Source organism: Leptospira ainlahdjerensis, from assembly GCF_016919175.1.
Classification (GTDB): domain Bacteria; phylum Spirochaetota; class Leptospiria; order Leptospirales; family Leptospiraceae; genus Leptospira; species Leptospira ainlahdjerensis.
Genome location: NZ_JAFFPU010000033.1, coordinates 1 through 57,671, shown reverse-complemented (window position 1 = coordinate 57,671; position 57,671 = coordinate 1). Strand labels below are relative to the sequence as shown.

Genomic DNA, 57,671 nt, shown 5'->3' with positions numbered 1-57,671 from the left:
GGTTAAAATTTTTAATGAAAAAGAGGCCGATGAATTAACTGTCCTTGATATTTCGGCCAGTAAGGAAAGAACGGATCCTGATTTTAGGCTCATCGAACGTTTAGCCAACGAGTGTAGAATGCCTTTGTGTTATGGCGGAGGTATTAAGAATTTAGAACAAGCGAATCGGATATTAAGTTTTGGCGTTGAAAAAATAGTGATAAGTTCCCTTGCTATCGAGAATCCGAAAATGATTAGAGCAATGGCGGATTATTTGGGGAGCCAGAGCGTAGTGGTTGCTATCGATTATAAAAAAACGGGTTTTAGTAAGAAAGAAGAGGTTGTGATCTACAATGGAACGAAGAAAACCGGAATTAGCCCGGAAGAGCTTCTGCGATCTGCGATAGACTTGGGCGCCGGAGAAATTCTTCTTAATTCTATAGACAAAGACGGCACTATGGAAGGATATGATGTGGAGACGATTAAGAAAATCAGAAAGGAGTGTGGTGTTCCTTTAACCGTGTTAGGCGGCGCCGGGTCGTTAAGAAACGTGAAGGACTTGATTTCAGAAGTCGGCATCATTGGCGTTGCCGCCGGTAGTCTGTTCATTTATAAAGGCGTTCATAAGGCAGTATTAATAAACTATCCGAATCGAGAGGAAAAAGAACAGTTGTTTAATCGTTAGTTTATTTCTGTCTTCGTTGACAATTCTCGGTCACGATTTTTTAATTCGAGTTGAATGTATATAATGTTTGCTTAAGACGTAGTTAACAAAATAAAGTGAATACAGTTAGCGGTGATCTTTTCAAGATCAATGTATCTCTTTCCTAAGTGGTGTAACGTAAATTACCTCTAACTCAGTATTTTGACCTTTAAGGTTTCCCATTATTCCCTATGAAAATTTTATTTATCGCGCCTCTTCCTCCTCCTATCAACGGACATTCTTTGGTCAGTAAGGTTCTTTACGATAGTCTTGTATCTGAACATGACGTAGAAGTAGTCAACCTTCGAAAACAAAGTCTGAAAGAAGGGATGGATTCGTTCCGCAGGGTGATCGAAATATTAAACGTCCTGTTTCAAACTTTTCGCAAGAAGAAAAATTCGGATATCCTTTACTTTACAATTTCGGAATCGCTTGCTGGTAATCTAAAGGATCTATTGATTTACGCCATTTGTTTTCGCTTAATTGGAAAAATGTATGTTCATCTTCACGGTGGAAGTTTAAAAAAACTTTTATTTGATAGATACCCTTTTCTTTTCCGAGTGAACCGTTTTTTTTTAAGTCGGGTTGGTGGAGTGATTTTATCCGGGGAATCTCATCTTGAAATTTTCGAAAATTATGTTAGCCGCGACAAGATCTCGATCGTACCTAATTTTGCTCAGGACGAAATTTTTGCTTCTGAGGACGAGATTAAACAAAAATTTAAACGGTTGGATCCTTTAAGAATATTATTCGTTAGTAATATGATCCCTCTAAAGGGATATTCCGTTTTACTTGAAGGTTTTTTAGGTATGGAATCTAAAAAACAGAAGGATTGTGTTCTAGATTTTGCGGGACGCTTTGATACTGAGGAAGAAAAATCAGCCTTCGAATTAAAGATCCGGAATCATAATAACGTGCATTATCACGGTTTGATAAACGACGCGATGAAAAACGAATTGTTTAAGAATGCACACGTATTTTGTTTACCAACGATGTTTTTTGAAGGTCAACCAGTTTCGATTTTAGAGGCCTATGCTTCGGGATGTTTCGTTGTTACTACGGGACAGAGTGGCATTTTGGATATTTTCACAGAGAACATAAACGGTTTTCTTGTTAAAGAGGGTTCGGCCGAGTCGATTTCAACAATTTTGAATTCGATAGTCGGTCAGAAGAAGGAAATATTTAAAATTGCTGAGAAAAATTGGAAAAAAGCGATCGAGGATTATCGAGCTGTAAAATATACTTCTCGATTGAAAAAAATAATCGGCGTATAATTCGATTCTAAAGCGAATCTTTCCTTTAATAGCACAGTCAAGAGGTATATAATTGAAGAAGGTATTAGTAACAGGGGCTGATGGTTTTATTGGTTCGCATCTAACGGAAGCTCTAGTCAGATCCGGTTACGAAGTGAAAGCGTTTATCTATTATAATTCTTTTGGTAGCTGGGGTTGGTTGGATCATTGTCACCCTGACGTTAAAGGAAAATTTGAAGTCTTTTTAGGTGATGTGCGCGATCCAAACGGGGTAAGAACCGCGTTAAAAGGAATGGATGCAGTCTTACATTTAGCTGCTTTGATCGGGATACCGTATTCTTATCATTCTCCTGATACTTACATTGATACGAATATCAAAGGTACTTTGAACGTTTTGCAAGCGGCGAAGGATTTAAATTTACAAAAAGTTATTCATACATCTACTAGCGAGGTTTATGGAACTGCTCAATTCGTCCCGATTACCGAAGAACATCCGCTAAAAGGCCAATCTCCCTATTCTGCAAGTAAAATCGGCGCCGATCAATTGGCTTATTCCTTTTTTGCTTCGTTTGAAACACCGGTGACCACAGTTCGACCTTTTAATACTTATGGTCCTAGGCAATCTGCAAGGGCTATCATCCCAACGATCATATCGCAGATTTTAAACGGTAAAACGAAAATCAAGCTTGGGTCAGTTTCGCCAACGAGGGATTTTAATTTCATTAAGGATACGGTGAGTGGATTCATTTCAGCTTTAAATTCTTCCAAAGGAATTGGAGAGGTGATTAACGTAGGAAACGGTTTCGAAATTTCGGTCGGTGATACGGTTAAGCTGATCGCAGAAATACTAAAACAAGATATCGAAATTATTTCGGATTCCGATCGAATTAGACCTGATAAAAGCGAAGTGGAACGTCTTTGGTGTTCCAATGAAAAAGCGAAACAACTCTTGAGCTGGAATCCTGAATATAAAGGTCTCGAAGGCTTCAAGCGAGGGTTAATCGAAACTATCGATTGGTTTAAAAATCCTGAAAACCTGAAGGCTTATAAAGCGGAGGTATACAATGTCTAAGAGGGCTGTTATCTTAGCCGGCGGAAAGGGAACACGTTTAAGACCTTATACTACAGTACTTCCTAAGCCGTTGATGCCGATTGGCGATTATCCTATTTTGGAAGTTATCGTAAAACAATTGGTAAGATACGGTTATTCCCATATTACAATGGCGGTGAATCATCAAGCGCAACTGATTCAAGCCTTTTTCCAAGATGGCTCCAAATGGAAAGTGGAAATCGATTATTCGTTAGAGGATAAAGCTCTCGGAACAATGGGGCCACTGAAATTAATTTCCGATTTGCCTGAAAATTTTCTCGTAATGAACGGAGACGTCCTAACGGATATCGATTTTGAAAGTTTTTATAATACACATGTTGCTTCGAAATCGGTATATACGATTTCTTCAAAAAAGAGGCAACAGAAAATTGATTACGGAGTTTTGGAGACAAACTCGAAGGGAATGTTGGTTGGTTTTCACGAAAAGCCGACTCAGGATTACGAAGTAAGTATGGGTGTTTATATGGTAAATCAGGAAGTTTTGAATTTTATTCCTCGAAATGAAGTGTTCGGTTTTGACCATCTGATGCTAAAGCTCATCGAAAAACAAAGGCGGATTTCTGTAATTCCTCATTCCGGCTATTGGTTGGATATTGGACGTCCTGATGATTATGAGAAAGCAATCGACGAATTTGAAACTATGAAGAATCGTTTGTTCTATGATTGATGTTCTCTTAACTGGGGCTTCCGGTTTTATTGGAAAAGCATTGGTCCAAAATCTACAAAATAGGAATCTACAATATTTTGCGTTGGACCGAAAAGCAGGCGATATTGCAAATCCAGAAACTTGGATAAATCTTCCAAAAGCGAGAACAGTAGTACATCTCGCCGGGAATACTTTTGTACCTGAAAGTTGGAAGAATACATATTTATTCATAAATTCGAATGTGATGGGAACTCAGAACGCTCTGGATTACGCGGAGTCCCAACAGGCGCAGTTTGTGTTTATTAGCGCCTATCTTTACGGAAGAGTGAATAAATTACCGATTTCGGAATTAGATTCTGTTTCGCCTAACAATCCTTATGCCTTATCGAAATATTTGGCTGAACAACTTTGTAAATTCTACGCGGAATATAAAAATTTGAATGTTAGGGTTTTACGGTTATTTAATGTTTACGGCCCGGGGCAGAAGGAATATTTTTTAATTCCGTCTATTATCAAGCAGATTTTAGAGAAGAATGAAATTCGGGTTTTAGATTTAAAACCAAAACGCGATTATGTTTTCTTGCGAGACGTGGTTGACGCGATTGTTTCTGCTTGTGAACCTTTGGATGGTTTCCAAATATTTAATATTGGATCCGGTCGATCCTATTCCGTCGAGGAAGTCATTGGGATAATTCAGAAAATTGCGAATACCTCTTTGCCGATTGTCTCCAATTTGGTAGAGCGCAAAGAAGAAATATCCGATGTGATCGCGGATATTTCAAAGGCGAGAAATTTACTCGGCTGGGAGCCAAAATATACTTTCGACTCTGGAATCAATGAAATTTTGAATGCTTCGAGTTCTACTAAGTAAGAAAGATACATTCAAAGATTGGGTTAGGAATTTAAAGAGATGGTTTCAGTAAAAAGAATATTGGTCTTAGGTGCATCCGGAATGTTAGGGAGCGCAATCTTTAATGTTCTTTCAGAATATCAAGACTACATTGTTTACGGAACGATAAGAAGCTTCGAATATCGAAAGTATTTTTCGAAAATTCACTCTGAGAGAATTCTGGGGAACGTAGACGTCTTGGATCAGGACTCAATGATATCACTTTTCTCTTCGGTAAAACCTGATATCGTTATCAATTGTATTGGAATCATCAAACAGCAAAGTTCGGCGAAGGATCCACTTACCGTAATTCCGATCAATGCAATTTTACCGCATCGTCTGGCAAACCTTTGCAAGTTGGTTGGAGCAAGATTAATTCTGATGAGTACCGATTGTGTATTTGATGGGAAAGGCGGAAACTATAAGGAGACCGATTTTCCAAATGCGGAAGATCTTTATGGTAAATCTAAAGAGATCGGAGAAATTTCTGACCAGGAGAATGTTTTTACAATTAGGACGTCTATAATCGGACATGAATTAAATTCGAATTTTTCGCTGGTGAACTGGTTTCTATCTCAAAAACAGGAGGTTAGCGGGTATAAAAACGCGATCTTTTCCGGTTTACCCACCTGTGAAATTGCCGAAATATTAAGAAATTATATTATTCCGATGGAACAATTATACGGTATATTTCACGTTTCTGCGGATCCAATTTCAAAATTTGAACTAATAAATCTGATAGCGGAAATCTACGAAAAAAAAATAAAAATAGTTCCGGATGAGAAAATTAAAATAGATCGCTCTTTGAATTCTCTAAAGTTTCAGAATGTCACTGGATATAAGCCGTCGGTTTGGCGGGACCTTATCGTTTCGATGAAAAAATATAAAGATAAATACTTGGAAAACGTGCATGTTTGATAATAAAGTTTTAATGATCACCGGAGGAACCGGTTCTTTCGGAAATACTGTTCTAAAACGGTTTTTAGATACTAAAGTTAAGGAAATTCGTATCTTTAGCCGCGATGAAAAAAAGCAAGAGGATATGCGAATCGCCTTATCCAACGAGAAAGTAAAATTTTATATTGGCGACGTTCGAGACTATGAGAGCATTTCTCAGGCTACAATCGGCGTAGATTATATTTTTCATGCGGCGGCTCTTAAACAAGTACCTTCCTGTGAATTTTATCCTATGGAGGCGATTAAAACTAATGTAATAGGGACAGAAAATGTTCTCAATGCTGCGATTGAGAACGGGGTCGAACGCGTAGTGTTGCTTAGTACGGATAAGGCAGTTTATCCGATCAACGCAATGGGAATTTCCAAAGCTATGGCGGAGAAACTATTAGTAGCAAAGTCTCGAACTGTTCGCGAAAACGGAACCGTACTGTGTGCCACTCGTTATGGAAACGTGATGGCATCCAGAGGATCGGTAATTCCTCTATTTATTGAGCAGATCAAAAAGAATATACCGCTTACTGTTACGGATCCGAATATGACACGCTTTCTTATGTCTTTAGAAGATTCCGTTGACCTAGTGCTTCACGCCTTCACTCATGGGCGGCAAGGTGACATTTTTATCCAGAAGGCCCCCTCTTCGACAGTGGAAGATTTGGCAAAGGCTTTATTAGAAATTTTTAATAGTAAAAGCTCTGTCTCGATAATCGGAACAAGGCACGGCGAAAAACTTTACGAATCTTTGGTTTCGAGAGAAGAAATGGCAAAAGCGGACGATATGGGGCGCTATTATAGAATTCCAGCAGACAATAGAGATCTTAATTACAACAAATATTTTGTCGAGGGGGAGCAAAAAGTCTCTCAATTAGACGATTACACTTCACATAATACGGAAAGATTAAACGTTTCTCAAGTGAAAGATCTTCTCTTAAAACTAAACTTTATTCAGGAGAGTTTGAATGCTTAAAGTGATGACCATCGTCGGCACAAGACCTGAGTTGATTAAAATGAGCCGAGTTATTGCCGCGCTGGATCGTAGTTTTAAGCATATCTTAGTTCACTCAGGTCAGAATTATGATTACGAATTAAACCAGGTTTTTTTTGATGATTTGGAAATCAGAAAGCCCGATTATTTTATGAATGTCGCTGGCGATTCAGCTACTGCGACTATTGCTCAGGTTTTGTTAAAAGCCGACGAAGTTTTCGAATTAGAAAAACCAGATGCGCTCTTGCTTTACGGAGATACGAATACTTGTCTTTCTATCATTTCCGCTAAAAGAAAAAAAATCCCCGTTTTCCACATGGAGGCGGGTAACCGTTGTTTTGATCAGCGTGTTCCGGAAGAATTAAATCGCAAAGTTGTAGATCATCTGAGTGACATCAATTTAGTTTTAACCGAACACGCGAGGCGATATTTGCTAGCGGAAGGGATTCGACCGGAAACTATCATAAAAACTGGGTCTCACATGGACGAGGTTTTGCAATACTACGAGACTAAAATCGAAAAGTCTAACATTCTCGAAACTCTAAAATTAGAAGATCAAAAGTATTTCCTCGTTAGTTCGCATAGGGAAGAGAACGTGGATACGAACGAAAATTTGCATAGTTTATTAGAATCTTTGAATGCAATTTGCCAGGAATACGGCTATCCGGTTATTGTTTCCACGCATCCGAGAACTAAAAAACGGTTGGAAAATTTCAGTGACCTTAGAATGAACCCTTTGATAGTATTTCTAAAACCTTTCGGTTTTTTAGATTACGTCCGCCTTCAAATGTCGGCATTTTGTATTTTGTCGGATAGCGGAACCATTACAGAGGAAGCTTCACTATTAAATCTTCCGGCAATAACGATCCGAAATGCTCATGAACGTCCGGAGGGTATGGACGTTGGAACCTTAATTATGAGTGGATTAAAAAAAGAACGAATAATAGATTCAATCCAAATCGTAACGGCTCAACACCGATCGGGTGATTCTAAGAAACGAGTTGTTGAAGATTACCCAGCGGGCATAGTTTCGCAAAAAATAGTTTCGATCGTTCAGAGTTATACGGATTACGTTAATCGTACCGTTTGGAACAAAAGTTAACTTCTTTATGAAAATTTGTATTGTTGTCGATGATTACCTTCCGGATAGTGCGAAAGTCGCCGCGAAGATGATGCACGAGTTAGCCGTTGAGTTTCGATTGAGAGACCACGAAGTCACTGTTTTGACTCCCGGAAAAAATCTTACCTCTCCATTTCAAATTAACGAATTTGATCAAGTTAAAGTAATACGTTTTGATTCTGGACCGCTTAAGAACATTTCGAAACTCAAAAGATTAATAAACGAAATCCTGCTGCCGATTAAATGCTGGAAAGCATTAGAAAATTATCTTACGGTAAATTCTCACGACTATATTCTTTATTATTCTCCTTCCATTTTTTGGTTCGGTTTAATACGGAAGCTAAAAAAAAAATGGAAGGCCCCTTCTTATTTGATTTTACGAGACCTCTTTCCGCAGTGGGTTATCGATGCTGGATTGATAGGGGAATTTTCTCCAATTGCTATTTTTCTTCGTTACTGTGAGAGGCAAAATTATAAAGTTGCAGATACCATTGCTGTTCAATCCCCCAGAAATAAAAGTTGGTTCTCAAAAAAATATAAAGAATTTAAAAACGTTCAAGTTTTATACAACTGGAGTTCAGCTTCAAAAATTCAGTCAGCAAGTGGTTTGTATAGAAAAAAGTTAAACTTAGAAAACAAGGTAGTTTTCTTTTACGGAGGCAATATCGGACAAGCTCAAGATATGAGAACCATACTACGCCTTGCGAAAAGATTTGAATCAATTCCGAAGGCGCACTTTCTTCTTGTAGGAGCTGGGGACGAATTTGAATTAATAAAAAAGGCCATCAAATTCGAGAATATTTCAAACTTAACTTTACTAGATTCCGTTTCTCAGGATCAATATAGAGAGATGCTTTCAGAATTTGATATAGGTTTATTCACCTTAAGTTTGAAACATAAAACTCATAATTTCCCAGGGAAAATCCTGGAATACATGTGTCAAGGAAAACCAGTTTTGGGTTCTGTAAACCCAGGTAATGATTTGCAAGAAATAATTAATATAGCAAAAGCTGGTTTTGTTTCTGTTACGGGCGATGACGATTTTTTTTACCAAAACGCTTTACAGCTAATGGACCCCGATGTACGTGAAGCATGTGGAAGGAATGGAGAAGCTCTGTTAAAAAAAACATTCTCAGTGAATTCTGCAGTGAATTCAATTTTGAAAGAATATGAAAATCTTACTAATAAGTAACCCAATTGAACATGTACGTTAGACGTCACTCTCGAATTCATGAGCAAGTCTTACTCAGCAACACCTTTCAACTTTTGACTGGAACCTTGTTGATCGTCGGGATTACGGTGATTCCAAAATGGGGATTTGAATTTTGGCGAGACATCGACACGAATAGCAAGAATACCTTAATTGGAGTTTTAATTTCTTTTTGTATTATTGCCATCTCGCTTAGAAAGTTATTCAAATATCCGGGAGCGCAATCATCTGCTTATATTCTTCCTTCGACTGCAATTATCTATAGCTTAATGCTGGCGGCTTATCTTCTTTTGCGGTTTGAATACAGCGTACAGGTGTTCGTCTTAGGGGCGATTGTTACTCTTGGCTGGTGTTATATAGGTTATTTTCTCGGACATCGATATAGAAAACAAAGATATGCTCTGATTCCATTTGGCGAAGCGTTAGAATTTCAAGAGATGCACGGGACGGAGTTCGTTTTTTTGAAGAAACCCGATCTTGAAAAGCAGCGATTTGATGGAGTTGTCGCCGACCTGAGATCGGGGGATCTTACTCCTGATTGGGAAAAATTTTTGGCAAAATGCACGCTTTCGAGAATACCAGTCTACCATACTAAACAGATTATTGAATCACTCACGGGAAGAGTGAAGATCAATCACCTCTCTGAAAATGAACTGGGAACTCTTCTACCTTCTATTGTTTATGAAAGACTAAAGAGAATTATTGATTTGATTGCATCTTTTATACTGATTCCGTTATTGTTGCCAATTTTAATAGGAACTGCGATTTTGATTCGTTTGGAAAGTAAAGGTCCGGCCTTTTTTCTTCAAAAACGAATGGGTTTTCGAGGACGTCCATTCACAGTAATCAAGTTTAGGACAATGTTTTTAGATGTTAAAGGGAAAGGTTTTACAGATGGTGAAAATGATCCTCGAATCACAAAGATTGGAAAATATCTAAGGAGGTATCGAATAGATGAACTTCCTCAACTTTTTAATATTTTGTTAGGTGAAATGAGTTTTATAGGTCCGAGACCGGAATCTATGGAACTTTCAGAGTGGTATGAAAAAGATGTTCCATTTTTCGCATATAGACACGTCGTTAGACCAGGAATTTCCGGTTGGGCTCAAGTGGAGCAAGGCTATGCCGCAGAAGTAGATGGAATGAAGTTAAAACTGGAATATGATTTTTATTATATTCGAAGATTTTCACTTTGGCTGGACATTTTGATTTTTTTCAAGACATTAAAGACCATTTTCACTGGATTCGGATCAAGATGACGACTTATTTTTTTATATACTAATTGTCTTCTTGATAAATTACAAAATATAAAGTTACTAAATTTTAAAGTATCAATTGTAATTAGAGAATTAGATGTCTGGATTAGTTCGATTTGGTAAACTCAAAGGGAAGATGGAATGAATTTTTTTTTATTTAAAGTAAGGTTGTTTTCCTTGCCGGCTATTTACTGGGTTTGTTCCTTGTTGATTGGATTCGGCAGCGTAAGCGTTCGCCTTTCATTGCTTACGATTGTTTTGTCTTTTTCGTTATCAATTTATTTACTTAGGAGAATAAAGCTAAATATTTTTTCTATTTTGCTTTTGTTATTACTCGTTGGTTTTCTATTCACCTATTATCTTTTCTACGAAGTGCCGGTTCTACCGAATGAAATCGACGGAAAATTATATCTCGTCTGGTATTTGTTCAAAGCGTTACCGGTATTTTTTTCCTTCTTAATTATTCTTGGCCTACCAGATGCGACTCAGAAGAAGTTATTTTTTATTGGAATTGCTTTTGGTATGTTTTTATTTGCTATCGTAAACACCTTGGCGACGGTGGCTTATCTTGATCCCCCGTATTATGGAAAGGCCTATCATCTTTTTTTACGCTCCGAATATAATTCTCCGGGAATTACAATTTTGGCAAGTATGTTGCCGATTGCGTTATTTTGCTTTGAGGGCTATTTTTCCGAGATTAAAACTCATCTAAAGGCTAAACAACTTTTCTTTGGGGTGGTTTTTTTGATAAGTTTGTTTATCTCCTTTTTATTCAGTGCTCGAACATTCTTTTTTATAGTTCTTTTGAATGTAGTTGTATTATCGGTTATCTGGCTATGGCGAAGCCTCGTCTTTTCGGAAAAGAGTAGGATATATAAAATTTCCATTAGCTTGGTAGTAGCTATTTCTTTAATTCTGTTAATATTTTTCTTTCTCAATTTTACAGAAATTGGGCAGAGAATGTTACATGGGGTTTACTCGGAAAAGATTAATCATCAAGTGGATTATTGGACGACCATTCGGAAGGGTTTTTTTGTTTATCCGAAAATTCAAATCAACAGTAGCTTTACGTTTTGGTATCATAATTTTTTCTACGACACTCATAAGACTTCCGGTCCTTTCACTGCTTTGTTGATATACGCCTATTTTATAATTTCTTTTGTGCTTCTTCTGATACGACTTACAGAGAAAGCGAAGAATGCTATAGAATACTTTCATTTTTATGTTTGTTTTTTACCGTATTTATTCACATCAATCCCATGGGAATCTTCTGAGCCTCAAATGATCGCATTATATTCAGGACTTGGAGCTTTGATTTCTACCTTACAGAAGGATGATTCTCCCATTTCTAATTCGAAGCAGAAAACAGAAATCGACTAAGCCAGTTGAAAAGAGATAGAAAATTGAATAAAATCTTGGAGACGGTAGATCAGTTAGATCTTAGTGATAAATAAAAATATGATTCTCCAAAGGTTATATATTCGTTATCCAAATTTAAAGAAAATTCTCCATAATGGTGGATGGCTTTTTTTTGATAAAATATTTCGAATGGGCGTAGGAATGCTCTTGGGAGTGTGGATTGCTAGATATCTTGGCCCAGACACCTACGGTAAATTAAACTATGTGGTCGCTTATATAGCTTTGGTTGGAAGTTTTGCCAATCTTGGGTTAGACGGAATTGTAGTTCGCGAATTGATAAAAGAGAAAAATTACAAGGAAGAGATTTTATCCACTTCATTCATTCTTCAATTAGTCGCGGGATTACTTGCATATTCGTCTTGCCTAATTATTATTCTTTTTTTAAGACCGGATGAATCGGATATTTTTTGGATGGTGTGTATTATAGGCTTTACTTTGAGCCTACGGGCAGTTGCTGTAATTCGGTATTGGTATGAAGCGGAAACCCTGGCAAAATACTTCGTTTGGCTTGAAAATTCTCTTTTCGTTATTTTTTCTATTTTACGAATTTTACTCATTTTGAATGGATTTGGTATTTTTGCTTTCGTATGGCTTGGACTAATCGAAACCATATTGAATTCCTTAGGGTATTATCTCTTATATAATTTTCATAACCGAAATTTTTCTTTAAGGCATTCTAATTGGAAAAGAGCAAAATCGCTATTGCGAAATAGTTGGATGTTAATGCTTTCAGGACTTGCAGTTATAATCTATATGAGAATCGATCAAATAATGATTGGTCAAATGATTGGTGATGAAGCCGTTGGAGTTTATACAGCCGCTGTGAAAATCAGCGAAGTATGGTATTTTATTCCGATGGCGATTGTTTCATCGATATTTCCAGCGATTATAAAGGCTAAAGCGTTTGATCAAAAGCTCTATTTAGAACGACTGCGGTTGCTTCATTCTTTTTTATTCGTTCTTTCATTGCTAATTGCTTTGCCGATGACTTTCTTATCAGAGCCGATTATTCTTTTTCTCTTCGGCGTCAAGTTTTCGGAAGCGGGACCGATTTTAGCGATTCATATCTGGGCGGGAGTTTTCGTTTTTTTAGGGGTGGCTAGTAGTCGTTATTATTTAACGGAAAATTTACAACGAGGAGAACTTTATAAAAGCGTAATAGGTTGTTTTTTTAATGTGTTTCTAAATTATTTGTTAATCCCAATGTTTGGGATCAAGGGGGCCGCGATAGCCACAGTCATTTCGCAATTTGTAGCTAGTATTCTTTTTAATCTTTTTTATAAGAAAACTCGTGAGATATTCTTTATTCAATTGGAATCGATTTATTTTTGGCGCTTTTTAGGACAAATTAATCAGTTTCGAAAATCAATAACATAAAAAAAATATGAACTCCCTTTCTCCGATCGCACTCTTTGTTTACAATAGACCATTGCATACGGAAGCGACAATCTCGGCGCTTATCAAGAATGAATTTGCAGATCAATCTGAGATTTTCATTTTCTGTGACGGAGCAAGGTCGGAAAAAGATTTTGATAAAGTTTCAGAAGTTAGAAAGATCGTAAAGAATATCAAAGACGGATTTAAGAAAGTGACTGTTTTAGAGAAAGAAAAAAACTTTGGTCTTGCGAATTCCGTGATTTCCGGCGTTACCGAGTTAACAAGAAAATATGGTAAAGTCATTGTGCTAGAAGACGATATGGTGACGTCTCCTTATTTCTTAAGATATCTAAATCAAGCTTTGAACTATTATGAGCATGAGGAGAGGGTCATATCGATACACGGCTACCGCCTACCGTATCGAGGCAATGTTCCTGAAACTTATTTTTTACGTGGAACCGACTGCTGGGGCTGGGCTACGTGGAAACGCGGCTGGGACTTGTTTGAGCCTAATGGCGCGAAATTATTAGCAAGATTAGAGTCTGAAAATTTAACTTATAAATTTGATATGGATGGATCGTTCCCATATTCTCAGATGCTAAGAGATCAAATAAGCGGCAGAAATGATTCATGGGCCATTCGATGGCATGCATCAGGATTTTTATTGAATAAGTTAACTTTATTTCCCGCTCGTTCGTTAGTCCAGAACATCGGATTAGACGCATCCGGTACCCATTGCGAGGTTAGTGACGATTACAATGTGACCCTTAGTTTGATCCCGATAAAAGTCGGTCACATTGAAATTAAAGAGAATAAGTTAGCTAAGAAATTATATCGGAATCATTTTCGACGTCTCAATTATTTAAACTTTAAAAAAAGGATAATAACAAGTGTCTCTAACTGGCTGCGATCTATTATTCGATGTTTTTATAGACTGCATTAATTTTGATTTGTTAAATTGACAGATTCGGTCTTTGATTAGATTAACCTTATTATATTTTCTAAAAAAATGAAATCAAAGCTATTTATCAATTTTAAAATACTTTTAAAGAAAGTTCTCCCCCCCATTATAATTGACATTGTTTTATTTTTACGGAATAGAATTTCTAAACTGTTCAAGAAAAGAAAAGAATCGGCCGACTTGTTAGGTTTTCATGGTATATTCGATACTTGGGACAAAGCTTCAAGATCGTGCGGTTCTTACAACTCGAACATTATTCTGGAGAAATGTAAGCAATCTCTATTAAAGGTTAAAAACGGAGAGGCTGCATACGAAAGAGATTCTGTGCTCTTCGATAAAGTTCAGTATTCTTGGCCGGTATTAGTTGGATTGCTCTATGCGGCTACAAAGCTTGATGGCCGGCTTGATTTAATAGATTTCGGCGGATCCTTGGGAAGCAGTTATTACCAAAATCGTCTTTTTTTAAAAGATCTGAAACATTTAAGCTGGAATATCGTAGAACAGCCGAATTTCGTCGAAGAAGGAAATTTACATTTTAAAAATGAGGTTCTAAATTTTTACGAATCTATCGAGTCTTGCCTCGAAAAGACAAAAGTAAATGTGTTTCTTGCTTCGAGTTCTTTTCCTTATATTCGCGAACCGTTTGAACTTATTAAGAAAATAATCAACTACGGCTTCTCTTACATTATTATCGATCGAACATATTTTATTGATCTTCCTAAATCAATTGTTTCCACCCAAATGGTTTCACCCGAGATCTATGACTCTTCGTATCCTGCATGGTTTTTTAACCTAGCGGAGTTTAGTGCAGCATTTAATGAGAGGTATCGCTTGCTGGTTGAATTTGAGAGCTACTTGCAGGCAACTAATGTTTTGGAGGGTATGGTAACGAAAGAAATGGGAATGATCTTTGAATTAAGGAACTGAAAACTGGTAATGAAGTATCTCTGCACGTTATTCGATTACAATTATTTACCTTTAGGATTGTCTCTTTATTATTCAATTGAGAAAAATTTCGAAAATTTTCATCTTTGGATTCTGGCATTAGATAATGACTGCTTCCGTTTTTTAAATAGCCAAGCTTTGAAGAATGTTACTTTAATCTCTTTAAAGGAAATTGAATCGGAGGACGTACTTGTTGCAAAAGGAAATCGTACTTGGCAGGAGTATTGTTGGACTTTGAGTCCGGTTTTACCATCTTACGTTTTGAAAGAAAATTCAAAAATCGACCATATAACATACTTGGATTCAGATATTTTTTTCTATTCAGATCCGAAGCCTATCTATGATGAGATCGGTGAAAAGTCAATTATGATAATTCCACATAGATTTCCCGATCGCCTAAAACATCTTGAAGCGAACGGTATTTATAATGTTCAGATGGTTTATTTCAAAAGAGACAGAATTGGGGAAAGTTGCTTAGCTAATTGGCGAGCGCAGTGTCTCGAATGGTGTTATTCTAAATTAGAAACAAATCGTTTTGGAGATCAGAAATATTTGGACAATTGGCCTCAAAGCTACGAGAATTTATGCGTCCTAAGCAATGAACAGACGGGTGTGGCTCTATGGAATGTTGAGAAATATAATGTAGCTGAAAAAGATGGTCGTATCTATATAGATAAGTTTCCTCTGATATTTTATCACTTTCATATGTTCAAATTCTATTCGGACGGGGTATATTCTTCCGGGAGCGTGAATTACAATTTAAACTTTTCTGATCTAATGCCAATCTACACAATCTATGTAAATCAGATCGTGTCTCTTACGGCCAAATTTAATCTTAGCTTGAAGAAACTTTCGATTTCTGAGATTTTTACAATGATTGAACGGAAAAATTTTCACTCCGTTTCTATTACGACTCAATTGTTCTGGCAGATACTCCTTGGAGTATTCGTATATCTTAAAAAAATCGGAATATTGGGTCGGAATATTTTAAAAAATTTATTAAAAGACGCAAATACTTGAAACCGTTGGCTTAACGGATTTATATTCTTCCTCCAAACGAATAAATTTGCTTATGAGTTATTGATGATACTTTTCTATGATCCTTGTTTAGATTTAGGTAATGTATTTTTAATAGTAACTTTCTTTAAATGCTGATTTTGCAGGGTTATATTTTTGAATTTATTCGAACAGTCTTTTGATAACGAATCCTGTTTGCCCTTGGAGTTAAGTTATTAGTTCTAATAAAAATCGTCGAATGTTTAGAGAGGAAGTTCGGTTTCGGTTCTTGGTTTCAATCGATTACCCGAAAGAATTTGAAGTGTATTTATAAACGAATTAGTTTAAGATTATCGTACCCGCTCTGCAATTTTCACGATACTTTTTCAAAGGGCTGGCTCGTTTATATTTTGTGAGCGACGAAGACACGTTTTTAGTTCGGAAAGAATTGTAGTCTATAATGACTTCAATGGATATGATCCTCTTTTTTACTTAGATGTCGAGTTTTCGCACTGATAGGAGAGTTGCAGTTTGCTACTTAAATCCGTGTTCCACTATATCGAGGAAGTGTCCTCAATAAGCTATAAATTAAATATCTTTTAAAAAGGCTGTTTCGATGTATTGGTAGTTGCGATATTTTATTGATCTAACTTTTAATAGAAGAAAATACTTTTTAAAAATCGACTTAGGCGAGTAATGATGAATGAAATTCGAGTAAAAAACTCAGGTTATATAATGCTTAAAAAGATCCGTGATGATCGGGACGGAAATCTTATTATTTTAGAGGCGCTTAAAGACGTTCCTTTTGAAATTAAACGAGTTTATTATATTAATAATTTAGAAAACTCGGTAAGCATTAGAGGGTTGCATGCCCATAAGGAAATCGAACAAGCGATCTTCTGTATTAATGGGAGTTTTACTCTCGGGCTTGACGACGGAAATAGTAAGCAAAGAATCCTTATGAATAGCGATAATGTTGGTGTATTATTGGGAAAAATGCTTTGGCATACAATGGAAGATTTTTCTTCTGGATGTGTTTTGTTAGTCGTTGCCTCGGATTACTATCGGGAAGACGATTATATAAGGAAATACTCAGAGTTCATTCAGTTAGTAAACGGAAGAACTATATGATAGATTATGAGAACTTAAAATTTTCAAATTCGATCCATGTTGAAGAATTTAAAGAGAAAATTCTGGAAGTAATCGAGAGTGGTTGGTTTATTTTAGGAAACGAAGTAAAACGATTTGAAGAGACATTTGCTGGATATAACGGCAATAAATATTGTATTGGAGTGGGGAATGGACTTGATGCATTGATTCTTGCTCTGAAGTCATTAAACTTAGAAAAAGACTCGGAAATACTAGTTCCTTCTAATACCTATATAGCTTCCATTTTGGCGATTTTACATGCAGGCTTAATACCGATTTTGGTCGAACCTGATTTGAGAACTTATAATATAGATCCCAATCGACTTGAAGAGAAAATCGGACCTAAAACTAAAGGAATATTAATCGTACATCTGTATGGTAAGCCCTGCGAGATGGATTCTATTTTGCGAATTAAGAAAAATCATAATCTTTTTTTAATTGAAGACTGCGCGCAGTCGCATGGCGCAATGTATAAGGGTAGGAAAACAGGCACCTTCGGCGAAATTAGCGGTTTCAGTTTTTATCCGACTAAGAATCTTGGCGCAATGGGGGATGCTGGTGCTGTCGTTACAGATAGCTTTGATTACGATCAGAGTATCAGAAAGTTGAGAAACTACGGTTCTTCGATTAAGTATCAAAATGATTTAGTCGGTTACAATTCTCGATTAGATGAACTTCAAGCAGCGATTTTAAGCGTTAAGATAAAATATCTGGATGAGTATAATCAACATAAAAGAAACCTTGCGAAAATCTATTTAGAAAATTTAAAAAATGAAATCATTCGACCATTAGTTTCTGATGAAACTTATGATGTTTATCACATATTCAATATTCGGCATGAAAAAAGGGATCTGCTGAGAGAATATCTCTTAAAAAAGGACATTAAAACTGAAATTCATTATCCGGTGCCTCCTCATAAACAGCCGGCGATGAAGGGTTTATTGGATTCCTCGAATGAAACATTCCCGATTTCGGAAGAAATTCATCGTACTACTTTAAGTCTGCCTATATCCACGTTTCACACAGTGGAGCATGTAAATCAAATTGTAGAAGCGATAAATGCGTTTTAGAAAGCAATGTAATTTCTCTTTCAAAATAAAGAATGCGATTAAAGTATTTTTCCTTAAATTCAAATATAAAGAGGAGTATTTTTGAAAGCGATCGATTTATCAATTGTTACTATCAACTATAACAATCTCGCCGGTCTCCGCAGAACATTGGAAAGTGTATTTCTGCAATCAGCTACGAATTTCGAACATATAATAGTAGACGGGCTTTCAACAGATGGGAGCAAGGAATACCTGGAGTCATTTGTGACACCGCGTTTTAAATTTTCGTCCGAAAAGGATGAAGGTATCTATTACGCGCAAAATAAGGGAATTGAAAAATCACAAGGAAAATATATCCTTTTTCTAAATTCTGGAGATACTTTAGCAAATGAGAATACGATAGAAGAAATTTCTTCGTATCAACTCGATAGCGAATTAATTTATGGAGACATGTATATCGAATCTCTCGATAATATCAAGCGGTTAGGTAAGCAACCGAAGAAACTCTCGCTATCGCATCTATTATTGGATACAATTTGGCATCCGGCATGCTTGATAAGAAGAGATTTATTCGAAAAATTTGGCTTGTACAATACGAATTTTAAGATTGTGGCAGACTACGAATTTTGGCTTAGGATATATTCCTCTAAATCAATCACGACAAAGTATATCCCAGTGGTTTTTTCTTCCTTTAATTTAGATGGTATAAGTTCCGATCCGAAAAATAGAACAAAGTTGATTCAAGAAAGAAAAAAATCGCAAGAATTGTATTATACTCGAATAGAACTTTTTTTCTTTCGCGATATTTTAATGTTTTTCGAGAAAGTTCTACTATATGCGAAGCTGATCATGAAAAAATTATTCAACTCGATTTCGAGAAAATAAGTTTAATTCTTAAATACAAATTTTGCGAAGAAGATTATCCTAAGGCATTCGTAATGATTCCCAATACAGAAAAATCCAAACCGTTATTTTCCATCATTATCCCATGCTATAATTACGGTCGATTCCTTGAGGAAACAATTAAGTCAGTTCAGATGCAGACCTATGACAATTGGGAAATCATCCTTGTAGACGATGGCTCAGACGACGAAGAAACCTTAAAAATTCTTAAAAGACTCCCGGATGAAAACTTGCATCTTTCTATCGTGGCAATACCTAGATCCGGTCCGTCTCAGGCGAGAAACATTGGGATTGGAAAAGCTCGAGGAAAATTCATTCTTCCTTTGGATTCCGATGATAAAATCCATCCCGATTATCTGAATGAAGCTCGAGTCGCATTTGAGCGAGATCCCAAAATTGGCATCTTATACTGCGAGGCGGAATTTTTCGGAGGGTTTAGGGGACGATGGGATCTCCCTGATTATCGATTTCCGGATATTCTCCTTGAGAATTGCATTTTTGTTTCGGCTGTTTTTAGAAAATCGGATTGGAAAAAAGTCGGCGGATTTAGCAAAAATACAATGGAGAGTGAATGGGAAGATTTCGATTTCTGGTTAAAATTAATTGAACGAGGATTAAAAGTTTATAAGATTCCGAAGGTTCTTTTTTATTACAGAGTAGGTCATACGTCCAGATCAAGTCGATCCATTCAGAGTTTTTTGCCTTTGCACATGCAGCTTTATGAAAATCATAAGAACCTCTATATTGACAATATTGAAATTCTTTTTCGAAGGCATTTACGAGCTAAAGAATTAGAGGAAACTTTTCTTATTCTTACAAAGCTTCCTGTACTTTTTAAGCTAATTAAAGGATTGTCTATCTCATTGAAATTCTTGTCAGCAATGAAAAGACGTATCGTTAATTTTTCATTTTGAATTGTCTATGTTCCGTTTACCGAATTTTAAGAATAAAAATAAATCCCACTTGTTTGGCGATGACCTAATTAGAGAATATAAAAGTACCCTTCAGAAGGGTTACGGGGAACTTTCTAAAATCGAAATCTTTTTTCAAAAACTACGTTATCTGTCCAGACAGTATCAGTATTTCTTTTTTAGATATTCGACGAAGGACGTCGGATCGGATTCTTTTCTTTATCGCCCTTTGATCAGCATATTAGTACCGGTTTACAACACGCGAATCGAACATCTAAACGCGATGGTCTGCTCGGTGGAATCACAAACCTATAAGAATTGGGAATTGATCTTGCTAGATGACGCATCCCCTGATGAAAGGCCCGGGTTGTATTTAAAAGATAAGGCCGAAAAAAATTCCAAAGTTCGTTACTATCGCTCTGAAAAAAACGGAGGGATCAGCGTTGCGACGCGAAAAGCGCTTGAATATGCATCCGGAGAATACGTCGCTTTTCTGGATCACGATGACCGATTGTCGCAGGAAGCCCTTTCCGTCGTTGTCGAGTCTCTTCAAGATGAAAAAAAACGTCCCGAGTTTTTATACTCCGATGAAATCTTTCAATCTAAAACTCCGGGAGTATTTTCCGTTTCTGCGAAACCGGCCTTTTCCCCTGAAAAATTGATTTCTCACAACTATATCTGTCACTTCGTGGTAGTTTCAAGAATTCTAATAGAGAAGATGGGCGGAATACGAGAAGGTTATGACGGAAGTCAGGACCATGAGTTTGCACTGAGAGCTTCCCGTTCCACGGACCGCATCCAACGACTTCCGTATTTTTTGTATATCTGGCGTTTGCACGGAGAAAGTTTTTCCAGAAAAAAAGCGGAAGTCTGTGAAAGAAGTTCCCAAAAAGCAATTTTGGAACACTATGGAAAAAGAAACGAAATCGTTGAAAAAATCGTTCCGGGTTATTATCCTTTTACCTATCATACGATTCGAAAATTAAAGAAAGTTCCTTCCGTTACAATTTACGTTTTAGGTTCCAATCTCGGTCTGGATTCTCTTTATACCAAAATTTTATATCTGATTGAAACGACTTCGAACGTAAGAATGCACTTTGTATTCGGTCTCGCCGGAAAAGATTCGGATATCGTTTCGACTTGGAAGCTTCCGAAGGACGTTACGCTTCATTGCGAAAAGACTTCGTATGAAATTCTGAATTCGAAAGAGATCAATCGTATCGTTGCGGATACAAAAACGGAGTTTATTTTTTTCTGGAATCCTATTCTCATTCCTCAAGGAGAGAACTGGCTCTATGAATTATTGCAGCACGCCGAATCCGGCGGAGTCGGCGCCGTTTCTCCTGTGGTCGTTGATTCGAAAAAGGAACTTCTTTATTCTTCTTTGATCTTTGGTAAAAACGGTTTTATTGGAATCACCGGAAACCGACTTTCTCCGAATCAGGCGAGGATTTGGTCCGGAGAATGGATTGAAAAAAACGTTTCCGCACTTTCAAAAAATCTTCTTCTGATATCTCGAAAGAATTGGGATTTAGTTCAGGGATTGGACGAGTCTTTTCAAAATTATTATTGGGACGTGGATCTTTCGATTCGACTGAGAGAAGAAGGATTGAGATTGGTAAGCAATCCATTCTCAGAATTCCTAAACGAATCGAGTTGGGATTGTTTTTTAGAATTCAATCCGAATTCTTCCGTTGCGAAAAATGATCGGAAGAATTTATGGAAGAAGTGGGGCTCGATCTTGGAAGAGGACGACTTTTATTCTCCGCACCTGGATCAAGTAGGAGGGGATCGTCTCCCGAAAGGTATTTGTCATGATTTTTCAAAGTGGTTGTGGAGACGAAGATGGTTTTTCTAATGGACCCGAGGAGAAGAAGTTTCCGTTCTTAAATTTCAATTTCTCTCGACGACGTCGAATAAATTGTGATCGCGATGAACGAAATCTAAAAATCTTTGGTTATCATAAGAATAGATTTTAGAATTTTCGGTTTGGATTCCAGTGAACAATATGCAATTTAAAAGATTTTCTATCGAAGGCCCCGTTCTGATCGAACCGAAGGTTTATGGAGACGAGAGAGGCTTTTTTTTTGAGTCTTTCAAAAAATCGGCTTTTGAAAACGAAAACATTCCCACTGATTTTCAACAGGACAATCATTCTCGTTCAGCGAAAGGGGTTCTACGCGGAATGCACTTTCAAATTCCTCCTTTCGAACAGGGAAAACTTGTACGAGTCGTTCGAGGTAGAGTCATCGACGTTATCATAGACATCCGCAAAAATTCGCCAACTTTCGGTCAGTGGATTTCCGCGGATCTATCTGAGGAAAATAAAAACATTTTTTGGGTTCCACCGGGGTTTGCACACGGGTTTATTACCCTGGAAGATAATTCCGATTTTCTCTATAAAGTAACGCAAGAATACAATCCTCAAAAAGAAATAGGAATCCGCTGGGACGATCCGGACATCGGAATTCCTTGGAGGAATTGGCTTCCTGACGCGGATTTTATCATTTCAAAAAGGGACAAGGAAACCCCTTTGTTAAACGATTTCCTAACTCCATTCGTATATTAGAATATGATATTTTACTCAGGTAAAAACGGGCAGCTCGGTTGGGAATTGTCCAAAAGACTCGAATCAAACGGTTTTTCTTCGAAAGGATTTGGAAGGGAAGAATGGGATCTTTCCGATTTGGATGTGATCGATTCGATTCTTTCTCAAAATCCGAAGGTGTTTGTTCACTGCGGCGCTTATACCGCAGTAGACAAGGCCGAATCGGAGAGAGATCTGGCTTTTCAGATTAACTCTTTAGCGGTTAAAAAAATTTCGGAAGAATGTTTTAAAAGAAAAATTCATTTGATTCATATCTCTACCGATTTTGTTTTCGACGCTAACTCTGAAACCGTAGATGATACGATCCGCTTTTGGAAGACGAATTCTCCTCTTTCGCCGAAAGGTGTTTACGGTGTTTCTAAAGCCGAAGGAGAAACTTGGATTCGCCGGACGTTTCAAGATTCTTTTTATGCAAACATAGTCCGGACGAGTTGGGTTTATTCTTCACATGGGAGTAATTTTCCGAAGACGATTCTGAAACTTTTAGGAGATCCAAATCGAGCCGAATTGAAAGTCATTGAGGATCAACTTGGTAGGCCGACCTGGGCGGGAAGACTTGCGGACTTTATAATATTCTTAATCCGGGAAAAGTTAAAAGGAAACACCTTTCCTCAAACACTGCATTTTTCCAATTCGGGAGTCGCAAGCTGGTTTGATTTTGCCGTCTCTGTGAGAGATTTGGGTCGTTCCCTTTTTCTTTTTGATAACAAGAAACCCGTTTTTCCGATTCCTACCGAACAGTATCCGACGCCGGCGCCTAGGCCGCGTTATTCTATTTTGGATTTAGAAGAAACAAGAAATCTATTCGGACCGATCCCTCATTGGAGAGAAGACCTGGAACTTTGTCTTCAAGAGTTCGTCCCAAGTTCTGGAAATAAATTATGAAAAATATCTTAGTCACGGGCGGGGCCGGTTTTATTGGTTCCAACTTCGTTCATCAGATTTTGGAAGAAACGAAGGATTTTCACGTTTTCGTTTTGGATAAGCTGACCTATGCAGGGAATCTAAAAAGTTTGGATCGGTGGAAAAACGACGACAGATTTACGTTTATCAAAGCGGATATAGCCGTTAAGGAAGAAGTTTTTTCAGTTTTCGAAAAACATTCTTTTGATTTTGTCGCTCATTTTGCCGCGGAAAGTCATGTGGACCGTTCGATCTTAGGACCGGAAGAATTTATCAAAACGAACGTCCTCGGTACGTTTTATCTTTTGGACGCAGCTAGACTACAATGGAAAGAGGAGTTTGAAGGAAAGAAATTCCTCCACGTTTCCACGGACGAAGTATTTGGCACGTTAGGCGAAACCGGTTTTTTCACCGAAGAAACACCCTACGCGCCAAATTCTCCGTACTCTGCATCCAAGGCCGGTTCCGATCATATCGTTCGTTCCTACTTTCATACATACGGTCTGCCTGTAGTAACGACCAACTGTTCCAATAATTACGGACCCTATCATTTTCCCGAAAAATTAATTCCACTTATGATTTTAAACTGTCTTCATTCCAAGCCGTTGCCGGTTTACGGAGACGGAAAGAATATTCGAGATTGGTTATATGTCAAGGATCACTGTTACGCTCTCAGTGCTGCGCTTTTTGACGGTGTTCCCGGCGAGACTTACAACATCGGAACACGGAACGAGAAAAAAAACATCGATATCGTTCATTCTATTTGTTCGATTATGGACGAACTACATCCTTCGGGAGCGCCCCATTCCAAGCTGATTCAATACGTAAAAGATAGGCCTGGACATGATTTTCGTTACGCGATCGATCCTTCGAAAATTGAAAAAGATCTCGGATGGAAACCGAAGTTCAGTTTTGAATCCGCGCTTCGGGAGACGATTCAATGGTATTTGAACAATGAGTCCTGGTGGAAAGAAATTCTTTCCGGTGAATATAAAGAATACTATCAAAATCAATACGAGACACGTTAAATGAAATCTAGAAAAGGAATCATTCTCGCGGGCGGATCGGGCACAAGACTTTATCCGGTCACTCATGTCATTTCAAAACAACTTCTTCCGGTTTATGATAAACCGATGATCTACTATCCTCTCACAACCTTGATGTTGGCGGGGATAAGGGAAATTCTAATCATATCGACTCCGCAAGCGACACCGATGTATCGAGAACTTTTGGGGGATGGGAAACGTTGGGGGTTGGAAATCGAATATGCGGTTCAGCCGGATCCCGGCGGACTCGCGCAGGCCTATCTGATCGGCGAAAATTTTGTAAACGGTCATCCCTCCGTTTTGATTCTGGGGGACAATATTTATTTCGGTCATGAACTCTCCGAACTCTTAGGAGACGCATCCAAAAAGGAATCCGGATCCACCGTATTTGCCTATCCGGTCCAAGATCCTGAAAGATACGGAGTGGTGGAGTTCGACGCGGATCGTAGAGCGATTTCGATAGAAGAAAAGCCGGCAAAACCTAAGTCAAGTTATGCGGTCACGGGTTTGTATTTTTACGACGAGCAAGTTGTAGACATCGCGAAATCCATCAAACCTTCTCCAAGAGGAGAATTGGAAATCACGGATGTGAATCGAGTCTATCTCGAAAAAGGATCGTTGAACGTTCAGGTGATGGGACGCGGTTATGCGTGGCTCGATACGGGAACTCACGAATCTCTTTTGGAGGCTTCCGTTTTTATCGAGACGATCGAAAAACGTCAGGGTTTAAAGGTAGCTTGTCCGGAAGAAATCGCTTTTCGAAAAGGGTTTATCACAGCTTCGCAGTTGGAGGCATTGATTGAGCCTCTAAAAAAGAACGGCTACGGACAATATTTGATCAAAATTCTCAACGAAAAATTCTACTGAATGCTTTTTGAGATCTGTAAGAACAAGAGAATCTCTAAAGTTTCCCTAAAAGCTCGGATAGAATTCGGATCGTTCGATTCTTTTTTTCCGCGTTGTTCATTTTATGACCTCTTATAATATTCTAACGATCACTTACAATTCCGAAAGGTATATCGAAGCTCTGGATCAGTCCATGCAACTTCCTCCCAATTGGAACTGGGTGATCTGGGACAACCACTCCCGGGATAATACCGCACAAGTTCTTTCGGGCATTGCAAAAAAGAAACAAAGGATCGTTCATATACACCATCGTAACCTCGGATTTGCGGGAGGAAATAACGAAGCGAGTAAGATTGCTCCGAAATCGGATTGGATTCTTCTCATCAACCCGGACGCGAGATTGAACTCCGATTTTTTCAAACAGTGCGAAACCACTTTGGAATCGAGAGGGAATGAATATTCTATTTTTTCCTTTTTGATGTTAAAAGAAAACCAAGGTGAGATCGTCGACGGAGCGGGGGACGTCTATCACGTTTCTGGCGCCGCTTGGAGAAGGGGTTATAAACAAAAACTTTCGAAAGAATATTTAACGGAAGAAGAAATCTTTTCCGCATGCGGCGGAGCGATGGCAATCAAAACGGATCTCTGGGAAAAACTCGGAGGATTTGATTCCGATTTTTTTTGTTATATGGAAGATGTGGACCTAAGTTTTAGGGCGAGACTTATCGGTGAGAGAGTTCTTTTTACGCCGAATATAAAAGTCTTTCATCACGGATTCGGATCCACAAAGGAAAGAAGTTCTTTTTCCTTGTATTACGGTTTACGAAATGCTTTGATCGTCTATTGGAAGAACATGCCCTTATGGTTCGCGTTTCGATTTGCGTTTCATCATTTCCTTTTTTTCTCGATCAGTATTTTCTTTCATTCCTTGTTTACGAGTCCTAAGATTCTACTCGTTCCTTTCGCTTTTTTACGATATCTTCCCGGGCTCATCGCAAAACGAATTCGTTTTCATAAGAATCGAATCGTTAAGTCGAGTAAACTTCTTCGTTGGATGAGTCGAGGCCCGTTGGCTCCTTTCCGCAAAAAATAATATGCAAAAATCGTTTTCTCCGATTGCAATCATCGTAACTTTTAATCCGGAACTTCCATCCACTCTTGAGAATATTCAAAATTTAAACGCAAAGAACGTTCCTGTTCTCGTCGTAGACAATCATTCGAAAAATATCGAGAAGATTCGCTCGCAAATTCAAAAGCCGAATCTTTTGATTGAAAACAAAAACAATCTTGGGCTTGGATACGCTCTCAACAGAGGAATTGAATACGCAAAGAAGAATTCTTATTCGCACGTTTGGCTCTTTGATCAGGATAGCCTTCTAGAAATCCAAGCGATCGAAACGTTTCTACAAATCGTAAGTAGGGATGAGAATCAAACGATCCGTGGAAAAAAAATTGGATCCTATGGACCGAATATCTTTGATACAATCAAAAATCGTAATATTTATGGAATTGAGAATGGAAAAGGCCTTTTAGAAAATTCGTTTCTCATTACTTCGGGGAGTTTTTATCCGCTCAGAGTCTTGGAAGACGTAGGGCTCATCAATGAAGATTTTTTTATCGATTACCTGGATTACGAATGGTGCTTTCGAGCGGCTCACAAAGGTTATGTTCACTGCGTAGTATGCGATGCAAGGATGAAACATTCGATCGGGAATCAGTCCAGAAAAATCTTAGGTTTATTTTCTATTTCGATCCATTCTCCCTTTCGTTGGTATTTTTTGTTTCGAAACGGTCTTCTCATCTGTAAGATGTCGCATATTCCATTTCGCTTTAAATTGGAGGTGCTTTTTAAAACGGGTCTTCGTTTTTGGATTCTCCCTTTTTTATCCGACTCTATCTTACAAACGTATCGCCATATTTTTCGGGGAATCTTTGACGGAATCACCGGCAAAGAATCCGCCTTTTTTAAAAAACTCGTTTCAAGGAATTAGAATCTGAACAAGGATCCCATTTTGATTTCCGGACTTACCGTTTCCATCGTAATCTATAAACCGAACTTGGACGTCTTGAGGGAATCTTTGGATACTCTCCTGGAGTCGTTTTTTTTTCAGACTTCCAAAGGATCCGAAAGATTAGAATTCCATCTGGATCTCATAGACAATTCTCCGCAGCGCGTGGAAGGCGCCGTCAATATTTTAGAATTGCTTCGCTCTAAAGCCGAACTCCAAAAAACAAAACTCAATTGTCGATATCTTCATTTTCCGGAAAACCCGGGTTATGGAGCGGCTAACAATCGTTCCATCTTAGAATCGAAAACGAAGTTCCATCTTGTTTTGAATCCGGACATCAAGATGATTCCCGAAACGATCGAACTTTGTGTTCGTTATTTGAATGAAAATCCAGGCTGCGACGCGGTGGTTCCTGCGGTTTTGGATTGGGAAAGTTTTAGAAAAGCGCCGAACTTTAAAGAACTGCAATTTTTAGTGAAGTCGTATCCGACCGTCTTTGTTTTATTTTTGCGATCGTTCGCCCCCGGTTTTTTAAGGAGAATTTTTTCTGATAGTTTGGACTCTTATGATCTGAAAGAAAAGGATTGGAGCTTGACTCAACGTTCGGTTCCGTTGGTGAGCGGTTGTTTTATCTTTGCAAAAACGGATTCTCTTCAAAAAATCAACGGTTTTGACGAATCGTTTTTTTTATATTTCGAAGATTTCGATTTATCCATGCGTTTGAATCGAAAAGATTATTTTCCGGACGTGAGGATTTATCACAAAGGAGGGAACTCTTCTAAAAAAGGTTTTCTGCATATTCGACTTTTTGTAACTTCTGCGTTCCGTTTTTTTCAGAAGTTCGGTTGGAAATGGCTTTGAACGAATTCGAAATCTTTTTTGAATTCCCGAGGAAACATTTATGAAACAAAAACCTGTATCGATTCTTTTGATGCTCGTCTGTTTAGGTTTTTTGTTTTTTGTTCAGATATCGCTCGGGATTCCGTTTTCGGTTTCCGTGATGATCAGCATCTTTACTCTTGCGGCTCTTTTTTGGGTCACTGAGCCGATTCCAGGATACGCGACTTCCATCTTAATTCTTTTTTTAGAAATCATCTTCTTTGCAAATCCGCTCGACCTTCTGCTTTTCAAACTTCCTCAAGCTAAGAATCCGCTGCCTTCCGTTTTTTTGTCCGCGATTGCGGATTCTTCGATCATTCTTTTTTTGGGAGGTTTTGTACTCGCTAAGGCCTGCGTAAAAACCGGGTTGGATCGTTTTCTTGCCAACCGTGTGATCGGAAAGTTCGGAACGAAGAGCGATCAGGTTCTTCTCGGTTTTATGTTTACTACCGGTTTTATTTCGATGTGGATGAGTAACACCGCTACTACGTCGATGATGATTGCACTGTCGTTTCCTCTCTTTCAGGTTTTACCGGAAAAGGAACCGTTTCGTAAGGCGCTTCTTTTAGGAATTCCTTTCGCCGCGAATATAGGAGGAGTGGGAACTCCGATCGGTTCACCGCCGAATATCATCGCGATGAGTCTTTTGAAACAGCAAGGAATTTCCGTTTCCTTTGGCGTTTGGATGCTTTTTGCAGTTCCATTAGTCGTCATTCTCATTCTTTTTGCGTGGTTTCTACTTTTGAAACTTTTTCCGGAGAACGGGGCCTTGGAACTAGCGGTCGAGTTTCCGGAACCGGATGGAGGAACCGCTACGTTTTCATTTCGAGTTACGGCGATTGTTTTTTTGGGAACCGTGATTCTTTGGTTTACCGAAAATATACACGGGATTCCCGCCGGTGTTGTGGCGCTCTTACCCTTGATTCTTTTTCCCGCCCTGGGAATTTTAAACGAGAAGGATATCAACTCTTTGGATTGGTCAGTTCTTCTTCTGATCGCAGGTGGGATCGCGATCGGCGTGGGTTTGCAACAGAGCGGGATGAGTTTTTGGTTTTCAGAAATTCTTAAGCCCATTACAAAACCGGAATATGCGGTCAGCGCATTGTTTCTTCTTTGTATTCTTTCTCTTCTACTGAGTACTTTTATGTCGAATACGGCCGCGACCAATCTTTTGGTTCCGTTTGCGTTCCCACTTTCCGTCATCATACTTCCGGGATCACAGGCTTATCTTTTGGAGGTCTGTCTCGGAATCGCGTTGTCGGCTTCTCTTGCGATGTCGCTTCCTGTAAGCACTCCTCCCAATGCGATCGCCTACGCAGTCGGAGGTTTTGAAATCAGAGATATGATCAAGGCTGGATTGCCGGTAGGGCTTTTCGGTTTGCTCTTGACTTTGATCGGTTATTTTATATTTCTCTAATGTATCTATTTCCTCGTTAAAGTTTCTCTCACCAATCGCGACGTCCGTCGCATTCCTCTTCACCCGTCTTGACTCTTTGATTTTAATTTCAAAATAAATTTTTAGTATATTCGATAAAATTTTACTTGTGGAAAACCATATTTATGGCACCATAAATATGTGAAAACTACCTTGGAAATCCCTGACACTCTCTATAAACAGGCCAAAATCAAGGCCGCGGAACGAGGCGTTTCGATGAGGGTCTTAATCATTACCGCATTGGAACACAACTTGAAAATGGAAGAAGAATACGCCAGAATCAAGGCTGCGGAAAAATTTGAATCCAATCGATATGGATGGCCGGTACTTCCAAAACAAAAAGGGCTTAAGGTCACAAACGAATTGATCAACCGACTCAAAGAGGAGGAAGGTTAGCAGTGGCTTATCTTTTGGGCGTGAACGTTTTGATCGCTCTCAGCGATGCAAATCATACCTTTCACGAGACGGCTTGGAGTTGGTTTGATCAAAAGTCGAGAAGGGGTTGGGCTACTTGTCCCATTACTCAGAACGCGCTTGTAAGAATTCTGAGCAACACGTCTTATCCTGGGAGTCCGGGAGGAGTCGAAGTGGTTTCTGAAATTCTTCATTCTCTTTTAAAAGTAAAAGGCCATAAGTTTGTTCCCGATAATATCTCCATCAATTCTCCTTCTTTGTTTTTGAAATTCGGATTCGTAAGTTCGAAACAACTAACGGACGTTTATCTTTTGGCTTTGAGCGTTCATCATAAATTGAAGTTCGCCACCTTCGATTCTAAGATTCCGTTTCGCGCCGTTGAAAGCGGAAAGGATCATCTCGAACTCATTGTCGCTTAATATTCGATGAAAGAATATTTTAAGGATTTACCCGTTTTATTTTTTAAGGATCCGAAAGAATGGGAGCGATGGTTGAAGAAAAATCATTCCGACGCAACTCCAATCTGGATCAAACTCGCAAAGAAAGAATCTAAAATTATTTCTTTGTGTTATGCGGATGCTCTGGACGTCGCGCTTTGTTACGGTTGGATCGATAGTCAAAAGCAAAAATTCGACGATTCTTTTTGGTTGCAGAAGTTCAGTATTCGAGGTCCGAAAAGTATTTGGTCCAAGATCAATCGAGAGAAAACGAAAGTTCTGATAAAAGACGGGAAAATGAAGCCGGCCGGGCTCAAAGCAATCGAAGCTGCAAAGAAAGACGGCCGCTGGGATGCAGCCTACGATTCTCAGAGTAAGATCGAGGTTCCGAAGGATTTTGAAAATCTCCTCAAACAAAATCCGGTTGCGAAGAATTTTTTTGAAAGTTTAGATTCGGCGAATCGGTATGCGATTTTGTTTCGGCTTCATCATTCGAAAAAAGAGGAAACAAGAATAAAGAAGATTGGGGAGTGGATCGAAATGTGGAATCGGAAAAAGACGATTCTCAATCCTTCGAAAAAATAAATCTATTTCCGGGATTCACTTCGGAAAAATTCGATAGAGATATCGCAAAATTTGAATCATCCTTTTTTGTTTTGTAGCTATTTTTTTTACAAAGATCTCAGAGAAAACGTTTTTTGAAAACGGATCTTTGGGTTCCAATCGTCGAATTGCGATTAATTCGTTCTTTGGGAATTCTTTTTACGGTTCGATTCAAAAGGCCGATTTCTAACACGAAAACCTCGGCTTTTGAGATACGATTTGAAGTCGGCGGTTTGGAAAGGGGTGCGATTGGACTCGAATTGTCTTTGTTTTTAAGCAAAAACTTAAAATCAAAAGCGGTCTCGGTTTCGTTTTTGAGAGCCCTTGGGGTTAGGACGTATTCCAAAGAGTCGGTTTTTTCATCGAAAGGATGTTTCTTTTAAAAAATTCTTCTCTTAAAAAAACTTTTTGGATTTCCATCTCATCTCATTTCGATTCTTAAAAAAAGATCTTTCCAAACTCGGGCAAAAGGAATAATTTACATTCAGTGTCTTTTTTCATTTTTCAGATCCGAAAACTTTTTATTTCCTCCCTCTTTTTGTTTTTCTTTTCCTGTCTTCTTCCGGAGACAATGGACTCCATCTCAAAAGAAGAAACTCCGGAATCTCCTTCCGCGCTCTCTATTCTCCAAGACAAACTCGATTCCGTTTTGCATCCGGAGCACAACCGAGATCCGGAACTTCTCAAGGTTCTCGCGGGCGGAGACGTTATGTTCAATTGGGGAATTCGAGATACGATTCAGAAACACGGGGAGATCGCTCCGGTGGAAGGTCTAAAGACTTTGTTCGGAGAAGCGGATTTCAGAATGGTCAATCTGGAAACTCCGGTGGTCGCTTCCAAAACCGAAGAATCCAAAAAAGCTTATATCTTTACGGCCCATGAAAGAGATATGGAATCCCTCAAGTTTTTGGGTGTGGATCTCGTCTTCTTGGGAAACAATCATTCCTTCGATCACGGGCCGAAGGGTATGGTTGAAACCTTATCTATATTAAAGAAAAATAATATTCTAAACGTCGGCGCCGGAAAAAAAATGCCCGAAGTTTTCGGGCCCTTGAGCCTGAGTCTAAAAGGAACCGATCTTAGAATCCATTCCGTCACTGCGATCGCTGAGTCCGCGCACTATGCAACCGCCGTTAAGGCCGGGGTCGCTCCCTTTTTACTTCCTTCTCTCCAAGCCTCCTTTTTTGAAAGAAGGGCAACAAGGTCGAATGCCGCCCCTCCCGTTAGAATCGTTTCTCTTCACTGGGGAGTGGAATATTCTCCTTTTCCGACCGAGGATCAAAGAAAGATCGCCCACGCGCTCATCGATTCGGGGGTGAAGGTCGTGATTGGTCACCATCCTCATATTCCACAAGGGATCGAGGTCTACAGAGGAGGGGTGATTCTCTATTCTCTGGGCAATCTCATTTTTGGAAGTAGGAACTCTTACCTAAACCACAATCTGATCGCGATTCTTCATATCCGAAAGAATGTTTTGGAAATGGTCGAACTCGTCCCGATTTTCGGGAAATTCCAAAAGGAAGATCATAAGATCCGACCGGTCCTCGGAAAAGAGGCGAGGGAGTTCCTCCAAGAGATCGCGGTTCTCTCCGGGGAACTTGGGACGGAACTCCGCGTGGAAGAAGAAAGAGCATTTCTCGACCTTCGACCGAATTCCCCCTTGACCCCGGGCTCTAAACGCAAAAAATAGGATAAATTATCGGTTCTTCTGCTCGTCGCGTTCCGCAGGCGGGCTTTAACCATAGGGGAAACAATTGAGAAACTACGAACTCACCACCATCACACGTGTGAGCTCTCGGGAAGTTGCAAAAACTGAGGTTCAAGAAACCTTAGGTAAGCATTCCGTTAGCATCACTTCCGACGAAGATTGGGGCCAAAGAAAACTCTGGCATCCGATCAAACACGAAGAGCAGGGCATCTTCCATCACTACAAGTGTAGCGCTTCTCCGGAAGCGATCGCAAAAGTGGAAAAGGATTTTCTAATCAACCAGAACATTCTTCGTTCCATGGTTGTCCGCCTCAATGGCTAATGATATCAATAGAGTGACTCTGGTCGGCCGCCTAACGCGGGACCCTGAGTTCAAATCGATCAACGGGACTTCTCTTGTAAACTTCTCACTGGCCAACGGCCGGACCTATGTGTCTAACGGTGAGAAGAGAGAAGAGTCTCATTTCTTCGATTGTGAAGTCTGGGGAAAACCGGCTGATATCATTCAACAGTATTGCAAAAAAGGCAAACAGATAGCGATTGAAGGACGACTGAAGCAGGACACTTGGGAAACTCCCGAAGGAAAAAAAGCGTCTCGTATCCGGATCGTAGTGGAGAATTTCCAACTACTAGGTTCGAGAGACGATTCTTCTTCCTCTCCAAGGGAATCATCCTCTTCTTCCGGAGGAAATTCTTATCCATCCTCTCCGGAATACTACAGCCCTGCACCGGATGGTGACGACGACATACCGTTTTAATGAGGAACACTTATGAGTGAGAATGAAGTAAAAGAAGAACGATCTGAAAGATCGGAACACAGTAGCGAATCTTCCGGTGAAATGGAAGGAAAGCCACAGAGAAAACAGAATAAATACAAGAAGAAGGTTTGCCGTTTTACTGCGGACCCGGAACTTGCAAAACAAATCAATTATAAGAATATTGAACTCTTAGAAAGATTTATCACGAACCGTGGTAAAATCATTCCGAGAAGAATCACAGGAACCAGCGCTCGTTACCAAAGAGTTCTCGCCCGTGAAATCCGCAAAGCAAGAAGCATCGGTCTTCTTCCTTACAAGGTTAACTGAGGTACCAACATGAGAGTGATCTTACAAAAAGACGTTATCAATCTCGGGGACGCAGGCGACCTGAAAGAAGTTGCGGACGGTTACGCAAGAAATTTCCTTTTCCCTAAAAAACTCGCGGTTCGCGCGAACGAAGGAAACACAAAAGCGGCTCTTCACCAAAAGAAACTGGGCGAGCTCAAACGTGAAAAACGCAAAAAAGCGATGGAAGGTTTTTCCTCCAATGTCAACGGCAAGGAATACGAAATCGTAGTCAAAACCGGCGGCGGGGATAAACTCTTCGGAGCGGTGACTCCTATGGACGTAGCTTCCCTTTTGAAAAAAGATGGAATCGAACTCGATAAGAGAAAAATCGAGATCGCGGAGCCTATCCGCAGTCTGGGATCTTACAAGATCAAAATTCGCCTTGCAGAAGGAATCCAGCCTGTCATTACGCTTCACGTAAAAAAAGAAGAAGAGTAATCCTTCTTTAAAAGGGACGATGCAGTCCGACTCTTTATACGAACCGGAATCCGAAAGAGCCTTCTTAGGATTCCTTCTTCTCAAAGGAGCGGACAACCTCATCGATGTTCCCGTTGCTCCGGAAGACTTTTATGTGGATCTTCACAGACGAGTCTACCGGGCGATTACGGATCTCGTTGATAAAAGAATCACGATCGATCCCGTTTCGGTCCTCAACTTTCTCAAAGAAAATTCACTTCTCAAAGACGAAGAAAAAGAATTCAATTATATCTATTCCCTCTATCGGGATACGGTGGTTACACAACCGCTTCCATACTACGCGACTCGGATCAAACGATTCTCGGAGCGGAGAATGTATGCGAAGATTCTCCAGGATTCTCTCGAACTCATTCGAAAAGAACCCGGAGACAACGAATCCGTTTTCAATACGGTAGAAAAAAATCTCACCGAAATTTCCAGAAGTATAGACGCCAAGGGTTTGTTGCCCGTGTCTTCGGACAAGGTAGCTCTTTCCGATTACATCATGGAAATCATGAAGAATCGGGGACAGATCACCGGTCTTCGAACCAACTTTACGAAGTTAGACGAGGCGACCTCCGGCTTAAAAGAACACGAGCTTATGATTCTCGCGGCTCGTCCCGGTAACGGTAAAACTACGTTCGCCCTGAACATCGCGTCTAACGTGGCTCTCGTTTACAATCAGCCCGTGGTCATCTTTTCTTTGGAGATGAGCCGGATCGAACTCCTTCTCAAAATGGTCTGCGCGGATTCTCAAGTGGAATCCATGAAGCTCAAAAAATCCGAACTCACTCGGGCTGACGCTCCCAAACTTTTGGAATCGATCGTTCGTGTCACCTCGGCGCCGATCTATATCGACGACTCGGGCGGTTTGACCATCGACGACTTTAAAGGTCGAGTGCGGAAACTTCTGACCACCGAAAAAATCGGTCTGATCGTCGTGGATTATCTCCAGCTCATGAGCGATCCCAAAAGTAAGGACGGAGGTCGTCAACAAGAGGTATCCTCGATTTCTCGTTCCCTCAAGCAGATGGCGAAAGAAGCGAGATGTCCGATCATCGCGCTTTCTCAGATGTCTCGGGCTGTGGAGCAGAGGTCCAAGGATCAAAAACCGCAACTTTCCGACTTACGGGAGTCGGGCGCGATCGAGCAGGATGCCGACATCGTCTCCTTTATCTACCGAGAAGAGAAGGTAAAGGCCGACGACGAGATCACTCCCGAGATGCGGGGAAAGGCCGAGATCATCATCGCAAAGAATCGTTCGGGGCCTATCGGTTCTTTTCATCTTGCCTTCCGGCCCGAGCTTAGCAGATTTGATAATATAGATTAGTTCTTATCTCATTCGATCAATACAACAGGAAATAGAAATCATTGGAACACTGGATTCAGGAAAATTATAACAAACGCTCTTGGGCGGGAGAATTGAACGAGTCTCTGGAAGGTAAAAAAATCGTTCTCTACGGCTGGTCGTTTCGATTCCGCGATCAGGGCGGGGTGATCTTCATCGATCTTCGGGACAGAACCGGGATCATTCAAGTTGTAGCTCGCAAAGAACTCTTAGGAGACGCCTTCACCCTTGCGGAAAAGGTTCGTTCCGAATACGTGATCGCGGTGGAAGGAACTCTCAAAAAAAGGGACGCAGAATCCATCAATCCGAGAATGCCTACCGGAACGATCGAAGTCGTTTTGGATAAATTATCGATTTTGAATGCAGCCAAAACTCCTCCATTCTCCTTGGATGAATTTGACGATATCTCCGAAGAACTCAGACTCAAATACAGATATCTCGATTTCCGAAGGGAAGAATTGAAGAATCGTATGCTCAAACGTCACGAGTTCGTATTCGCAATTCGTAATTATCTCAACAAACGCAAGTTTGTCGAAATCGAAACTCCGATCCTAAACAAATCCACTCCGGAAGGAGCGAGAGACTTTCTTGTTCCTTCCCGTCTCAATCCGAATCAGTTCTATGCGCTTCCTCAGTCTCCTCAGATCTTCAAACAGATCCTGATGGTCGGCGGAATGGAACGTTACTTTCAGATCGTAAAATGTTTTCGAGACGAAGACTTGCGCGCCGATAGACAACCCGAGTTCACTCAGCTCGACATGGAATTCTCCTTCGTGAGTCAGGAAGAAATTCTCGCGGAGATGGAAGGTCTGATCTCGAACGTTTATAAAGAAGTTTTTAATATTCAGCTTTCGACTCCTTTTCCAAGAATGACTTACAAAACCGCGATGGAAGAATACGGTTCCGATAAGCCGGATCTTCGTTTTGGTATGAAGCTCGTAAACGTTTCCGAGATCGTAAAGGACTGCGACTTCAACGTATTCTCCGGAGCCGTAAAAGGCGGAGGGACCGTAAAGGTCGTTTGTGTTCCGGGTGGTTCTACGATCTCCAGAAAAGAAATCGAAGACTACACCGCGTGGTTGAACCGAGACTACAAAGCCAAAGGCCTCGCCTACATGAAACACGGCGCGGAAGGTTTGGAGTCTACGATCACAAAACGTTTTAAAAAGGAAGAATTGGAAGCGATTTCCAAAGCCTGCGGTTCGAAAGAAGGGGACATGCTTTTTTTCGGAGCCGACGAATCCGATATCGTCAATCATTCGTTAGGCGCTCTTCGTTTGAAACTTTCGGAAAGATTTGAAACTCCGAAAGAAGGGGATATCAACATCACTTGGATCGTGGATTTTCCTATGTTCGAATGGAACAAGGACCACAAACGTTGGGACGCATTGCATCACCCGTTTACTTCTCCTTCGGATGAGAGTATTCCCTATTTTGAATCTATGGAAACGCTTCAGAAGAATGCGGGCAACGCGACCGCAAAGGCTTACGACCTCGTGATGAACGGCGTCGAAATCGGAGGCGGTTCGATCCGGATCCATTCTCGAGACGTTCAAAATCAAGTGTTTCGCGTTCTCGGAATCGAAGAGGAAGAGGCGAAGGAAAAATTCGGATTTTTACTCGAAGCCCTCGAATACGGGGCTCCACCTCACGGCGGTTTGGCGTTCGGAGTCGATCGGATTCTAATGCTTCTCACCGGCGGAAAATCGATCCGTGACGTCATTGCTTTCCCGAAAACACAAAAAGGACTTTGTTTGATGAGCGAATGCCCTTCTCCTGTGGAAGAAAAACAACTCCAGGAATTGAAGATCAAACTGGTTAAGGTATAAACTTATTTCCTTGCGCAAAGAACAGTTCAACTTTGAAAACCAAGACCTCTATCGGAAGATCTGCGGGATCAACGACGAAGGGGTCAAGATTCTTGAAAAACAACTCGAGATGGACATCATCCCCCGAGGGAACGGTTTTCAGATCGAAGGAGAATCCGCTAAGGTCGACTTCGCTCTCGATTTTTTTAAAAAACTCGAAGCAAACTACCGCGAACGTCCGGACCGGGACTTCACTGATTCATTCGACTTTGCTTATATTCTAAAAGACGCAGGTAAGGAACTCCGCAAAAAAAAGGTATGGGAGACCGATACCGATCGGACCATGCCTTGGAAACCTTCCGAAAAAATTCTCACCACATATCGTGGAAAACATATCTTTCCGAGAACAAGAAATCAGGAAAACTATTTCCGTTCCTTTCAGGACAATCTGATCACGTTCGCGCTCGGTCCTGCGGGAACCGGGAAAACGTTTTTGTCCGTGGCAACCGCCTGTAGATTCTTACAAGCTGGTACGATCGATAAAATCATTCTCACAAGACCCGCGGTCGAAGCGGGAGAGAATCTCGGATTCTTACCAGGCGATCTCAATCAGAAAGTCGATCCTTATCTTCGTCCCGTCTATGACGCCTTAAACGAATGTATCGGCGCGGAAAAAACGCAAGAATACATTTCTCTTACAAAGATCGAAATCGCTCCCGTCGCTTTTATGCGTGGAAGAACTCTTTCCAATGCGTTTATCATTTTGGACGAAGCGCAGAACTGTACGCTCGCACAGCTCAAGATGATTATGACCCGTTTGGGACGCAATTCGCGCATGTGTATTTCCGGGGATTCAACTCAGATCGACTTGGATCATGGTCGTTCAGGACTCGAAAAAGTAGTGACTTTATTTAAAAACACGGATCAGATTGGAATGGTGTTTTTCGGGAAAGAAGATATTACCAGACACCCACTCGTGGAAGTAATCGTTCGCAAGTTCGAGGAGTTGTAATCGTATGCCCAGTCCGGGAGAACAAATCGAGTCCGCTATGGCTTGGATTACGGATACCTTAACCCGAGTCCGTCCGATTCTTTTTGTTCGAAGACTTCAAGTCGTTTTAGTCGTCATCACCTTGTTTATGGTGACTTGGATGCTCGCAATTCCTTTCTTTGGTCAGGACAAGATGGATCTTTCTCCGGACGGTCTTTATTCGGAAGGAAAAACCGCTCCGGAAAAAATCGTTTCCGCAAAAGATATCGTCTATGAAGACGAAGACAAGACCAAGGCCAAAAAACTCACAGCTTATCAGTCCGCTCCTTTTGTTTTTGATCGAGACTATATCGCGCTTCAGGATTTTATCAACAAAGCCATCCAAGAAGATATGGAGAATTTCCGTTCCTTTAAGCCGAGTGTGGAAGGAAAAGCCTATCCCGAACTTCTAAACGTAATTCCAAGATGGAAGAATCGTTCTAAAGAAGAAATCGAACTTCTTTACAAAACTCCTGGAAAAGGGAAACTCAAAGACCTTGTACAACAGTATTCTAATTTAGTATTTTCTTCTTTTTGCATATTGAGGGACCTGCCTCCGGATTACGCGACTTTGAAATCTTCCGGCGCAAGGGTTCGAAATCAAGGGATCAAAGAACAGATCTCGAATTTGGAAGGCGCTTATATCATTCCAAGATCGTATTTGTATCGGGATCCGGAGACCGTAAACATTCTGACTCGGATGGCTCAGGAAAAACTTTCTCGTATGGATCCTGCAGTCCTTCCAGTCGTTCAGAAAATATCCCTGAGTTATATCTATTCCAATCCTTCTTGTTCGTATAACGAAGAAGAGACGCTCGCACTCAAAAAATTCGCATCCGATCGTGCGGAACCCGTCAATTCCAGGATTCTCGCGGGGGACGTGATAGTGAAATCCGGGGAGATCATCACTCCGGAAATATTCAAAAAACTGCAAATTGTAAATACATACGCGACAAGAGCGAACATTGCTTCGATCATTTCCATTCTTCTGATTCAAACTGTCTTTGTCGTTATTATCTATATATTTCTGAAGAAATACAATCCGAAACGGCTTAACGATGTTTCAAGTAACGTGATTGTTTTTTCTCTCATCTGGTTTTTGGTTTTGAGTTGTACGATCGCTTCCAGGATCTTTTTTAACTTCGAGACGAAATACGATACGATCTTTTATTTCGCACTTTTTGTTCCGGTGGGAATGGTCTGTCTGATCATAAGTTTTATTTACGATGAACAGCTTTCGATCGCGATCGGATTCTATCTTTCCTTCTTTGTTTTTATGGCTTCGCATTACAATCCAACTTCGTTTATGCTCGGATTTGTTTCCTGCATCGTTTCCGCGAGTTACGGAAGAAACCTTAAAAAACGAATTGATTTTATCAAGGCTGGTTTATACATCGCGGGAGTTCAGATCATCATCGCTTCAAGCGGTTATCTTTTTGATTCCAGAAATTATTGGGTTGCGATCCCGAGCGGCTCTTGGCTCAAAGATTTGGTTGAATCCAATATTTTCAAATTATACGTTCTTTGTTTGATCAACGGGTTTGCCTGTTCGACTGCGGCTCAGTTTTTACTTCCGATCTACGAATATCTTTTCAACATACCGACCCGTTTTAAATTGTTGGAATTGGCCGATACGGGGCATCCGCTGTTGCAAGACCTTCTTACAAAAGCGCCTTCGACATATACGCATACGTTTATGGTCGCGGCCCTTTCAGAGCGCGCCTGTCAGAACCTTGGACTCGATTGGCTTCTCACAAGAGTTGGGGTTTACTTTCACGATATCGGCAAGATTCCGAACGCGGGATTTTTTGTGGAGAATCAGCACTTGATTCCCAAAAAAGAGAACATCGATAAAAACAATCCGGCGCTCGCCGCGAAGATCGTCATTGATCACGTGTTAGACGGGATCGAGATGGCGAAGAAAGCGAGACTTCCGAGAGAAGTAATCGACTTTATTCCGGAGCATCACGGAACTTCTACGATGGCTTTCTTTTATCACAAAGCTCTTTCGGAACTTTCTCCCACTCAGAAGAAAAAACTCAGGAAAGAAGATTTTCAATATCCGGGCCCGAAACCTCAGAGAAAGGAAACCGCGATTGTGATGATCGCTGACTCTTTGGAAGCCGCGTCGCGTTCCTTGGAGGAGATCAATCCGGAATCCTTGGATAACTTGATCACAAAGATCATCGGCATTAAACTTTCGGAAAATCAGTTGGACGAATGCGGATTGACGCTCGGAGATCTCGAAGTGATCAAAGCTTCTTTTAAGGAAGTGCTGTTATCCAGTCTTCACTCCAGACCGAAGTATCCGAGTATGGAAGCAACAAAAGCATTGGAAAAAAAGAATCCTCTGAGCGCCTCTTCCAACGGTCTTAAGAATTCAAAAACCACGGTTTCGGGGAAAGGAAACTGACCGTCGACTTCATTTCAATTTCGAACGACTACGGAAGAATCCCTTGGTGGAATGAGGAAGAGGTCTTTCGGAATTGCAAGATTCTATTTCGAAAAGAGCTTGGAGATTCTTCCTGCGAACTGAGTCTTTTGCTCCTAAGAGATTCCGATATGAAAGAGATCAATCTTCTTCGAAGGGGAAAGGACAAAACCACCGACGTTCTTTCCTTCCCCTTGGAATTTGACGCTTCTCCTTTGAGCGCAATTCTCCAACGAAGAGAAGGGAAACCGCATTCTACCTTACCTCCGATCGCGTTAGGCGAAATTGTGATCTCGTTCGATACTCTTAAAAAACAAGCTCAAGAAATCGGACATTCCGAAAAGGACGAGTTCTATCGTTTGCTCGTTCACGGATTCTTACATCTCCTCGGTTATGATCACGAACGTGGAGAGGAAGAAGAGAATATTATGAAAGTAAAGGAAGACGAATGTCTGGAAATTCTCCAGGATCTTTAAGAAAGATGCGCGGGATCGTTCTAGAGTCCAGGGAGATTCCGGGGGGAGACGCGGTCATTCGTCTATTACCGGAAGAGGGGATTGTAGAAAATTTTCGGGTACGTGGGATTCGAAAGAGTAAAACAAGACCGATCGCTTCCGTGGAACCGGGTTCTCTCACGAGCGTGGACTATTACAACGCGAGAAATCAGCAAGAGATACATAACGTGAAAGAGATTGCGCTCCTCAATCGTTTTGACCGTGCGAAAGCCGGTTATCTTGGGATGGTTCTTGTTTCTTATCTCGTCGAGCTTGCTTCTTCTTTTACTCCGGACGGCGCGGAACATCCCGGTGAATTTCGTCTTCTTTCCGGGGCTCTGGAAGAACTGGAGGAGAACGGGCCTTCGATCTTGATTCTTCCCTTTGTAAAACTTCGCCTTCTTGTTTCCGGAGGTTTTCTTTCTAAGGAACTTCTTTGTCATTCCTGTGGAACTCCGTTACAAGAGATGACCTCCGTGGCATTGCAGACTTCTCCCTTGGAACTTATTTGCGGGAATTGCCTCCATTCGAGTGAAAACGATCTGGGTTTGGTCCAATGGATTCAAACTTTTTTGATGCTTCGTTTTCGGGATCTAAAGGAAAGAAAAATCTCTGTTGAAACAATCCTGGACCTCGACAGAATTTGCAATCGGATGCTCGAACCGATCCTTCGAAGGAAACTAAAATCGACCACCACACTCTACGAAGCTTTGGGAGAGAATCTTGGAAAATTTAATTAAGACGGTTTTGTTTCTTTTCTATTTTTCCACCCTCCTATTCCTCGTGATCCTGGATATTCGTTGGGATCAAAAAAATCCGGTTCCGATTCCCGTGCGTACGGAAAGAGAGGAAGGAGGAAAACGATCAATACTTGTTTCCATGCTGGAGAATAAAAAAATGGTATTTCAGGAACTGGAAATCAGTTGGGAAAACTCGAAAAAGAAGAATGTTTTTTACAAGAGGAAATGATCGTAAGAGATTCTTTTCAAATTATGTTTTAACAAAAAAAAATGGGGAAGGGAGCGGTTATAAAAGGAAATTTCTGTCGGAGTTCCGACAACTTGAGAGGAAAACTTTTATTGGGAAGATCTAAATTTTGTGATAAAGAAAAGTCTCTGGTTCCACTCCATCGCCGCAAAGGCGTGGCCTTACCCGTAAGTTATTTGGCTCTGAAGAAAAATCTGTCGGAACAACGACAATGCTTCCGAAAAAGTCGCGCGCCCCACCCAAATTTCGGGTGGAGGGGTGGGTGGCGGAAAAATTTCGGAGATTTTCCTATATCACAAAAACATAATTTTACAAGTAAAAAATCCAGTGTAGGAACTCCTGCAAAATCTTTTCTTGTAAAACAATTCCTGTTTCCTCACAACTTGTGGGTAAGTTTAATCCCAAAAGCGGCTGGGGTCGTTTTTACAAAAGGATTGCCGTTTCTCCGACAAACGGATTTTCAAATTTTGGCGTCCTGTTTGCAGGGGTGGTTTGCTCTTGGATCATTTTTTTTGATGGTATTGAAACGGCAACATTCACTTTTCAAGATCGACCTTTCAGGTCGTATTCAAAGATTCGTTTCGATCTCTAAAACGGCGATTACGTTCGATTCGAAGATTATAGTCTTATTACTTAACGGAACTCTCTTAAATGAAAGAAAATGAAACTCTAAAACAGATCGTTTTGAAAACTCTGGAAGAAAGTGTAAGCGAAATCACAACTTCGTTTGCGGAACTGGATCGGAGCCTTTTAAAAATAAAAATCGAATATTCCAGAGATGAAAAATTCGGAGACTATTCAACCTCATTCGCATTAGAAAATTCTAAATTATTAAAAAAGAATCCGATACAGGTTTCGCAAGACCTCGTCGCAGCGTTGCAAAAAAGAACCGACCTTTTTGAAGCTGTGGACTTTACTCCTCCGGGATTCGTCAATTTCAGAATTCTTCCTTCCTTTCTTCTAAAGTTTATCGAATCTTCCATTCTTTCCGGAAATTATTATCCGAAAGTCAACAACCCCCTAAAGATCAACTTAGAATTCGTATCCGCCAATCCGACCGGACCGTTAAACATCGTTTCGGCGAGAGCGGCCGCTATGGGGGACGCGATGGCTTCTCTTTTAAAAGCGATCGGTCATAAGGTAGATAAAGAATTCTATATCAACGACTATGGAAATCAAGTTTTCTTGCTCGGTGTTTCCACCCTCGTTCGGATTCGGGAACTCAAAGGAGAATCTTCTTCGATCCAAGAGTCGGAAGATACGACACCGATCGAATCGATTCTTGAAAGGAATATTCTTCCTTCGGAGGGTTATCGAGGAGAATACATTAAGGATATTGCAAGTTCCCTCTTGAAGGACGCGACAAAATGCCCTCAAATTGAATCTCTCCTAAAGGAAAAAAAATACAGGGAACTCGCGGAACTTTGTTCCGTCTGGACCGTAGAAAACAATCTCGTCTGGCAGAGAAAGGATTTGGACGCGTTCGGAGTTGAGTTTGACAACTACTTCAGCGAAAAAACGCTTCACGACGCAGACAAAGTTCTGACCGTGATGAAAGATTTGGAAAAGTCCGGAAAAATTTTTGAAGAAGACGGGAAGAAAGTTTTTCGTTCCACGGAATACGGAGACGATAAGGATCGTGTAGTGGTCAGAGACGACGGCCGACCGACTTACTTACTCGCGGACATCGCGTATCATAAGAATAAAATCGAAAGAGGATACGATCGAATCATCGATATCTGGGGACCTGATCACCACGGTTATATCGCAAGACTTTCCGGCGCAATTCAATCCTTAAACTATCCAAAAGAAAATTTCAAAGTGATCATCGCACAACAAGTCAATCTTCTCGAATCCGGACAAAAGGTGAAGATGAGCAAACGTGCGGGCTCCTTTCAAACCATGAGCGATCTCATCGGCTTTCTGGGTAAACACGGCAAAGACGTGGGACGTTACTTTTTTGTAATGCGTTCTCTCGACGCTCCTCTGGATTTTGATTTGGATCTTGCCAAAGATGAATCGGATAAGAATCCTGTTTTTTACCTTCAATACGCGCACGCGAGAATTTGTTCCATCTTTCGAGAAGTCGGAAACGAAACTTCCTCGGAAGAAGCTTCCAAACTCGAAATGTGGGAAGAAAGAAAAAGACTTCTTTTTTGGATCGCAAGATTTCCGGAAGAAATATTAGATTCTGCGAATGCGATGGAGCCTCATCGTGTTACGAACTATCTTCAGAGTTTTGCAAAGGCTTTTACGAGTTTTTATCTCGGTAAGAATAATCGCCTAAAAGACGCATCCCCCGAAGTCCGTTTGGGGCTAGCGAGAATCTGTCTCGCATCCAGAGAGATTCTTTTCCAAGGTCTTTCTTTAATCGGCGTTTCCGCTCCGGAAAGAATGGATAAGGAATCCTGATGTCGGAACCGAAAATCATTGTTCTTTCCACGGGTTCGGAACTAACGAGCGGAAGAAGTCAGGATACGAATTCTTCCTGGATAGCAAACGAACTTTTTGGAATCGGCTTTTCGGTTTCTAAGTTTGTAGTTCTTCCCGACGATCCAAATGTCTTAGAAGAAGAAATCGGAAACCTCGCGAAAGAGTCCACAAAAGAAAGACCGGTACTTATGGTGATGACCGGAGGACTCGGTCCGACGGAAGACGACTATACATTAGAAATTGCTTGTAAACTTGCGGGTGTGGCTTCAGTGGAAAGTTCCGTCGCGAGACAACGAATCGAAGCGTTCTATCGTTTACGGGGTAAAAATTTCGAAGAGGCGATGCAGACTTCGATTCGTCAGATCTCGGTCCCTGAAACTTCCATCATCTTAAACAACAAGGTAGGAATCGCTCCCGGATTTATTTTAAAACTAGGTGAGAATGCGACCTTGAGTTGTATGCCCGGTGTTCCGGGAGAAATGACAGAGATGTTTCGAGAAGAGTTGTCTCCTTGGATTTCGAAAACATTCTCCGCGAAGGAACTTCATTCCGGTTTTCGTTTTATCTGGTGGATGAGCGAATCTCTTTTTCAGAAAGAATTTATTTCAAAGGAAGAATCGATTACAAACGGATCCGTAGTCTGGGGTGTCGCCGCTAAGCGCGGTTATATCCGGGTTAGTTTTCAATCGGGAAATCGGAAGCTTGTGGATTCTCTCTTAGAGAAACTCGACCAAGTTTATGGAGTTAAGTCTACTCTGGATGTATTCGAAGAACTTCCTAAAATTCTCACCGAACAGAAACTCACAGTTGGCACCGCGGAAAGTTGTACGGGAGGTTTGATCGCTAAAACTTTCACGGATCGAGCCGGTTCTTCCGCGTATTTTTTCGGAGGGATTGTATCTTACGATAACAGCGTGAAAGAGGGGATTTTGGGAGTTAGAAAGGACACGTTAGATACCTTTGGAGCTGTGAGTCGTGAAACCGCAAAAGCAATGGCAGAAGGCGCCATAAAAAAGTTGAACACGGATTATACGATCAGCGTTACGGGAATTGCGGGGCCGGGAGGCGGAACCCCTCAAAAAAAAGTTGGATTGGTTTATTTCGGAATCGCTCAAAAAAGCGGTTCGACTGAAATTTACGAACACTATTTCCCGTTTCCTAGGGCTTCGTTTCGAGAATACGCCGCGCATACGGCCTTATATTTATTATACGATTTATTGAAGAGGAAAGAATGAAACTTCTACCGATCGCAGGGTTTGGCTTCTTTTTTACGATCTTATTCTTCTATGGATTCGGGAATCCATATCAAGGGGCTCTGGGAATCCAAAAGGTTTGGGCGTTTTCAAAAGCGGCGCACGCAGGGATGGAGCCCGATTCTCGTTTTCAGTGGAATCCGGAAGAAAGTCTGAACGGTTATAAATATGAAAATTCCTATTATACCATTCAAAGTTCGAGCGGAATCGCGTTAGACGACACAAGGAGAATCGAGTATCCACTGAACACAAAAGGATATTTGGAATACAAGAAGATCGGCGCCGAAGTGAATTTTTATTCACCTTCCGGAGAAATTCTTTGGACAAAGGAATACAGAAGTTATCCGAGAATTTCTCCCTCGGGAAATCTCGTTTTGCTCGTCGCCGGCGATCACAATCAGGTGATTCTTTCGGACATCAACGGGAACGAGACCGGTGCGAAAAAAATCGACGGTCGTTTTCTGACGGACTATTCCTTTGCTCCCAATTCTAAGATCAGCGGGGTTCTTTTTTCAGGCGGTGAGTTGTTTGTTCTGGATTCTAAGGGGGAAATTCTTTTTAAAAAAGAACTGGGTTCCGAAAAAAATCCGGTTTTTGCAAAGAGCTTTTCGCTTTCCCCGGACGGAAAAAAAACTGCGATTCACCTTTTGAAAACCAACAAGGATCGAATTCTTGTTTTGGATGAAAAGGGGGAAGAGGATGTTTCCTACGAACTGGATTCTATCTACCCTCATAAAATTTCCTTAGCGATTTCGAACACGGGTGAAGTATTGGTTTCCGCTCCGGATAAGTTTTCTTTTTATGATTCTTCCGGAGATAAGCGAGTAGAAATAAAGAGAACTTCCGGAGTGGGTGTCTACCAATCCGTCTTTCACAACGGGGATTGGTTTTGTGCGGAACTCAATTCGGAAATTCTATTTTTGGATGATCAAGGGAAAATTTTAAAAAAGGAAAAGATCAAGTCTTCCGATCTTCCGGGAAGATTTTTTCCTTCCGGCAAGGCCGGTTCCGTCGTTTTGGAAAGCGAGAAGGAATTATTTCTTTATAGAAATTTATAATATTCTTATATACTATTTCTTTTCTGGTTCTGACAACGTGTTTTCTTTAAAAAGGCTCGCAACGATCTTAGAGTCGGTTGCGCGATAATATTCAAAAATTCTTAACTTCAGACTTCGTAGATGGACAAAGATTTGTAACTTTTGTTTCCTTGTTTATCCAAAAGCGCTATGATCTCGGTTCTTTTGTCTTTTTCGATGTTAAAAATCAACTGATCCGAAATTTCACGACAGATATAGAGACCTCTTCCGTGAGAATCCGCGAGCCCCGGAGGAAAACCGGTCGTTTCGTCTACCGTGATATGGCGATCGAGTCTTTTTAGAATTTCTTTTTTATCCAGGGATCCGAAGTGATCCCGGATCACTATGATAAACGTATTATCCGCAATCCCGTATCCGATTTCAAAGAAGTCGGATTCAGCGAGCTGAATGTTCTCCAATGGTATCACAAGATCCCGGGAGGGAAGTTCGTACTGATACTTATAATTTCCTTTGGAATCTCTCGGAGCTCGAATCATCGCGTTAGACGTAAGCTCTTCTAAGATCTGATTGATCGCGTTTGGAGCCCCTTTTTCCACCAGAAACTTTGCAATTCGGTTACAGAGAAAATTCCTCTGTTCGTCCGAATAGATTCTTTTGTAGACGATACTTTCCGCCAGAGGCACTGAAAATTCCCTGTCTTCGGCTTCGGATTCTTGAATGATAAAATCGGGGCCGAAATATTTCTCTACTCCGAAGATGTCTTTTGTGAGAAGTTTGCTGACCATCACCGAAATCAACTTGATATCTAAAAAGGAATACTTCGGGATGATATTCCAGATTCCGTGTTTGTAAGCGAAGTTGATGTAATCGTTGATATTGTAAGCGGTCATCAAAGTATAAAGAACTTGTGGAAATTCGTTTTGGATCGTTTTGATAAGATCGAGTCCCGTCTTTCCGGGCATTCGAATGTCGGTAATCACAAGGTGGATTTCTTCGTTCTTTAGAATTCGAATGGCTTCGTCGTAATTCTCCGCGTCAAAAACACGGTATTTTCCGGTAAGAAGATCTTTGATGGCTTCTCGAATCGAATGTATGTCTTCTACGATAAGAATATTGTGCATCAGGAAGAATATCCGTTGTTCTGAGTGAAGGGCAATGATACGCGGAAACGGGTTTTTCTTTCGAAAGACCGGACCGACAATTCGCCGCCGTGTTCTCTTACGATCGAATGACAGATCGAAAGTCCGAGTCCCGTTCCGATTCCGGTCTTATTTTTCGTAAAGAACGGTGAAAAAATTTTGTCTATCAGGTTGTCCGGAATTCCACCGGCGTTGTCTTCTACGATGATGTGGACCATGTTTCTGGTCTTTCTTACTTCCACGCGGATCTTTCCTTCTCCATAGTCAAAGGCTTGGAGAGAATTCTTAAATAGGTTGATAAAGAGACGTTCCATCTTTACCGGATTGAAGTGAAACGTCGTTCCGGGTTCGCAGAGAATTTCCCAGGTGATGTTCTTCGATAAAACCGGATAGACCCAAACCACGTTTTCCTTTGCTTTTTGGATCGTCTCGGAAATGTCCGCCGTCGTTGTCACGAGTTTATCCGGTTTTGCAAAGCTGATGATGTCGGAGACGATCATCGCCGCACGTGTGAGATCCTCTTTCATCATATCCAGACGTTTTTTGAAAAATTCGGGATCGATGGACGTGAGGTTGTTCAGGAGACTTTGCAAAGTTAAACTCATCCCCGTGAGAGGGTTGTTGAGTTCGTGCGCGACTCCGGAGATAAAAATCCCCAAAGAAGCGAGGTTTCGAATTCTAAGATTCTCCTCTTCCTTTTCCTTGATCCTTGTGATGTTGCTTACCTTTTCCAAAACGGATCCGATGATTCCGTCTTTTTCGATCGGATAAAAATCCAAATACAAGGTTTCTTTTTGTCCCCGCACCGAATGAAATATCTCACGGTTGACATCGGCTTTCGGGTATTCAAAGTATTGGTTAAAGTTTTCTTCGCCCGTTTTCATGTCTTTCATCGGGCAATAAGGACAGACGTCGTTTCGATTGTAGAGAACCTCGAAGCATTTTTTCCCTATAATGGAGGAAAACGAAGATTGACCGGAAAATTCGAGCGTGGATCGGTTGACCCTCCGAATACGAAAACCCGGATCGATCAATACCAACGGCTCGGTAATCCCATCCAAAATGGACTGAAGTTCACCGGCTCTTTCTAAGAGATTTTCCTGCAACGAGGACATGAAGATTCAATATTGTAGAGAATCTTTAAAAGTTTGCAGTAACTTTTTTTTATTTTTTGCGGATTCTTGATTCTGCATTTCATGAAGCCTCAAGACCTGTACGAGAAAGTCTTCTAAAAGTTTTACATAAAATTCCTGTTTAAACGCGGATCGTTCTCGGTTGTTTCCTTCATCCGGTAGGAACTGGATCGGGTAACGCATCTCCTTGCCGTTTCGATTGGTTTCTACAAGAATGTCGTCCAAGTTTTGATCCAGAGGAGTTTCGTCCACGAGACGTATTACGGTTACATCGGAGCCGTCCGCGTTCTCCGCTCTTACTTCAGTGATAACCCGGGATAGAGTGGTTCCCGTAAATTCCAGAAGGATCGATTTACTTTCGGCTCTTTCGATTCCACTTTTTCCTTCGGAGATGGAATGTTTAGTGACTTTGATTCCTTTTCGATTCGGAAAGTTTCCTAAAAAAGAAATGTAAGTTCCGTTTGGAACGGAGTCGATTCTTTCCAATTTGATAAGTTCTCTCGCGACTCCGAGGTCTTCGTAGATTCTTAAAATTCTTCGATTGAGAATCGTCGCAGTCGCGGATGAATTCGTTTTGTGATCGTCCGCTTCTTTTCCTTCTGAAAATAGAGAGAACGCTACAAAGAATAAAAGAAGGAAAAGGAAGAATCGAGAGGAAAGAATTTGGATCAGAGAAGAATGAACTTTCGTTCCGGATTCTTCTCTCATTGGATCCTGTCTGAAATTAAGGAGTGGTTGCAGGCACTGAAGGGGCCGCGTTGGGTGTTGGAGTCGTAGTCGGTGTGTTGTTTTCACTTTTGGTCTCCTCGGGAGGTGCGGTCAGAGTGGGTGCGGTTTCCGGCATCAGCTTGTCTTCTTTTTTCGCAAAGAGAAAGGAAAGAAAAAGTGAAAGGATGATAAAAAGAATCGCTGTAACTCGGGTCGCTTTGGTAAGAACGTCCGCTGTGGAAGAACCGAAAACGGATTGGCTCGAGCCTCCGCCTAAAAGTCCTCCGCCCTTGCCGGTTTGAATCATCACGAGCAAAACCAGAAAGAGAGAAACCACAACAAATAGTGTAAGAATGACTCCGTTTAACATATCAGTTCCTGAAAAAAAATTGAATCCTTTGCCAGATTACGAAGCCGCAGAGGGGTGACAATTAAAATACTCTCCTCTGATCGCTTCTCAGTTCGGTTTCAGCCGATCTTAGAAAAGTCCCGCGTAAGAATCGATCTTCTGGCTGGCCCCGCCGACAAGCCCTCCGTCGATATCCTTTTCCTTTAAGAGCGCGCTGACATTGTCCGGTTTTACCGAACCGCCGTAAAGAATCGAAAGGGATTCTGCTACTCCAGAAGCCCCTACAAAAAGTCCCGCGACTTCTTTGCGGATAAAAGCGTGAACTTCCTGAGCTTGGGCCGGGGTTGCCACTTTTCCGGTTCCAATTGCCCAAACGGGCTCGTAGGCAAGAATTAGGTTTGAGAAAGAATTGCTCTCGATTCCTTTGAGTCCTTCTTTTACTTGAGAGGCGATGACTTCAAAGGTCTTTCCCGATTCTCTTTCGGACAGGGTTTCCCCGACGCAATAAAGGGCCGTAAATCCGTTCTTTAAAAGAAAATGAATCTTTTCGTTACAGAAGGAACTGGATTCTCCTAAGAATTGTCTTCTCTCGGAATGTCCGATCATCACGACCTTGACTCCGATTTCCCGGAGTTGTTCCGGTGAAGTTTCACCCGTAAATGCCGCGAGTCCGGAAGGATAGCAGTTTTGTGCGCCTACGACGACTCCGGTTCCTTCCAGAATTCTTGCCACGCTCGCTAAGTGAAGTGTGGAAGGGAATACCATCGGGATTCTATCCTTTGCGATGGTTGGAATTTTTTCCTTAATCGATTGTGCCAAGGAAATGGCTTCCTTTTCGGAAAGATTCATTTTCCAATTTCCGGCGATCACTGTCTTGCGCATGGTTTCCTCATTGATGATGATTTCGTGAAAGATGGGAAGAGTTTGTAGGAAAGCCTGTTGGCTTCAAGGACTTTTTGGGAGAATGGAAAACGTCGGGTGGTTGCTTACGACCGATCCCGACTTGATCTGAGTTTATTCCTCGGCTTTTTTCTTTAAGGCTTCGACGCCTGGAAGTTTTCTTCCTTCCATAAATTCGAGAGAAGCTCCGCCACCGGTCGAGATATGAGTGATCTTATCTGCGACTCCGGCCTTGTTGATCGCCGCGATGGAATCTCCTCCACCCACGACGGTCTTCGCTTTGGATTTCGCGATGGCTTTGGCAAGAGCCATTGTGCCGCCCGCAAATTTATCCATTTCAAAAACTCCCATCGGACCGTTCCAGAAAATCGTTCCCGCGTTTTTGATGATCTTCTCGTAGTTGGAGACGGTTTTAGAACCGATGTCCATTCCCATCCAACCTTCTAAGATTCCCATCTTATCCACGGACTTTGTCTTCGCTTTGTCGCTGAACGAATCCGCAATGATATGATCGACTGGAAGTTGTAGATCGACTCCGGCTACTCCGGCTTTTTCGATCAACTGAAACGCTTGCACTTCGAATTCTTTTTCCACGAGAGAGTTTCCCACAGGAACCGCTCTGGATTTTAAGAATGTGTAAGCCATTCCTCCTCCAATGAGAAGGTGATTCACCTTGTCAAAAAGATTGGTGAGAACCTTGATCTTGGAAGAAACCTTCGATCCGCCGATGATCGCCACAAAAGGACGAGCCGGTCTGGAAAGAAGCGCCGAAAGTTCTACGATTTCTTTGTGCATCAAAAGTCCCGCATAAGCAGGAAGAAGATGTGCGATTCCTTCCGTAGAAGCGTGAGCCCTGTGAGCTGCTCCGAAGGCGTCGTTCACATACACGTCCGCGAGAGCCGCGAGTTTTTTGGAAAAACCCGGTTCGTTCTCTTCTTCTTCTTTGTGAAAACGGACGTTTTCGATTACGAGGATTTCCCCGTCTTTCAACTCTTTGGACAATTGAACGACGTCGTCTCCGATCACGTTCTTGGAAAAAAGAACCTTCGCTTTGGTGAGTTCTTGAAAAGCTTCCACGACGGGAGTCATGGAGAATTCAGGATTCACTTGTCCTTTGGGTCTTCCTAAATGACTCGCGATGATAACACGGGCTCCTTTTTTGAGGAGGAGCTCGATGGTCGGGAGCGTTTTTTCAATTCTGGTTTTGTCTGTGACTTTTCCGTTCTCAATCGGAACGTTGAAGTCCACTCGTAGGAAAACACGTTTTCCTGCGAGATCGACGTTTTCGAGTCTAGGCAATTCCATGAATCAACCTTTCTTCGCCATATAACGAATGAGATCGAGAACTCGGTTCGCGTATCCCATCTCGTTGTCATACCAAGAAACCAATTTGAAGAATCTAGAATTCAATTCGATACAAGCGTCCATGTCGAAGATGGAAGAAAGTGTGGAGCTTACAAAGTCGTTGGAAACTACCATGTCTTCCGTATAACCGAGAATTCCTTTCATCGGACCTTCGGAAGCCGCTTTCATTTTTGCGGAAATTTCCTTGAGAGAAGTTTCTTTTGTGGTTCTTACGGTTAAATCCACGACAGAAACGTCCGGAGTCGGAACTCGGAAAGACATTCCAGTGAGTTTTCCGTTCACTTCCGGAATACAAAGTCCGACGGCCTTTGCTGCTCCTGTGGAAGCTGGAATGATGTTTTGCATCGCTCCTCTTCCTCCGCGAAAGTCCTTTTTCGAAGGTCCGTCCACGGTAGGTTGTGTCGCGGTGGTCGCGTGAATCGTGGTCATCAGACCTTCTTCGATCCCGAAATTATCAAGAACCACCTTTGTGATCGGAGCAAGGCAGTTTGTAGTGCAAGACGCGTTAGACACGATGTGATCGGTGGAAGCGTTGTATTTGTCGTTGTTTACACCCATGACGAAAGTAGGGATGTCCTTGTCTTTTGCGGGAGCGGAGATTACGACTTTTTTAGCTCCGGCTTTGAGATGTTTTTCAGATCCGACTCTGTCCGTAAAAAGTCCCGTTGATTCGATTACAAAATCCACTTTCAGATCTTTCCACGGAAGTTTTTCGGGATCTCTTTCCGAAACACAGAGGATTTTTTTTCCGTCCACGATGAGTTCTTTTTCGGTATGTTCTACGGTTCCTTGAAATCTTCCGTGAGTGGAATCGTATTTGAGTAGGTAGGCCAGGTTATCAGGAGTAACTAAATCATTGATTGCGACAAATTCCAGATTGGGGTCTTTGATTCCTGCACGGAAAGCGAGTCTTCCGATTCTTCCAAATCCGTTGATGGCTATTCTTGTCATTTTCTTCCCTTTGTTGTTTAGATTTATTCAAGATCTTTTAGTCTTCAGCGAACGCCGAAAACGTGAATTTTTAAGATTTGATTACAGTATTTTCCCGGAACATTCTCTTGAAAATCCGTTTTTTCAGGCGAAAATGAGGGGATTTTTAAAAATGAGAGTTTAGGATTTCCTGAAGCATCGTTTCGGTAAGCGGTTTGGTTTTGAAATCGGAAAGAATTCCGAATTCCTTCGCCTTGGCCCGATCGTCCGGGTTGTCCGAGGTAGTGAGCATAACGACTACCATCTTTCCCTGGAGTTCTTCCGGAAGAAGATCGTATTCCTTTAGGAATTCCCAGCCGTTCATTCCGGGCATATTGATATCTAAAAAAATCAGATCGGGACGAGGATCGGAGCTTGTCGACCTTCCTCGGAGATAATCCAGGGCGGATTCTCCCGATTGTTTCGCGACCACTTGGTCCGCAAAGTTTCCCTTTCGAATGACCCGCTCGTGAAAGTAGTTATCCGAATTGTTATCGTCGATGAGAAGGATACAACTGACTTTTTTGTTCATATTCTTAAATTTGGAATCGTAAAATAAAAAGTGCTCCCGAGATTCGGAGTCGATTCGATCCAGATCGTTCCCCCGTGCAATTCCACGATTTTTTTGCAATTGGCAAGGCCGATCCCGTGACCCTCGTACTCGGAATCACGATGGAGTCTTTGAAATATAAAGAATATACGATCAAAGTATTTGGAGTCGATCCCGATTCCGTTGTCTTGGATCGAAAATTGCCAGAGTTCTCCCTCTTGAAAGGCTCGAATCCGAATTTCAGGGGTGGTATTCTTTTTTGCAAACTTGATCGCGTTTGCGATCAGATTCTGAAGAAGTTGTCTGAATTCTACTTCGTAAACTCTGAGAGAGGGAAGTCTGTCCTTTACGATTTTGGTTCCGGTTTGGAGGATTAAACTTTCCAGATCCGATCTGACTTCTTCGAACAATAGGTTGCAGTCTACTTCGATGAGTTTTCTATCCCGTCCGATTCTGGAATACATCAAAAGCGCTCTTACAAGCGCGCTCATCCTTTTTGTGGCGAAGTCGATTGTCTTGAGATGATCGTGAGCTGTGGCGTCTAACGTTTTAGCGTAGTCCTCCTGGAGAATTTGGATATAATTCGAAACGGTGCGGAGCGGTTCCTGTAAATCGTGGGAAGCGAGATAGGCGAATTGTTCCAATTCTTTGTTTTTTACTTCGAGTTCGTTCTTTCGAATGAGAGTCATTTCCTGAATCTTACGTTCAGTGATGTCGATGATCGAGGCAAGAACCATCAGTCCTTCATCCGTATCGATCGGATTGAGTCCGATCTCTACTTGGATCTCCGTTCCGTCCTTTCTCAAAGCAAAAAGTTCTCTTCCCACACCCATAGAACGAACCGAAGGTTCCGAGAAAAACCGCTTTCGATGATCGGGGTGTTCGGCACGAAAACGTTCGGGGAGAAGAATTTCGAGTTTTTGTCCGATCAATTCCTGTCTTTGAGAACCGAAAAGTTTCTCCGCTTGTTCGTTGACCAAGGAGATTTTACCTTCCTGATTTACGAGAACCATCGCGTTCGGCGCCGATTCGACGACGAGTCGAAATCGTTGTTCCGCTTTTTTGCGTTCCGTGATGTCGATGATCGAGGCAAGGACCAAGGTTCCGTCCGCCGTAGCGACAGGATTGAGTCCGATTTCGATCGGGAATTCGGTTCCATTCTTTTTTAAACCGAAGAGATCTCTTCCAGCCCCCATTGGTCGAACCTGGGGAGAATGGAAGAAGGAATTTCTGAAGTCGGGATGTCGATTCCGATAACGGTGAGGAATCAATTCTTCCACAATTTGTCCGATGAGTTCCGTTCTTTGATAACCGAAAAGTTTTTCAGTTTGCCCGTTGATAAAAACGATCTTTCCTTCCTTGTTTACGAGTAGAATCGCGTTCGGAGTCGATTCCACCATCATCTGAAATGTTAGCTCTGAGAGTTTCATCGTTTTAAGGTTGAAAAAGAATGAAGATCTTCTTATTTGATTCCGTATTTTTTTATATTAGAAAACCGAAAACGAAACACAATTTTAAAATCGAAAGGATCGTTTTTAGAAGAAAAACAAAATAGAATTTATTTCCAAAGTCAAACCTTAAAACGGAAACCAGAAATATATTCAAGAATTCTACATTAGAATTTAAGATTCTTCTGAATTTGTTTGAACGTGGACCGTAAATTTGAGTCAAACTTTGGATAAAAAAGACTTGTAAACCGAGCTTGTTCTTTTGTTTTCGCCGGAATTTCTATTTTTTTCGCTTCTTTTACAAACGAAAGTCCGCTCTTTTATCCGTTGTTTCTTTCGAAAGAAAATTCGTTTTTTTAAATGATTCTTAAAAGCTCGCCGATGCGAGGAGAGACGAAAGATCGACGGTTCGAAATCCTCGGATCCGAGAACGTCCAGAGTTTTTGGAGAACGTTTTTGAAGTAGGAAAAGAGTGGAAAAAAGAAAGGAGTTCCCACTCTTTTTTTAAAAATCCGTTAGAGGGCTTTTCCCAGAATATTTTCAATCGGGACCGGGCCGAAGTCTCTGGAATCGGAGCAGGAATCTCGGTTATCGCAGAGGATAAAGTAATCTCTGTCCTTTAGGATGAGAGGTTCCGAATTGTCCCTTCCTGAAAAACTGGAAGGAAAAGGCCCACGTTTGTCTTCAAACTGAAGCGTATAACCGGATCCGGAACCGAGATTTTCCTCAGGATTATTGTTTCTGAGAAGAACCTTGTGCTTCATTTGAACCGTTTCTCCGGGCTTTCCCGCGATTCGAGAGAAGAGAACCTTTCCCTCCTGTGTAGGATGTCTTACAAGGACCAAATCTCCGAGATAGAGTTGGGAACGATCTACAAAACGAGAAAAATAAATTCGAGTTCCGGGAGGATGACCGGGGAGCATGTCTCGATTCTCCAAAACAAAAGGAAAGATAAAGAAGAATCGAATGAGGAACGCGATTGCCGCTCCTAAAAGAAGTCCGATTCCAGCTTGTTTTAAGAGGGATTTTATTTTTTCTCTTCTTTCTTTTTCTTGATTGGAAGAACTACGGCTCATGCGTGCATTCTTTTCCCTGGAAGAATGGGGTCAAAAGAAAATCTTTTTTTTAGACTTGTTTTGAAGACTTCAGGGGAAAGTTCTGGAAAAGGAAGAAGAAAAAAAGAGAGGGATGGAAAAATGAAATCAAACTATCAAATTCTAGAATATATGGGAAAAAAACCGCAGATCCACGAATCCGTTTTTTTGGCGCCGGGTTCCCAGGTAGTCGGAGACGTTGTGATAGGAAAGAATTCTTCCATCTGGTTTCAGACTTTGGTGAGAGGAGATGTGAATTATATTCGAATCGGGGAGAATGTGAACATTCAGGATCTCACCGTGATTCATGTCGCGAGGGATGTTTATCCGGTGGAAATCGGAAACAACGTTTCGATCGGACATAGGGCGACGATTCACGGCTGTAAACTGAAAGACAATTCATTTGTAGGGATGTGTGCAACGTTGATGGACGACGTGGAGGTCGGTGAATTCGCTTTTATCGGTGCCGGAGCTCTTGTGACTCCCGGGAAAAAAATTCCTCCGGGGGTTCTCGTGATGGGTGCTCCCGGAAAGATCATCCGAGATATAACGGAAAAAGAAAAAGAGATCATCACGAGGACTACGGGAAATTATATCAAATACAAAGAGAACTATCTTCAAGATCCGTTTTATTCAAGAGTTTAAGAAAAAGAGAATAAGAAAAAAGGATGCGAAATGTTTAAGAGTGAAGGTACTTTTCTGAAAGAATTTGTCGTACCTCCTACACTCTTCCGTGAAAGGCGTGGGCCCCACCCTGATTGGGTGGAGGAGGCGGGTTCGCGGGAAAAAATCGAGCGTCTTCCCTCTATCACGGAATTTCCCTTTTTTCAAGAAGAATCTTCCACCTCGACTTTTGTCGTACCTCCTACACTCTTCCGTGAAAGGCGTGGGCCCCACCCTGATTGGGTGGAGGAGGCGGGTTCGCGGGA

The 57,671-nt window shown here is 41.1% G+C and carries 59 protein-coding genes (1 of these 59 running past the window's edge); 49 read left to right on the top strand and 10 right to left on the bottom strand.

The annotated features are described in order from the left end of the window. From JWG45_RS09020 to JWG45_RS08790, 47 genes are all read left to right on the top strand, one after another. A protein-coding gene (locus JWG45_RS09020; protein ID WP_205279428.1) for an AglZ/HisF2 family acetamidino modification protein crosses the window boundary here: on the top strand, nt 1-664 show its 3' portion. Its footprint begins 104 nt before the window's first position; the window shows 664 of its 768 coding nt (coding positions 105-768); its start codon lies beyond the left edge, outside the window; the stop codon is at nt 662-664. 209 nt (nt 665-873) lie between these two features. Continuing rightward, a complete protein-coding gene (locus JWG45_RS09015; RefSeq protein WP_205279427.1) occupies nt 874-1,956 on the top strand; it encodes a glycosyltransferase family 4 protein in 1,083 nt (360 codons plus the stop codon). A 52-nt stretch (nt 1,957-2,008) separates the two neighbouring features. After that, nucleotides 2,009-3,007, top strand: a complete 999-nt coding sequence (locus tag JWG45_RS09010; RefSeq protein ID WP_205279426.1) for an NAD-dependent 4,6-dehydratase LegB — start codon at nt 2,009-2,011, stop codon at nt 3,005-3,007. Further along, on the top strand, nt 3,000-3,713 hold the full coding sequence (locus JWG45_RS09005) for a sugar phosphate nucleotidyltransferase (protein WP_205279425.1): 714 nt from the start codon (nt 3,000-3,002) through the stop codon (nt 3,711-3,713). Before JWG45_RS09010 ends, JWG45_RS09005 begins: the two co-directional genes overlap by 8 nt. After that, entirely contained in the window at nt 3,706-4,563 is an 858-nt protein-coding gene (locus JWG45_RS09000; RefSeq protein WP_205279424.1) for an NAD-dependent epimerase/dehydratase family protein, read from the top strand. The genes JWG45_RS09005 and JWG45_RS09000 overlap by 8 nt, the downstream gene beginning before the upstream one ends. A gap of 39 nt (nt 4,564-4,602) precedes the next feature. Next, nucleotides 4,603-5,499, top strand: a complete 897-nt coding sequence (locus JWG45_RS08995) for a dTDP-4-dehydrorhamnose reductase family protein (protein WP_205279423.1) — start codon at nt 4,603-4,605, stop codon at nt 5,497-5,499. Beyond that, a complete protein-coding gene (locus tag JWG45_RS08990; RefSeq protein WP_205279422.1) occupies nt 5,492-6,502 on the top strand; it encodes a nucleoside-diphosphate sugar epimerase/dehydratase in 1,011 nt (336 codons plus the stop codon). The genes JWG45_RS08995 and JWG45_RS08990 overlap by 8 nt, the downstream gene beginning before the upstream one ends. Beyond that, nucleotides 6,495-7,622, top strand: a complete 1,128-nt coding sequence (wecB, locus tag JWG45_RS08985; protein ID WP_205279421.1) for a non-hydrolyzing UDP-N-acetylglucosamine 2-epimerase — start codon at nt 6,495-6,497, stop codon at nt 7,620-7,622. Before JWG45_RS08990 ends, wecB begins: the two co-directional genes overlap by 8 nt. A 7-nt stretch (nt 7,623-7,629) precedes the next feature. After that, nucleotides 7,630-8,832: a glycosyltransferase family 4 protein gene (locus JWG45_RS08980; protein ID WP_205279420.1), complete on the top strand. Its 1,203-nt coding sequence runs from the start codon at nt 7,630-7,632 to the stop codon at nt 8,830-8,832. Between the two features lie 11 nt (nt 8,833-8,843). Further along, entirely contained in the window at nt 8,844-10,109 is a 1,266-nt protein-coding gene (locus tag JWG45_RS08975; RefSeq protein WP_205279525.1) for a sugar transferase, read from the top strand. 138 nt (nt 10,110-10,247) lie between these two features. Continuing rightward, a complete protein-coding gene (locus tag JWG45_RS08970; RefSeq protein ID WP_205279419.1) occupies nt 10,248-11,486 on the top strand; it encodes a DUF1229 domain-containing protein in 1,239 nt (412 codons plus the stop codon). Nucleotides 11,487-11,567: 81 nt separating this feature from the next. Next, nucleotides 11,568-12,902 (top strand): flippase, encoded by a 1,335-nt coding sequence (locus JWG45_RS08965; protein WP_205279524.1) that lies wholly within the window; start codon nt 11,568-11,570, stop codon nt 12,900-12,902. A gap of 7 nt (nt 12,903-12,909) precedes the next feature. Beyond that, nucleotides 12,910-13,845: a glycosyltransferase family protein gene (locus JWG45_RS08960; protein ID WP_205279418.1), complete on the top strand. Its 936-nt coding sequence runs from the start codon at nt 12,910-12,912 to the stop codon at nt 13,843-13,845. Nucleotides 13,846-13,911: 66 nt separating this feature from the next. Next, nucleotides 13,912-14,790 (top strand): methyltransferase, TIGR04325 family, encoded by an 879-nt coding sequence (locus JWG45_RS08955; RefSeq protein ID WP_205279417.1) that lies wholly within the window; start codon nt 13,912-13,914, stop codon nt 14,788-14,790. 9 nt (nt 14,791-14,799) lie between these two features. After that, complete coding sequence (locus tag JWG45_RS08950) at nt 14,800-15,828, top strand: glycosyl transferase (protein ID WP_205279416.1); 1,029 nt, start codon at nt 14,800-14,802, stop codon at nt 15,826-15,828. 675 nt (nt 15,829-16,503) lie between these two features. Next, nucleotides 16,504-16,935 (top strand): sugar 3,4-ketoisomerase, encoded by a 432-nt coding sequence (locus tag JWG45_RS08945; RefSeq protein ID WP_205279523.1) that lies wholly within the window; start codon nt 16,504-16,506, stop codon nt 16,933-16,935. Then, nucleotides 16,932-18,023: a DegT/DnrJ/EryC1/StrS family aminotransferase gene (locus JWG45_RS08940; protein ID WP_205279415.1), complete on the top strand. Its 1,092-nt coding sequence runs from the start codon at nt 16,932-16,934 to the stop codon at nt 18,021-18,023. Before JWG45_RS08945 ends, JWG45_RS08940 begins: the two co-directional genes overlap by 4 nt. 81 nt (nt 18,024-18,104) lie before the next feature. Continuing rightward, a complete protein-coding gene (locus tag JWG45_RS08935) occupies nt 18,105-18,887 on the top strand; it encodes a glycosyltransferase family 2 protein (RefSeq protein WP_205279414.1) in 783 nt (260 codons plus the stop codon). A gap of 53 nt (nt 18,888-18,940) precedes the next feature. Next, the gene (locus JWG45_RS08930) at nt 18,941-19,819 is read left to right on the top strand and encodes a glycosyltransferase (RefSeq protein WP_205279413.1); all 879 of its coding nucleotides are present in this window, start codon (nt 18,941-18,943) and stop codon (nt 19,817-19,819) included. A gap of 7 nt (nt 19,820-19,826) precedes the next feature. Further along, nucleotides 19,827-21,674: a glycosyltransferase family 2 protein gene (locus JWG45_RS08925; protein WP_205279412.1), complete on the top strand. Its 1,848-nt coding sequence runs from the start codon at nt 19,827-19,829 to the stop codon at nt 21,672-21,674. A 150-nt stretch (nt 21,675-21,824) separates the two neighbouring features. Then, nucleotides 21,825-22,385: a dTDP-4-dehydrorhamnose 3,5-epimerase gene (gene rfbC, locus JWG45_RS08920; RefSeq protein ID WP_205279411.1), complete on the top strand. Its 561-nt coding sequence runs from the start codon at nt 21,825-21,827 to the stop codon at nt 22,383-22,385. A gap of 3 nt (nt 22,386-22,388) precedes the next feature. Continuing rightward, nucleotides 22,389-23,309 carry a dTDP-4-dehydrorhamnose reductase gene (gene rfbD, locus JWG45_RS08915; protein ID WP_205279410.1) on the top strand — a complete coding sequence of 307 codons (921 nt, stop codon included), beginning with the start codon at nt 22,389-22,391 and terminating at the stop codon, nt 23,307-23,309. Further along, nucleotides 23,306-24,355, top strand: a complete 1,050-nt coding sequence (gene rfbB / locus JWG45_RS08910; protein WP_205279409.1) for a dTDP-glucose 4,6-dehydratase — start codon at nt 23,306-23,308, stop codon at nt 24,353-24,355. The genes rfbD and rfbB overlap by 4 nt, the downstream gene beginning before the upstream one ends. Continuing rightward, nucleotides 24,356-25,240, top strand: coding sequence for a glucose-1-phosphate thymidylyltransferase RfbA (gene rfbA / locus JWG45_RS08905; RefSeq protein WP_205279408.1), 885 nt, complete (start codon nt 24,356-24,358; stop codon nt 25,238-25,240). A gap of 103 nt (nt 25,241-25,343) precedes the next feature. Further along, on the top strand, nt 25,344-26,312 hold the full coding sequence (locus tag JWG45_RS08900) for a glycosyltransferase family 2 protein (protein ID WP_205279407.1): 969 nt from the start codon (nt 25,344-25,346) through the stop codon (nt 26,310-26,312). 1 nt (nt 26,313) lies between these two features. After that, nucleotides 26,314-27,210, top strand: coding sequence for a glycosyltransferase family 2 protein (locus JWG45_RS08895; protein ID WP_205279406.1), 897 nt, complete (start codon nt 26,314-26,316; stop codon nt 27,208-27,210). A 21-nt stretch (nt 27,211-27,231) separates the two neighbouring features. Further along, on the top strand, nt 27,232-28,089 hold the full coding sequence (locus tag JWG45_RS08890) for a glycosyltransferase (protein ID WP_205279405.1): 858 nt from the start codon (nt 27,232-27,234) through the stop codon (nt 28,087-28,089). A gap of 40 nt (nt 28,090-28,129) precedes the next feature. Further along, on the top strand, nt 28,130-29,524 hold the full coding sequence (locus JWG45_RS08885; RefSeq protein WP_205279404.1) for a DASS family sodium-coupled anion symporter: 1,395 nt from the start codon (nt 28,130-28,132) through the stop codon (nt 29,522-29,524). A gap of 159 nt (nt 29,525-29,683) precedes the next feature. Beyond that, complete coding sequence (locus JWG45_RS08880; RefSeq protein WP_205279403.1) at nt 29,684-29,938, top strand: antitoxin; 255 nt, start codon at nt 29,684-29,686, stop codon at nt 29,936-29,938. Nucleotides 29,939-29,940: 2 nt separating this feature from the next. Continuing rightward, complete coding sequence (locus JWG45_RS08875; RefSeq protein WP_205279402.1) at nt 29,941-30,375, top strand: TA system VapC family ribonuclease toxin; 435 nt, start codon at nt 29,941-29,943, stop codon at nt 30,373-30,375. 6 nt (nt 30,376-30,381) lie between these two features. After that, nucleotides 30,382-30,978 (top strand): YdeI/OmpD-associated family protein, encoded by a 597-nt coding sequence (locus JWG45_RS08870; RefSeq protein ID WP_205279401.1) that lies wholly within the window; start codon nt 30,382-30,384, stop codon nt 30,976-30,978. Nucleotides 30,979-31,091: 113 nt separating this feature from the next. Then, a complete protein-coding gene (locus tag JWG45_RS08865) occupies nt 31,092-31,379 on the top strand; it encodes a hypothetical protein (RefSeq protein ID WP_205279400.1) in 288 nt (95 codons plus the stop codon). 104 nt (nt 31,380-31,483) lie between these two features. Then, the gene (locus tag JWG45_RS08860) at nt 31,484-32,686 is read left to right on the top strand and encodes a CapA family protein (protein ID WP_332476410.1); all 1,203 of its coding nucleotides are present in this window, start codon (nt 31,484-31,486) and stop codon (nt 32,684-32,686) included. 64 nt (nt 32,687-32,750) lie between these two features. Next, nucleotides 32,751-33,026 (top strand): 30S ribosomal protein S6, encoded by a 276-nt coding sequence (gene rpsF / locus JWG45_RS08855; RefSeq protein WP_069606967.1) that lies wholly within the window; start codon nt 32,751-32,753, stop codon nt 33,024-33,026. Then, entirely contained in the window at nt 33,019-33,462 is a 444-nt protein-coding gene (locus JWG45_RS08850) for a single-stranded DNA-binding protein (RefSeq protein WP_069606968.1), read from the top strand. The genes rpsF and JWG45_RS08850 overlap by 8 nt, the downstream gene beginning before the upstream one ends. Nucleotides 33,463-33,474: 12 nt before the next feature. Then, complete coding sequence (rpsR, locus tag JWG45_RS08845; protein WP_205279399.1) at nt 33,475-33,789, top strand: 30S ribosomal protein S18; 315 nt, start codon at nt 33,475-33,477, stop codon at nt 33,787-33,789. A gap of 9 nt (nt 33,790-33,798) precedes the next feature. Continuing rightward, entirely contained in the window at nt 33,799-34,248 is a 450-nt protein-coding gene (gene rplI / locus JWG45_RS08840) for a 50S ribosomal protein L9 (RefSeq protein ID WP_118981950.1), read from the top strand. A 19-nt stretch (nt 34,249-34,267) separates the two neighbouring features. Then, nucleotides 34,268-35,596, top strand: coding sequence for a replicative DNA helicase (gene dnaB, locus JWG45_RS08835; RefSeq protein ID WP_069606971.1), 1,329 nt, complete (start codon nt 34,268-34,270; stop codon nt 35,594-35,596). A 41-nt stretch (nt 35,597-35,637) separates the two neighbouring features. Next, on the top strand, nt 35,638-37,443 hold the full coding sequence (gene aspS, locus JWG45_RS08830; protein WP_205279398.1) for an aspartate--tRNA ligase: 1,806 nt from the start codon (nt 35,638-35,640) through the stop codon (nt 37,441-37,443). 109 nt (nt 37,444-37,552) lie between these two features. Continuing rightward, nucleotides 37,553-38,434, top strand: a complete 882-nt coding sequence (locus JWG45_RS08825) for a PhoH family protein (RefSeq protein ID WP_205279521.1) — start codon at nt 37,553-37,555, stop codon at nt 38,432-38,434. Nucleotides 38,435-38,438: 4 nt separating this feature from the next. After that, entirely contained in the window at nt 38,439-40,865 is a 2,427-nt protein-coding gene (locus JWG45_RS08820) for an HD family phosphohydrolase (protein ID WP_205279397.1), read from the top strand. An 80-nt stretch (nt 40,866-40,945) separates the two neighbouring features. After that, nucleotides 40,946-41,359: an rRNA maturation RNase YbeY gene (gene ybeY / locus JWG45_RS08815; protein WP_332476438.1), complete on the top strand. Its 414-nt coding sequence runs from the start codon at nt 40,946-40,948 to the stop codon at nt 41,357-41,359. Beyond that, entirely contained in the window at nt 41,332-42,117 is a 786-nt protein-coding gene (gene recO, locus JWG45_RS08810) for a DNA repair protein RecO (RefSeq protein ID WP_205279396.1), read from the top strand. The genes ybeY and recO overlap by 28 nt, the downstream gene beginning before the upstream one ends. Further along, entirely contained in the window at nt 42,101-42,346 is a 246-nt protein-coding gene (locus tag JWG45_RS08805; protein ID WP_205279395.1) for a hypothetical protein, read from the top strand. The genes recO and JWG45_RS08805 overlap by 17 nt, the downstream gene beginning before the upstream one ends. A 669-nt stretch (nt 42,347-43,015) precedes the next feature. Next, entirely contained in the window at nt 43,016-44,776 is a 1,761-nt protein-coding gene (gene argS / locus JWG45_RS08800; RefSeq protein ID WP_205279394.1) for an arginine--tRNA ligase, read from the top strand. Then, on the top strand, nt 44,776-46,032 hold the full coding sequence (locus tag JWG45_RS08795) for a nicotinamide-nucleotide amidohydrolase family protein (RefSeq protein ID WP_205279393.1): 1,257 nt from the start codon (nt 44,776-44,778) through the stop codon (nt 46,030-46,032). The genes argS and JWG45_RS08795 overlap by 1 nt, the downstream gene beginning before the upstream one ends. Next, nucleotides 46,029-47,108 carry a hypothetical protein gene (locus JWG45_RS08790; protein ID WP_205279392.1) on the top strand — a complete coding sequence of 360 codons (1,080 nt, stop codon included), beginning with the start codon at nt 46,029-46,031 and terminating at the stop codon, nt 47,106-47,108. Before JWG45_RS08795 ends, JWG45_RS08790 begins: the two co-directional genes overlap by 4 nt. Before the next feature lie 107 nt (nt 47,109-47,215). Here JWG45_RS08790 and JWG45_RS08785 read toward each other — a convergent pair whose 3' ends face one another. The 10 genes from JWG45_RS08785 to lepB all read right to left on the bottom strand — a co-directional run bounded on the left by JWG45_RS08785 (nt 47,216) and on the right by lepB (nt 56,724). Then, nucleotides 47,216-48,208 (bottom strand): response regulator transcription factor, encoded by a 993-nt coding sequence (locus tag JWG45_RS08785; protein WP_205279391.1) that lies wholly within the window; start codon nt 48,206-48,208, stop codon nt 47,216-47,218. Further along, a complete protein-coding gene (locus JWG45_RS08780) occupies nt 48,208-49,341 on the bottom strand; it encodes an LIC_12097 family sensor histidine kinase (RefSeq protein ID WP_205279390.1) in 1,134 nt (377 codons plus the stop codon). Before JWG45_RS08780 ends, JWG45_RS08785 begins: the two co-directional genes overlap by 1 nt. Before the next feature lie 6 nt (nt 49,342-49,347). Beyond that, nucleotides 49,348-50,067, bottom strand: coding sequence for an endostatin-like outer membrane lipoprotein LenA (gene lenA, locus JWG45_RS08775; RefSeq protein ID WP_232380598.1), 720 nt, complete (start codon nt 50,065-50,067; stop codon nt 49,348-49,350). Nucleotides 50,068-50,083: 16 nt separating this feature from the next. Beyond that, nucleotides 50,084-50,437, bottom strand: coding sequence for a preprotein translocase subunit SecG (gene secG / locus JWG45_RS08770; RefSeq protein ID WP_205279389.1), 354 nt, complete (start codon nt 50,435-50,437; stop codon nt 50,084-50,086). A 108-nt stretch (nt 50,438-50,545) separates the two neighbouring features. Then, nucleotides 50,546-51,298: a triose-phosphate isomerase gene (gene tpiA / locus JWG45_RS08765; RefSeq protein WP_205279388.1), complete on the bottom strand. Its 753-nt coding sequence runs from the start codon at nt 51,296-51,298 to the stop codon at nt 50,546-50,548. 132 nt (nt 51,299-51,430) lie between these two features. After that, entirely contained in the window at nt 51,431-52,621 is a 1,191-nt protein-coding gene (locus JWG45_RS08760; RefSeq protein ID WP_205279387.1) for a phosphoglycerate kinase, read from the bottom strand. Nucleotides 52,622-52,624: 3 nt separating this feature from the next. Beyond that, a complete protein-coding gene (gap, locus tag JWG45_RS08755) occupies nt 52,625-53,632 on the bottom strand; it encodes a type I glyceraldehyde-3-phosphate dehydrogenase (RefSeq protein ID WP_205279386.1) in 1,008 nt (335 codons plus the stop codon). Nucleotides 53,633-53,777: 145 nt separating this feature from the next. Then, nucleotides 53,778-54,182 (bottom strand): response regulator, encoded by a 405-nt coding sequence (locus JWG45_RS08750; RefSeq protein ID WP_205279385.1) that lies wholly within the window; start codon nt 54,180-54,182, stop codon nt 53,778-53,780. After that, nucleotides 54,179-55,630 (bottom strand): PAS domain-containing sensor histidine kinase, encoded by a 1,452-nt coding sequence (locus JWG45_RS08745; RefSeq protein WP_205279384.1) that lies wholly within the window; start codon nt 55,628-55,630, stop codon nt 54,179-54,181. The genes JWG45_RS08750 and JWG45_RS08745 overlap by 4 nt, the downstream gene beginning before the upstream one ends. A 533-nt stretch (nt 55,631-56,163) precedes the next feature. Continuing rightward, nucleotides 56,164-56,724 carry a signal peptidase I gene (lepB, locus tag JWG45_RS08740; RefSeq protein WP_205279383.1) on the bottom strand — a complete coding sequence of 187 codons (561 nt, stop codon included), beginning with the start codon at nt 56,722-56,724 and terminating at the stop codon, nt 56,164-56,166. Between the two features lie 120 nt (nt 56,725-56,844). Between lepB and JWG45_RS08735 the strand changes: the two genes are divergently transcribed. Together JWG45_RS08735 and JWG45_RS08730 are read left to right on the top strand one after the other, a co-directional pair. Then, nucleotides 56,845-57,387 carry a gamma carbonic anhydrase family protein gene (locus JWG45_RS08735; RefSeq protein WP_205279382.1) on the top strand — a complete coding sequence of 181 codons (543 nt, stop codon included), beginning with the start codon at nt 56,845-56,847 and terminating at the stop codon, nt 57,385-57,387. Between the two features lie 30 nt (nt 57,388-57,417). Beyond that, the coding region (locus tag JWG45_RS08730) for a hypothetical protein (protein WP_205279381.1) at nt 57,418-57,671 on the top strand (254 nt) is incomplete at its 3' end.

Coding starts and splice junctions, on each gene's coding strand:
- JWG45_RS09015 (WP_205279427.1), top strand. CDS start 874: ATGAAAATTTTATTTATCGCGCCTCTTCCTCCTCCTATCAACGGACAT.
- JWG45_RS09005 (WP_205279425.1), top strand. CDS start 3,000: ATGTCTAAGAGGGCTGTTATCTTAGCCGGCGGAAAGGGAACACGTTTA.
- JWG45_RS09000 (WP_205279424.1), top strand. CDS start 3,706: ATGATTGATGTTCTCTTAACTGGGGCTTCCGGTTTTATTGGAAAAGCA.
- JWG45_RS08995 (WP_205279423.1), top strand. CDS start 4,603: ATGGTTTCAGTAAAAAGAATATTGGTCTTAGGTGCATCCGGAATGTTA.
- JWG45_RS08990 (WP_205279422.1), top strand. CDS start 5,492: ATGTTTGATAATAAAGTTTTAATGATCACCGGAGGAACCGGTTCTTTC.
- wecB (WP_205279421.1), top strand. CDS start 6,495: ATGCTTAAAGTGATGACCATCGTCGGCACAAGACCTGAGTTGATTAAA.
- JWG45_RS08980 (WP_205279420.1), top strand. CDS start 7,630: ATGAAAATTTGTATTGTTGTCGATGATTACCTTCCGGATAGTGCGAAA.
- JWG45_RS08975 (WP_205279525.1), top strand. CDS start 8,844: ATGTACGTTAGACGTCACTCTCGAATTCATGAGCAAGTCTTACTCAGC.
- JWG45_RS08970 (WP_205279419.1), top strand. CDS start 10,248: ATGAATTTTTTTTTATTTAAAGTAAGGTTGTTTTCCTTGCCGGCTATT.
- JWG45_RS08960 (WP_205279418.1), top strand. CDS start 12,910: ATGAACTCCCTTTCTCCGATCGCACTCTTTGTTTACAATAGACCATTG.
- JWG45_RS08955 (WP_205279417.1), top strand. CDS start 13,912: ATGAAATCAAAGCTATTTATCAATTTTAAAATACTTTTAAAGAAAGTT.
- JWG45_RS08950 (WP_205279416.1), top strand. CDS start 14,800: ATGAAGTATCTCTGCACGTTATTCGATTACAATTATTTACCTTTAGGA.
- JWG45_RS08945 (WP_205279523.1), top strand. CDS start 16,504: ATGAATGAAATTCGAGTAAAAAACTCAGGTTATATAATGCTTAAAAAG.
- JWG45_RS08940 (WP_205279415.1), top strand. CDS start 16,932: ATGATAGATTATGAGAACTTAAAATTTTCAAATTCGATCCATGTTGAA.
- JWG45_RS08930 (WP_205279413.1), top strand. CDS start 18,941: ATGATTCCCAATACAGAAAAATCCAAACCGTTATTTTCCATCATTATC.
- JWG45_RS08925 (WP_205279412.1), top strand. CDS start 19,827: ATGTTCCGTTTACCGAATTTTAAGAATAAAAATAAATCCCACTTGTTT.
- rfbC (WP_205279411.1), top strand. CDS start 21,825: ATGCAATTTAAAAGATTTTCTATCGAAGGCCCCGTTCTGATCGAACCG.
- rfbD (WP_205279410.1), top strand. CDS start 22,389: ATGATATTTTACTCAGGTAAAAACGGGCAGCTCGGTTGGGAATTGTCC.
- rfbB (WP_205279409.1), top strand. CDS start 23,306: ATGAAAAATATCTTAGTCACGGGCGGGGCCGGTTTTATTGGTTCCAAC.
- rfbA (WP_205279408.1), top strand. CDS start 24,356: ATGAAATCTAGAAAAGGAATCATTCTCGCGGGCGGATCGGGCACAAGA.
- JWG45_RS08900 (WP_205279407.1), top strand. CDS start 25,344: ATGACCTCTTATAATATTCTAACGATCACTTACAATTCCGAAAGGTAT.
- JWG45_RS08895 (WP_205279406.1), top strand. CDS start 26,314: ATGCAAAAATCGTTTTCTCCGATTGCAATCATCGTAACTTTTAATCCG.
- JWG45_RS08885 (WP_205279404.1), top strand. CDS start 28,130: ATGAAACAAAAACCTGTATCGATTCTTTTGATGCTCGTCTGTTTAGGT.
- JWG45_RS08870 (WP_205279401.1), top strand. CDS start 30,382: ATGAAAGAATATTTTAAGGATTTACCCGTTTTATTTTTTAAGGATCCG.
- JWG45_RS08850 (WP_069606968.1), top strand. CDS start 33,019: ATGGCTAATGATATCAATAGAGTGACTCTGGTCGGCCGCCTAACGCGG.
- rpsR (WP_205279399.1), top strand. CDS start 33,475: ATGAGTGAGAATGAAGTAAAAGAAGAACGATCTGAAAGATCGGAACAC.
- rplI (WP_118981950.1), top strand. CDS start 33,799: ATGAGAGTGATCTTACAAAAAGACGTTATCAATCTCGGGGACGCAGGC.
- dnaB (WP_069606971.1), top strand. CDS start 34,268: ATGCAGTCCGACTCTTTATACGAACCGGAATCCGAAAGAGCCTTCTTA.
- JWG45_RS08825 (WP_205279521.1), top strand. CDS start 37,553: ATGGACATCATCCCCCGAGGGAACGGTTTTCAGATCGAAGGAGAATCC.
- JWG45_RS08820 (WP_205279397.1), top strand. CDS start 38,439: ATGCCCAGTCCGGGAGAACAAATCGAGTCCGCTATGGCTTGGATTACG.
- recO (WP_205279396.1), top strand. CDS start 41,332: ATGTCTGGAAATTCTCCAGGATCTTTAAGAAAGATGCGCGGGATCGTT.
- argS (WP_205279394.1), top strand. CDS start 43,016: ATGAAAGAAAATGAAACTCTAAAACAGATCGTTTTGAAAACTCTGGAA.
- JWG45_RS08795 (WP_205279393.1), top strand. CDS start 44,776: ATGTCGGAACCGAAAATCATTGTTCTTTCCACGGGTTCGGAACTAACG.
- JWG45_RS08790 (WP_205279392.1), top strand. CDS start 46,029: ATGAAACTTCTACCGATCGCAGGGTTTGGCTTCTTTTTTACGATCTTA.
- JWG45_RS08785 (WP_205279391.1), bottom strand. CDS start 48,208: ATGCACAATATTCTTATCGTAGAAGACATACATTCGATTCGAGAAGCC.
- JWG45_RS08780 (WP_205279390.1), bottom strand. CDS start 49,341: ATGTCCTCGTTGCAGGAAAATCTCTTAGAAAGAGCCGGTGAACTTCAG.
- lenA (WP_232380598.1), bottom strand. CDS start 50,067: ATGAGAGAAGAATCCGGAACGAAAGTTCATTCTTCTCTGATCCAAATT.
- secG (WP_205279389.1), bottom strand. CDS start 50,437: ATGTTAAACGGAGTCATTCTTACACTATTTGTTGTGGTTTCTCTCTTT.
- tpiA (WP_205279388.1), bottom strand. CDS start 51,298: ATGCGCAAGACAGTGATCGCCGGAAATTGGAAAATGAATCTTTCCGAA.
- JWG45_RS08760 (WP_205279387.1), bottom strand. CDS start 52,621: ATGGAATTGCCTAGACTCGAAAACGTCGATCTCGCAGGAAAACGTGTT.
- gap (WP_205279386.1), bottom strand. CDS start 53,632: ATGACAAGAATAGCCATCAACGGATTTGGAAGAATCGGAAGACTCGCT.
- JWG45_RS08750 (WP_205279385.1), bottom strand. CDS start 54,182: ATGAACAAAAAAGTCAGTTGTATCCTTCTCATCGACGATAACAATTCG.
- JWG45_RS08745 (WP_205279384.1), bottom strand. CDS start 55,630: ATGAAACTCTCAGAGCTAACATTTCAGATGATGGTGGAATCGACTCCG.
- lepB (WP_205279383.1), bottom strand. CDS start 56,724: ATGAGCCGTAGTTCTTCCAATCAAGAAAAAGAAAGAAGAGAAAAAATA.
- JWG45_RS08735 (WP_205279382.1), top strand. CDS start 56,845: ATGAAATCAAACTATCAAATTCTAGAATATATGGGAAAAAAACCGCAG.